Source organism: Halomonas kalidii, assembly GCF_030010475.1.
Lineage (GTDB): Bacteria > Pseudomonadota > Gammaproteobacteria > Pseudomonadales > Halomonadaceae > Halomonas > Halomonas heilongjiangensis.
Genome location: NZ_JASCQN010000049.1, coordinates 1 through 57,406, shown reverse-complemented (window position 1 = coordinate 57,406; position 57,406 = coordinate 1). Strand labels below are relative to the sequence as shown.

The window sequence follows — 57,406 nt, the reverse complement described above, 5'->3', positions numbered from 1 at the left end:
CACCCGGCGCTATGTCGACCGTCATCTGGATACCGCGGCCCTGCTGCGCTGCTTCGGTGCCACCCAGGCCGAGCTGACCCGCCTGTTCGCGCTGCAGCTGCTGTGGCTGGCGCTGGTGGCCTCGGCGCTGGGGGCCGTACTGGGGCTGGCCGGCCAGGCGGTGTTGCTGCGGCTGTTGACCACCTTCCTGCCGCTCACGCTGCCGCCGCCGGGAGCATTGCCGCTGTGGCTGGGAGTCTTCACCGCCCTGGCGGTGCTGGTGGGCTTCGCCGGCCCCACCCTGCTGCGGCTCAAGCGGGTCAGCGCGCTCAAGGTGCTGCGTCGCGAGCTCGACCCGATGCCGGCCTCCGCCTGGCTGGTGGTGGCCGTGGCGGCCCTGGTGTTCGGTGGCCTGCTGTGGCTCTACTCCGGCGACCTCGGTCTCTCCATCGGGCTGCTCCTCGGTGGCCTGGTGATGCTGGTGGTGCTGTGGGGCCTCGGTGCACTGCTGCTGTCGGCGGTGCTGCGGCTCGCCTCACGACTCCCGCGACGGGGTGGCCAGGAGGGCGGCCTGACCCAGGCCCTGCGCCTGGGCGGCCAGCAGCTCGCTCGCCGGCGGCGGGCCAGCCTCGGCCAGTTGCTCGCCTTCTCGGTGACCTTCTTCGCCATGGCGATGATCGCTCTGGTGCGGGGCGACCTGTTGACCACCTGGCAGGACCAGCTGCCCGAGGAGACCCCCAACTACTTCGCCATCAACATCCAGCCCACCGAACGCGAGGCCTTCGAGAGTGCCCTGGGCGATGCCGCCGATGCGCGCAGTGCCCTCTACCCCATGGTGCGCGGGCGCATCACCGCCATCAACGACCGGTCGCCCCGGGAGGCGGTGCCGGCGGAGTCCCGCGGCGACAACGCCCTGCGCCGCGAGCTCAACCTCACCTGGCGCGAGACCCTCCCCGAGGGCAATCGCCTGGTGGCGGGACGGTGGTTCGACGGAGTTGCCGGAGAAGGGGCGAGCGGTGAGGCCGCCGGCTGGTTCGATGCGGTGGACGCCGAGCCCCCTTCCGACTCCGACAGCGCCCGGGTACCGATCTCCATGGAGGACGGCCTGGCCGAACGCTTCGGGCTCGGGCTCGGCGACACCCTCACCTTCACCATCGGCGGGGCCGAGGTCGTCGGAGAACTGACCAGCCTGCGCGACCTGGACTGGGACAGCTTCCGGCCCAACTTCTACGTGATCTTCCCCCCGGGGGTGCTGGAGCGCTTCGGTCACAGCTATATCACCGCCTTCCACCTGGACGGCGACGACGGCGACACCCTGCGCCGCCTGGTGCGGGAGTTCCCGGGGGTCTCGCTGCTCAATATCGAGGCCATCCTCGGCCAGGTGCGCGAGGTGCTGACCCAGGTGACCCGGGCGGTGGAGCTGGTGCTCGGCTTCGTGTTGCTGGCCGGCGTCAGCGTGCTCTATGCCGCCCTGACCGCCAGCCGGCCGGTGCGTGCCCACGAGAGCGGCCTGCTGCGGGTGTTCGGCGCCGGCAACCGCTTGCTCTCCCGGGCCCAGGGGGCCGAATTCGCCATCCTGGGGCTGGCCAGCGGCCTGATGGGGGCGCTGCTGGCCGAACTCGCCACGGCCGCCATCTACCTGGCCTGGTTCGACCTGACGCCGCGGCTGCACGGCTGGCTGTGGCTGGTGCTGCCGCTGGGCGGGGCGCTCGCGATCGGCACCATCGGCCACCTGCTCTCCCGAAGCCTGCGTCGTCAGGCGCCGGCGGCGAGCCTGGGGTTGCTCGGCGAGACCTGAGTCGACGCTCCCTGCAGCGATACGGGGCGGGGCTCGGGCTCTCGGGTTAGACTCAACCAGATGAACCGTTCACACCGGAGGTGTTCCGTGCCCGATTCCCGCTGGCCCCTGATCGCCGGGGTCTCCCTGCTGCTGGCCGCAGCATCGGCGCTGGCCGACGAACCCGAGCGCCTGGAGGCCGACCTGCGTGCCATGTTCGGTGGTCACGGCAGTGTCGAGCTCGGCGAGGTCTCCGGGGCGCTGTTGCGCAGCCGTGCCACCGCCGAGGATCTGGTCTTCGAGACCGACGAGGGCGAGCGCCTGCGTCTCGCCCGCTACATCGTCAACGGTGACTACGACAGCCCGGACGAGGTGATCCTCGAGGGGCTGCGGATCGAGGACGGCCTGACCGAGCTGCCGCTGATGAGTGCCGAGCGCATCGTGCTCGGCGAGCCGTCCCAGGCGGTCTTCCCGCTGTATGGCGACCTGGTGCCGGAAGACGTGAGCTTCGGCAGCCTGGCCATCGACGACATCGTCATCGACCTGGCCTCGGAACTCGCCGAGGAGCTCTTCCAGGGGGCGGCCTTCCGCGGGAGCGAGGGCCGCCTGACCATCGCCAGGGTGCGTGGCGAGTCGCTGGCCCACGACGCCATCGGCATGCTGGAGATCACCGACGTGGCCGGCACCGGGCAGGACCTGGACGACCTGGGAAGCGGCTCCTTCACCCTCGGCTCCCTGCGCCTGGAGGGTCTGGCCGGGCTGGATGGCGACCAGGAAGAGAGCCTGGCCCTGCTGGCCCTGCGTGACCTCGATATCGCCTCGGACCGTCTGGTGGGCACGCTGGCGGCCCTGGATCTCGATGGAGATTTCGGCGATGGCTCGGGCGGCCTGAGCCTCGAGGACTTCCATGTCGATCTGGCACGCATGATCGCACTCGCCCCGGAAGAGGAGCGGACCCGACTGCGCATGGCCAGCAACGTGCTCACCGACGGCAGCGGCGAGCTGCGGCTGGATGCCGCCTTCCTCGGCGACTGGGAAGAGGAGGGCGGTCGCAGCGTCCTGAGCAGCGAGAGCCGTGTGACCGCCCATGATGCCTTGCGCCTGCTCTTCGACATCGAGTTGCCCGTGGTGCTGCCCGACGGCGTCGCCCCGGCCGATGTCTTCGCCGATAGCGATCTGCTCGAGGCGGCCACGCTGCTGGGCGGCGATCTCCATCTGACGCTCGCCGACCAGGGGCTGTTCGCCCGCCTGGCCACCCTGGGCGCCGCCATGGAGGGGGTGACGGAGGCCCAGTACATCGAGCAGCTACGCACCCAGGCCCAGGGGTTCGGCATGATGTTCGGCGCCCAGGTGCAGTCTATCCTGATGGGGCTGGTCGACCTGCTCGAGGGCAGCGCCAGCGAACTGGCGATCGACATCACCCTGCCGGCGGAGAGCAACCTGGCGACCTGGACCGACGATCCCATGGGCGTGCCGGACAGGCTGTCGCTGAGCGTCGAGACCCGCTGACGCTGTAGCCTGGCTAAAGCCTGCATGAGAAAAGATGGTGATGCCCATGACGGCCTTTCAAGTGAAAGCCGTCATGGGCTGGGGTATCATGCGGAGCTCAGATTCTTCCCGTGATGCGAGGTTTCCCGCCGATGTTCAGCCGTGACATGCAGATTGCCGGTTTCGATGATGCCCTGTTCGATGCGATGCAGAAGGAAAGCGCGCGTCAGGAAGCGCACATCGAGCTGATCGCCTCCGAGAACTACGCCAGTCCCCGGGTGATGGAGGCCCAGGGCAGCCAGCTGACCAACAAGTACGCGGAAGGCTATCCCGGCAAGCGCTACTATGGCGGTTGCGAATACGTCGACATCGTCGAGCAGCTGGCCATCGACTATGCCAAGGAGCTGTTCGGTGCGACCTACGCCAACGTCCAGCCCCACTCGGGCTCCCAGGCCAACGGCGCCGTCTTCCAGGCGCTGGTCAAGCCGGGCGACACCGTGCTGGGCATGAGCCTGGACGCCGGCGGCCACCTGACCCACGGGGCCCGTCCCAACTTCTCCGGCAAGCACTACAACGCCGTGCAGTACGGCATCGACGAGAACGGTCGCATCGACTACGACGAGGTCGCCAGACTCGCCCGCGAGCACCGGCCGAAGATGATCATCGCCGGCTTCTCGGCCTACTCCCAGATCATCGACTGGGCGAAGTTCCGCGAGATCGCCGACGAGGTGGGTGCCTATCTGCTGGTCGACATGGCCCACGTGGCCGGCCTGGTGGCCGCCGGTGTCTACCCGACCCCGCTGCCCCACGCCCATGTGGTCACCACCACCACCCACAAGACCCTGCGCGGCCCGCGCGGCGGCCTGATCCTCTCCAGTGAGGGCGACGCCGACATCGAGAAGAAGCTGCAGTCTGCGGTCTTCCCGGGCATCCAGGGCGGTCCCCTGGAGCATGTCATCGCCGCCAAGGCGATCTGCTTCAAGGAGGCCATGGCAGCGGACTTCAAGACCTACCAGCAGCAGGTGGTCAAGAACGCCCAGACCATGGCCGGGGTGTTCATCGAGCGCGGCTTCGACATCGTCTCCGGCGGCACAGAGGACCATCTCTTCCTGCTCTCGCTGATCAAGCAGGGGCTGACCGGCAAGGACGCGGACGCCGCCCTGGGCCGCGCCCACATCACCGTCAACAAGAACGCCGTGCCGGGCGACCCCCAGAGCCCCTTCGTCACCTCGGGCCTGCGTATCGGCACCCCGGCGGTGACCACCCGTGGCTTCGGTGAGGCGGAATGCCGCGAGCTGGCCGGCTGGATCAGCGACATCCTCGACGTCATGGCTGCCGGCGATGATACCGCCGCCATCGAGGCCGAGGTGAAGGAGAAGGTCGAGGCCGTCTGCGACCGCTTCCCCGTCTATCGCTGAGGAGCCGGGCTCGAGAGCGCCCCGCACGCGACGCCCCCTCATGGTGCACCACGAGGGGGCGTTTTCATGTACTTCTCCGGTGTGCGCCGTCATCCGGCAGCGGTTGCCGCTGCCGGACGGTCGGTGGTGAGACGCCGTTGCGTGCCGGTTATCGCCCTGACTGGCACGCTCCCTGCATCAGGCATGTCGACTTCACCACCATGGAGCCGACACGCCATGCCCCAGCACCCTTCCCGTGACTCGGTCACCCAGGACCCCGCCCTGCGCCCGCGTCTGCTCTTCACCGACCTGGACGGTTCGCTGCTCGATCACCACAGCTACGACTGGTCGCCCGCACGGCCCTGGCTCGCCCGGCTTAAAGCGCTCGGGGTGCCGGTGATCCCGGTGACCAGCAAGACCCGCAGCGAGATCGTGCCGCTGCGCCGGGCCATGGGCCTGGCGGACACCCCCTTCATCGCCGAGAACGGCGCCGTGGCCGGGCTGCCGCCGGCCTGGTGCCACGCCCGGCTGGATCGCGGCCCCGGCCCCGACGGCCTGGTGATCAAGACCCTGGGGGTGGACATCGGCTTCATCCGCAAGCGGCTCGCGGTATGGCGTGAACGGCTCGGTGTCACCTTCACCACCATGAGCGAGATGTCGCTGGAGGAGCTGACCGACTTCACCGGCCTGGCGGAACCCGAGGCGCGACTGGCGCGGATGCGCGAAGGCAGCGAACCGCTGATCTGGGCCGATGACGACGACGGGCTCGTGGCCTTCCGGGAGGGGCTCGAGGGCGACGGCCTGCGCCTGGTCCGCGGCGGGCGCTTCTGGCATGTCACCGGCGAGTCCCACAAGGGCAGCGCCGTGAGCTGGCTGATCGAGCGCTTCCAGGCGCTGCGCGGCAGCCGTCCCCTGAGCCTGGGGCTCGGCGACGGCCCCAACGATATCGCCATGCTCGAGAGCGTCGACCAGGCGGTGGTGATCCGCGGCTGTCATGGGCTCGAGGTGTCGCCGCAGCAGCCGGCGCTCTACCGCAGCGAGGCGACCGGCCCCGCCGGCTGGGCCGAGGGGGTGGCCTACTGGTGGGGGCGAGCCGACCGCCGGGTGATACCGGCGGAGGCTCAAGCAACCCATCGGCTCGGCGGGCGTGAAGCCCCGGGGGAGGCGGCATGAGTGACTTCCACCAGAACGGCATCGTCACCGACTTCCACAACCTGACCCGTCGCCCGCTGGCCGAGCTCGAGGCCGACCTGGTGCGGTTCTCGGCACGCCGGCCCATGAGCCTGATCCTGCCGTCGCTGTTCTCGGAGCTCGAGGGGCCGGCACTGGCGCATATCGTCGACGAGATCGCCCGGGTACCCTACCTCGGCGAGGTGGTGATCGGGCTCGATCGCGCCGACCGTGGCCAGTTCCTCCACGCCCGGGAGTTCTTCTCGGCGTTGCCCCAGCACCACCGCATCCTGTGGAACGACGGCCCCCGGCTGCGGACGCTGGATGCCGAGCTGGAGGCCCAGGGGCTGGCCCCCCAGCAGCCCGGCAAGGGCCGCAACGTCTGGTACTGCGCCGGCTATGTGCAGGCCTCGCAGCGTGGCGCCGTGGTCGCCCTGCACGACTGCGACATCCTCACCTATGATCGCGGGATGCTGGCGCGGCTGTTCTATCCGGTCGCCCACCCCCACTTCAACTACGAGTTCTGCAAGGGCTACTACCCGCGCATCGCCCAGGGGCGGCTCAACGGCCGGGTCTCGCGGCTGATGGTCACGCCGCTGCTGCGGGCGCTCAAGAAGATGCACGGGCCGCTGCCCTACCTGGAGTACCTCGACAGCTACCGCTACCCGCTCTCCGGCGAGTTCTCGATGCGTGCCGAGGTGCTCGACGGCATCCGCATCCCCGCCGACTGGGGCCTGGAGATCGGCGTGCTCTCCGAGGTGCACCGCAACTATTCGACCAAGCGGCTGTGCCAGGTCGACCTGGCCGACGCCTACGATCACAAGCACCAGCCGGTCTCGGAAGAGGACGCCTCGAGCGGGCTCAACCGCATGAGCCTGGATATCGCCAAGGCACTCTACCGCAAGCTGGCGACCCAGGGCGTGACCTTCAGCGCCGAGGGCTTTCGTACCCTCAAGGCCACCTACTATCGCCTGGCGCTGGACCTGATCGAGGCCTACGACCACGATGCGGTGATGAACGGCCTGAGCCTGGATCGCCACGACGAGGAACGCGCGGTGGAGCTGTTCGCCGCCAACCTGCTCGAGGCGGGCAGTGCCTTCCTCGACAACCCCGGCGAGCGGCCCTTCATCCCCAGTTGGAACCGTGTCAAGGCGGCGATTCCCGAGTTGCCGCAACGCATGGCCGAGGCCGTGGAATGCGACAACGCCGGCCAGGTATGATCCAGCGCAAGCCCCCACCACCGAGTCCGCATCGGGCAGGGCGCGAGCCGGCTTGATCCAGTATGCTGAAGGCATGGTTGCGCAGGGAAAGGATCGAGACGCCATGTCGACACTGACATTCCAGGGGGCGGTCGGCGAGGTCACCGGGTCGCGCTATCTCATCGAGGTGGACGGCGACGGCGGCGCCTACCGGCTGCTGCTCGAGTGCGGCCTGCACCAAGGGGGCAGCGATGCCGATGCGGCCAATGCCAGGCCCTTCGGCGCCCTGGCCGGACAGCTCGAGGCGGTGGTGCTCTCCCACGGCCATCTGGACCACTCGGGGCTGCTGCCCAAGCTGGTGCGCGAGGGCTACCGCGGGCCGATCCACTGCACCCGCGGTACCCGCGACCTGCTCGACATCATGCTGCGTGACGCCGCCTTCGTCATGGCCAAGGACATCGAGTGGGAGAACAAGTGGCGCAAGCGCAACGACAAGCCGCCGGTCGAGCCGCTCTACGAGCTCGAGGACGTGGAGCGCACCCTGGCGCTCTGCGAGTCCCATGGCTACGGCCAGCCGGTGAACCTGCCCGGTGGCACGACCCTGGTGTTCCGTGATGCCGGTCATATCCTCGGCTCGGCCATCGTCGAGCTCGGCATCCCCTCCGGCGGCCAGATCAAGCGCCTGGTGTTCTCCGGCGATCTGGGCAACCCCGGCTCGGTGCTGATGAAGGATCCCGAGAAGGTCTTTGATGCCGACCTGGTGCTGATGGAGAGCACCTACGGCGATCGTGACCACCGCCCCCTGGACGAGACCCTCGAGGAATTCGCCCGGGTGCTGGCGGAGGCCCATGCCGATGGCGGGAACGTGTTGATCCCCGCCTTCGCCGTGGGCCGGACCCAGGAGATCCTCTACCACCTCAGCGTGCTCTACCACGAGGGGCGGCTGCGCCAGCAGATGGTGTTCCTCGACAGCCCCATGGCGATCCGGGTCACCGAGCTCTACCATCGGGCGCGCAAGTCGCTCGACTCGGAGGATCTCAAGGTGCTCAACATCGCCGCCAGCGGCGACACCAGCCGGTACCTGCCGATCCTGCGCCTGACCCGCACGGTGGAGGAGTCCATGGCCATCAACCGTATCCACGGCGGGGCGATCATCATTGCCGGGGCAGGCATGTGCAACGGCGGACGGATCATTCACCACTTCCGCTATAACCTCGAGAAGCCCAATACCCGCCTGGTGATCGTCGGCTTCCAGGCCGCCGGCACCCTGGGTCGCCAGCTCGTCGATGGCGCCGAGCGGGTGCGGGTGCTCGGTCAGGAACTGGCGGTGAAGGCCAGGGTGCATACCATCGGCGGTTTCTCGGCCCACGCCGGCCAGAGCCAGCTTATCGGTTGGGCCGGCGCCTTCCGTGACCATCCGCGGTTCTACCTGGTGCACGGCGAGCCGGGCACCCAGCATGTGCTCAAGGCCGCCCTGGCCGAGAGCGGCATCGAGGCCGAGATCCCCGCCTACGGTGATCGCATAGAGATCTGACTTCGTCTTTTTTATAAAAAAATGGACTAAGTTTAGATCTTGTTTTTCATCCATGCTGTCGCCATCTCGTGAGGCAACGACATTCAGGAGGTGCTTCCCATGTCCAAGCCAACCGCGGCCCGACCCATTGTCACCCACTTCTTCGATGAGCCCACCAACACCTTCAGCTATGTGGTGCAGGATCCTGATTCCACGTCCTGCGCGATCCTCGATTCGGTGCTCGACTTCGACTACGCTGCCGGACGCACCGACGTGCGCTCCGCCGACGCCATCATCGCCTTCATCCAGCGCGAAGGGCTGTCCGTGGAGTGGATCCTCGAGACCCATGTCCACGCCGACCACCTCTCCGCCGCGCCCTACCTGCATGAGAAGCTGGGCGGCAAGACCGGCATCGGCGCCAACATCACCGTGGTCCAGGAGGTCTTCGGCAAGGCCTTCAACGCCGGCACCGAGTTCGCCCGCGACGGCAGCCAGTTCGACCGCCTCTTCGAGGAGGGCGACACCTTCGCCATCGGCCACCTGGAGGGGCGGGTGCTGCACACCCCGGGCCATACCCCGGCCTGCCTGACCTATGTGATCGGCGATGCCGCCTTCGTCGGCGACACCCTGTTCATGCCCGACTACGGCACCGCCCGCTGCGACTTCCCCGGCGGCGATGCGCGGACCCTCTATCGCTCCATCCAGAAGGTGCTGGCCCTGCCGGGCGAGACCCGGCTGTTCCTGTGCCACGACTACAAGGCACCGGATCGCGAGGAGTACCAGCACGAGACCAGCGTGGCGGAGCAGCGTGCCCACAATGTGCATGTCCACGAAGGGGTCAGCGAGGAGGAGTTCGTGAAGATGCGTACCGAGCGCGATGCGACCCTCGACATGCCGACGCTGATCATCCCCTCGGTGCAGGTCAACATGCGCGCCGGCCATATGCCACCGGCAGAGGACAATGGCCAGGTCTACCTGAAAGTGCCGATCAATCGGTTCTGAGTCCCGGCTGACGACCCGCTGGTGGCCCACCCATGACACCGTACACCGGAGGAGACGCATCGTGGATGTGACAGCAAGCCTGCATGGGCTGATCGGCGGCGTGCTGATCGGCCTCGCGGCCACCTGGCTGATGGCGACCCTGGGCCGCATCGCCGGCATCAGCGGGATCATCGGCAACCTGATCACCGTCAGGCCGAAAGGCGACAGCGCCTGGCGGCTGACCTTTCTGCTCGGCCTGATCAGCGGCCCGATCGTGCTGATGCTGCTCGGCGGCGGGCTGGGCAACGTCGCCGGTAGCCCGGGCGAGGTGGTCGGCCAGCCGGCCGGTGGCGTGCTGCTGATGCTGGTGGCCGGCCTGCTGGTGGGCCTGGGCACCGGCCTCGGCAGTGGCTGCACCAGCGGCCACGGCGTCTGCGGCCTCGCCCGGTTGTCGGTGCGCTCCCTGATGGCCACCATTACCTTCCTGGTCACCGCCATCGTCACCGTCTTCGTGGTCCGGCACCTGATCGGAGGTGGCGCATGAAGACCGAGACCCTCAAGCCCCTCATGGGCTACGTCGCCGGTTTGCTGTTCGGCCTGGGCCTGGGCATCTCGGGCATGACCGACCCGGCGCGGGTGCTGGGCTTCCTCGACGTCGCCGGCGCCTGGGACCCGACGCTGCTGTTCGTGCTGGGCGGCGCCGTGGTGACCACCTTCATCGGCTACCGGCTGGTCCTTCGTCGCCCCCACCCGATCTACGCCGAGGCCTTCCAACTGCCGACCCGCCAGGACCTGGACGCCCGGCTGATCGGCGGCGCCGCCCTGTTCGGCATCGGCTGGGGGCTGTCGGGCTACTGCCCGGGACCGGCCTTCGCCTCCCTCGGCGGGCTGACGGCGCCGTTATTCGCCTTGCTGGTGGCGATGATCGCCGGCTGGTTCCTGGCCCGGGCGATGCCCGCCCGAGCCTGAGGCTCCGCGCTCCGGTCAGGGTGCCTCGCCGCCCATCAGTTCGATGAGTTGCGCGGGGTCGGGCATGCCCTGAATCCGCACGAGACGCTGGCCATCGCGTGCCACGGTCGTCGGGGTGGCGATCAGGCCGAATTCCTCGAACAGCTGGTTGTTGGTGTAGACCTGCTCCTCGATCTCCCGGGGCTGGGCCGAGGGGGCGATCGATGTGCCGCTCTCGTGCTCGTGCAACGCCGAAGCGGGGTCGTCGGCGCCCAGCAGGGCCGCGGCCTTGGCCGGGCTGTCCTGTGCCAGGATGCCGACCATGACATGGCGCAGCTGCACCTCGCCGGCCTCGACCCACGGCCGCGCGGCTTCCCAGAACTGCCGGCAGTAGGGACAGTTGGGGTCGGTGAAGGTATAGAGCACCCGTGGGGCCTCCGGGTCGCCGTCTTGGATCCAGTGGCTGCGTTCGAGCCGCTCCCACGCCTCGGCATCCTGGGCACTGCGCACGTGCTCGTCGAGTGGTGCGCTGGAGAGGTCGTTGCCCGCGGCGTCCACCAGGGTGCCGACCACCGCATGCTCGCCGTCGGCGGTGACGTAGATGGCGAGTTCGCGGCCCTGGGCGCTGGCGGCGTAGCCGGTGAGGCCGCCGGGGGCCGCGAACTCGGCATGGATGGTCAGGCCCTGGTCGGCCAGCGCCCGGACCGGGGCCGGCCAGTGGTCGTCGGCCAGGGCCGCGGCGGTGAAGACCAGCAGGACGGCGCTCAGGGCGAGCGGGATGGGGCGCATGACGGGGTCCTCGTCGATTCGTGGGCATGGCGTCCCGCTGACACTAGCATGTCGTCGTCCCCTTGCCTCCCTTCAGGCCACCGCTTCCTTCAGGTCACCGCCGGGTGTTCACCCGTCATCGATGGTGTCATCGCCGGGCAGCACCAGCCACAGGCTGCGGTAGGGGGCGAGGCTCTCGCAGCGCTCCCAGGGCGCGTGCTCCAGCAGGTCGAACCAGGGGTGTTGGCCGAGCATGGCGAGCTCCAGCGGCTGGCGCCGGTCGCTGACGTTGTGGATCGCCAGCAGCCGGCGGCCGTCGGCCAGCGGGCCCCGCTCCAGTACCAGCAGCTCCGTGGGGGAGGGCACCACCCGCTGCGGGGTGTCGGGATGGAAGCAGGGCTCCTCGCGACGCACCGCCAGGCGTCGCTTGAGGGCCAGGAAGACCTCGCGGGTCGGGGTGTTGCGGCTGTCGAGCAGCTCGGCCAGCTCGTCGCGTTGCCAGCGGCGACGGTTGATCGAGCGCAGTCGCCCGCTGCGCTCGACGCCCTCGTGGTCGTTGAGGGTGCCGGTCAGCGAGTGCAGGTAGAGCGCCGGAATGCCCTGCAGCGCCAGCATCAGGTGCTGGCTGCACAGGAATCGCTCCACCTGCCAGGGGTCCGGGCCGCGGCGCGTGCCCTTCATCGCCTCGAACCAGGTGATGTTGATCTCGTAGGGGCTGTCGCTGCCGTCGGGGGCGGCGCGCATGCTGACGAAGCCGCCGAAGCGGTGCATCAGCTCCAGCAGTGCCTCGATCTCGTGGGGCGGTAGCCAGCCCTCCAGCGGCCGTACGCCGATGCCGTCGTGGCTGGCGGTGAAGTTGAGGTAGCTGCAGCCAGGGGGCAGGGCGGGTAGGCTCTCGAGCCAACGGGCCAGGGTGCCGGCCTCGCCGCTGGTCAGGGTATGCAGCAGCAGCGGCGGCAGGGAGAACTGATAGACCAGGTGGGCCTCGTCGGGGGGAGAGGGAGGACGATCGAGACCCCCGTCTGAAAGACGATCGAGACCAAAGTAGCCGAGGTTCTCGCGATGGGGGACATTGGTCTCGGTGAGCAACAGGGTGCCCGGCGCCATGTGGTCGACGATGGCGCGCAGCAGTCGCACCACCTCGTGGGTCTGGGGCAGGTGGATGCAGGGGGTGCCGACCTCCTTCCAGAGGTAGGCGATGGCGTCCAGGCGGATGACCCGGGCACCCTGTTCCAGGTAGAAGAGCAGGATGCCGACGAACTCCAGCAGCACGTCGGGGTTGGCGAAGTTCAGGTCGATCTGGTCCTCGGAGAAGGTCGCCCAGAGGTGGCGGGTGCCGCGTCGGGTCGACACCGGCACCAGCAGCGGGCTACTGCGCGGGCGCACCACCGCCGAGAGGTCGGTGGTCGGGTCCATCTCGATGAAGAAGTCGCGCCCCGGCAGGCTGCCGCTCAGGTAGTCGACGAACCACAGTGACTCCCGGGAGACGTGGTTGAGCACCAGGTCGACCATCAGGTCCCGGCGTTCGCCGAGCCGCCGGATATGCGACCAGTCACCGAGTGCCGGGTCGACCTCGCGATAGTGGATGACCGAGAAGCCGTCGTCGCTGCTCCAGGGAAAGAACGGCAGCAGATGGATGCCGCTGAAGGAGTCCGGCAGGCGCGCCTCGAGGAAGGCCTCGAGTGCCTCCAGTGGCGGTCGGTCGCCATCGAGCAGGCTGTCGCCATAGGTGATCAGCCACTGGTCGCGCTCGCTCCACAGCGGCACCGGTTCGCGGCCGTCACGGACCGGCATTGCACCACGGCGGTGCGAGAGCAGGGTCAGCAGGCGCCGCAGCACCTCCTCGGCGCGAGGGCCGTAGAGGAAGGCCAGGCGATCGCGGGCCCGGTCGATGAAGGCGGTACCGTCCAGGGGGCGGGAGAGCGAGCGGGAGAGTGTCATGGAAAGTCCGTCGAGTGGCCGGGATGTCGTACGCCGCAGGCGTCGTGTTTTCCCTTGCAGGTCATGTGCCAACCGGGTGCACGCTGGGCGCTGGCCCCACGAGCCGCTACAATGCAGCATCGCTCCTTCTCACGCCGACCCCGGAATCCATCGATGCACTGTCCCTTCTGCGGAACCCATGACACCAAGGTGACCGACTCCCGGCTGGTGGCCGAGGGCGACCAGGTGCGCCGTCGCCGCCAGTGTGTGGCCTGCGGCGAGCGTTTCACCACCTACGAGACCGCCGAGCTGGTGATGCCGCGGGTGGTCAAGGGCGACGGTTCCCGGGAAACCTTCGACGAGACCAAGCTGCGCGCCGGCATGCTGCGTGCCCTGGAGAAGCGTCCGGTCAGTGCCGAGTCGATCGAGGCCGCGGTGGAGCGCATTCGCCAGACCCTGCGGGCCCGCGGCGAGCGCGAGATCCATGCGCGCGACATCGGCGAGGAGGTGATGCATGCCCTGAAGCGTCTCGACCAGGTCGCCTACATCCGTTTCGCCTCGGTCTACCGCCGCTTCCAGGACATCGACGAGTTCCGTGCCGAGATCGATCGCCTGTCCCAGGAGCCGACGTTCCGGCCCGACGAGCCGCGGGACTGAGCCCCTCTCCTCATTCGTCATCTGCCAAGGAGCGCCATGGCCAAGCAGACCCCCGAAGCCTGGATGGCCCGGGCCCTGGAACTGGCCCGTCGCGGCCTCTATACCACAGCCCCCAATCCCCGCGTCGGCTGCGTGCTGGTCAGGAACCATCGCCTGGTCGGCGAGGGGTTTCACGAGCGTGCCGGCGAGCCCCACGCCGAGGTGCATGCCCTGCGCCAGGCCGGTGACGCGGCCCGGGGCGCCACCGCCTACGTCACCCTCGAGCCCTGCTCGCACCAGGGGCGCACCGGCCCCTGTGCCGTGGCGCTGATCGAGGCCGGGGTGAAGGCGGTGGTGGTGGCCATGGCCGACCCCAATCCCGCCGTGGCCGGCCGCGGCCTCGCCATGCTGCGTGAGGCCGGCGTCGACGTCGAAGTGGGTATCCTGGAGGCTCAAGCGAGGGCGCTGAATCCGGGCTTCATCATGCGCATGGAGCATGGCCGCCCCTTCGTGCGGCTGAAGATGGCCATGAGCCTCGACGGGCGCACCGCGATGCGCTCGGGCGAGTCCCAGTGGATCACCGGCGCCCCGGCGCGGCGCGAGGTACAGCGCCTGCGGGCTCGCTCCAGCGCCGTCCTCACCGGCGTGGAGTCGATCATCTTCGACAACTCGCGGCTCACCGTGCGCCCGGCCCAGGCCGAACTCGACGACGCGGAGCTCGTCGCCGGCCGCCAGCCGCTGCGGGTGGTGGTCGACAGCCAGCTACGCCTGCCCCAGGCCGCGGCCTGCCTGCGCGAGCCCGGCCGCACCCTGGTGGCGACCCGCACCGGCCACGATCCCGAACGGCGTGAGCGCCTCGAGGCGGCCGGCGCCGAGGTGGCGGTGATGCCCGCGGCGGCCGACGGCCGGGTCGACCTCCAGGCCCTGCTGCGCCACCTGGCCGATGTGGAGCAGGCCAACGAGGTGCTGCTCGAGACCGGCGCGACGCTCGCCGGCGCCATGCTCGATGCCGGCCTGGTCGACGAGATGCAGCTGTTCGTGGCGCCGACCCTGCTCGGCGGCGAGGCCCGGCCGCTGTTCCAGCTCGCCGGCATCGAGACCATGGCCCAGCAGCGCCCGCTCGACATCCTCGACATTCGTGCCGTGGGACGCGACTGGCGCATCACCGCCCGGCCGCGCTAGGCGAGCCACGAGCTGCGAGCGGTTGCTGGCCAGCCCGATAGGACGGAGCCCGAAGCCCGAAGCCAGAAATTGGCGCCCGACGCCGCGCCACGGATGCTCACTACTGGCGCCCGACGCCGCGCCACGGTACCCTGACGCCGTTTCGAGGCGGGACGTTGCCTGCCGGCGACCCGAGCGTCGCCGCGCCGCGACAGCCGCCACGCTGAATTTCTGGAGATCCCATGGTGCACTCCTCCTCCGGGGGCCTGGCCCCCATCGAAGACCTGATCGAGGACATCCGTCAGGGCAAGATGGTGATCCTCATGGACGACGAGGACCGTGAGAACGAAGGCGACATCATCATGGCCGCCGAGAAGGTCGAGGCCGAGCACATCAACTTCATGGCGCGTCACGCCCGCGGCCTGATCTGCCTGCCGATGACCCGCGAGCGCTGCGAGCGACTCCGGCTGCCACTGATGGTGCGCGACAACGGCTCCGGTTTCGGCACCAAGTTCACTCTCTCCATCGAGGCCGCCGAGGGGGTGACCACCGGCATCTCCGCCGCCGACCGCGCGCGCACCGTGCAGGCCGCGGTGGCCCGTGACGCCAGGGCCGAGGACATCGTCCAGCCCGGCCACATCTTCCCGCTGATGGCCGAGCCTGGCGGCGTGCTGCGCCGGGCCGGCCATACCGAGGCGGCCTGTGACCTGGCGGCCCTGGCCGGTCTCGATCCCAGCGGCGTGATCTGCGAGATCATGAACGACGACGGCAGCATGGCGCGCCGTCCGGAGCTCGAGCGCTTCGCCGCCGAGCATGACCTGAAGATGGGCACCATCGCCGACCTGATCCACTACCGCATCCACAACGAGCAGACCGTGGCGCCGGTGGAGGCCACGCCGGTGAACACCGCCTTCGGCGAGTTGACCCTGCATGTCTTTCGCGACAGCATCCAGGGCGCCCACCACCTGGCGCTGGTCAAGGGGCGGCCGAGCCCCGAGACCCTGACCACGGTGCGCGTGCACCTGGCCGACGTCATGCGCGACCTGCTTGGCCTGCAGAGGGGCGAGGGGGGACACTGGACGACCCATGCCGCCCTCGAGGAGGTCGCCCGCGCCGATCATGGTGTCTTCGTGCTGCTCGACGATGGCCGTCCGCGCCAGGATTTCCTCGACTATCTCGAGGTGTTCCTGGAGCGCCGCCGCCCGCCACGCACCAGCGACTCCGACGGCGCCGGCAACTACCTGACCATCGGCACCGGCTCGCAGATCCTCCGCCACCTGGGGGTGGGTCGCATGCGGCTGCTCAGCTCGCCGTGGAAGTTCTCGGCGCTCTCCGGCTTCGACCTGGAAGTGGTCGAACGGCTCGGCCCCGAGGATTGCGCGGACGAGGACAGCGCCACCGACGCCTGAGGCGGTGGCAGCGAACATCAACGGCACGGCCGCGGCCGTGCCACGGATTCAGCCGGACTGGATTCACGAGGAACCTGGAACCATGCAACCGATTTCCCAAGTCGAAGGCAGCTTCGTCGACGTCGAAGGCCGTTACGTGATCGTAGTGGGCCGCTTCAACCATCACGTGGTCGACAGCCTGGTCGAGGGCGCCGTGGACATCCTGGTGCGCCACGGCGTCGACGGCGAGAACATCGATATCGTCCATGTTCCCGGGGCCTGGGAACTGCCGCTGGCGGTGAAGCGAGTGCTCAAGGTGGCGCGCCCCGATGCGGTGATCGCCCTGGGCGCGGTGATCCGCGGCGGTACGCCGCACTTCGAGTACGTGGCCGGCGGCTGCAATGCAGCACTCGGCAACCTGCAGCTCGAGTTCGAGACCCCCATCGCCAATGGCGTGCTCACCGTCAACTCCATCGAGCAGGCCATCGAGCGCTCCGGCACCAAGGCCGGCAACAAGGGCGCCGAGGCGGCCATGGCGGCCATGGAGATGGTCTCGCTGCTGCGTTGCTTCGACGGTGACGACGGGGGTGAGGCATGAGCGGCGAGCACCCGCGTCCCCCCTCGGCGGCGCAGCAGGCCCGGCGTGCCGCCCGCGAGCTGGCGGTACAGGGCCTCTACCAGTGGCAGATGACCGGCAAGTCGATTACCGCGGTGGAAGCCGAGTTCAGGAGCCAGGTGGCCGACGACGACCTCGACGACCACGAGAACTGGCACAAGGTCATGGAGATCGCCGACCTGGCGCTGTTCCATGAGCTGCTGCACAACGTGGTACGTTTCAAGGCGGAGCTGGACGTCGCCATTTCGCCGCTGCTCGACCGTCGGCTCGAGGACCTCGACCCCATCGAGCTGGCCATTCTGCGATTGGGTGCCTACGAGCTCTCCCGACGCCTCGAGGTGCCGTACCGTGTGGTGATCAACGAGGGGGTCGAGCTGGCCAAATCCTTCGGCGCCACCGACGGTCACAAGTACGTCAACGGTATCCTCGACAAGCTCGCCGGACGGCTGCGTGCCGCCGAGGTCGCTGCCCGTCGCCGCTGAAGGTTGCCACCGGATGCACAGCGAATTCGAACTGATTGCCCGCTACTTCACGCCCGCGCCTCCCGGTCCCGAGGCCGGGGTGGCCCTGGGCGTCGGCGACGACTGCACCCTGCTCGCTCCCACCCCCGGGCGGCGCCTGGCGGTCAGCGTCGACACCTCGGTGGCCGGCGTGCACTTCCCCGACGAGGCGCCGGCCGAGGCGATCGGCCACCGGGCGCTGGCAGTGAGCCTCAGCGATCTGGCGGCCATGGGGGCCCGTGCCCGCTGGTGCCTGATGGCGCTGACCCTCCCCGAGGTCGACGATGCCTGGCTGGAGGGCTTTTCCCGTGGCTTCCGGGCCCTCTGTGAGGCCAGCGGTACTGCCCTGGTGGGGGGCGACGTGACCCGCGGCGCGACCGCCATCGGCGTGACCGTGATGGGCGAGGTCGATCCCCGGGTCGCCCTGACCCGCGGCGGGGCGCGAGCCGGCGACCTCATCGCCGTGACCGGCACCCTGGGCGGTGGGGCCGGCGGGTTGGCGCTGTGGCAGCGGGGCGAGCGCGATCCCGCCCATCCGCTGCTCGTACGCTACCTGCGACCCCAGCCGCGGCTGGCCGCCGGCGAAGCCCTGCTGGGGCTGGCCACGGCGGCCATCGATGTCTCCGATGGCCTTTTGGCCGACCTCGGCCATGTCCTCGAGGCGTCCGGGGTGGGCGCAGAGCTCGACCTCGACGCCCTGCCGCTGGCCGAGGGGCTGGCGGCGGCGCTGGGCGAGGAACCGGCCCGGCAGGCGGCACTCGGCGGTGGCGATGACTACGAGCTGCTGCTGACGCTGCCCGCCGAGCGGCTGGACGAGGCGCGCGGGCGACTGGCGGCCCTCGACCTGCCGCTCACCGCGATCGGCCGGATCACCGAGACGCCGGGCGTGGTCGGAGGGGGAGCCGGTGCCCTCGGTGGCTGGCAGCACTTCCCGGGGCTGCCCGACAGGGGAGGGCCGCCATGAACCGCTCTCCCGCCAGCGTCTGGCACCGTCCTACCCATTTCCTCGCCTTCGGGTTCGGCAGTGGCGCGGTGCCCTGGGCACCGGGCACCTTCGGCACCCTGGCGGCCATTCCCTTCTACTGGCTGATCTCCGAGCTGCCCCAGTCCTGGTACCTGGCGCTGGTGACGGTGGCCTTCGTCTGGGGTGTCTGGATCTGCGACAAGACCTCCCGCGACCTGGGGGTCCACGACCACTCCGGCATCGTCTGGGACGAGTTCGTCGGCTACTGGATCACCATGGCCGCGGTGCCCTTCTCCTGGGAGGCGGCCTTGTGGGGGTTCGTCGTCTTTCGCATCTTCGACGTCTTCAAGCCCTGGCCGATCCGCTGGGCGGATCGGCGCGTGGCCGGTGGCTTCGGCATCATGATCGACGACGTGCTCGCCGGCATCTACGCCTGGAGCACGATGCACCTGTGGTTATGGTTACACTGACGACACGCACCGATAACATGTCTCCGTGCCGCTCCGTCAGGGGGGGCAGTGGCGCTGGCATGGCTTGGTGCCTTTCGAGAGTCTGAGTCTCGGCAGTGGCCGCCAGTGACGGCATCCAGGGGAGGGAGGCCGCTATGCGCAAGGAACGACTGATCGTCCCGGTGGTGGTGGGGCTGGCGGTGGTCTGGGCGGTGGCCCAGTTCGTCGCCGGCCTGCTGTTCGAGCGGGAGCTCGCCCGGGGCCTCGACGATCTCGAGGCGCGGGGTGAACTGGTGGTGGAGCGTACCGATATCGAGCGGGGCTGGCTGACCTCCAGCGGCACCATCCAGCTGGCGCCACTGCTGGGCGATGCCTGGCAGCTGGAACTGAAGTACAAGGCGCGCCACGGGGTGCTCAGCACCCGGGTCGACGGCGAGACGATGCCCTACCTCGGCCCCTATCAGGAGCGCCTGTTCGGCGATGCACTGCCCTCTACGCCGCCGCGCTGGCATGCCCGCTATCACACCCTCGGCGGTACCCTGGACGGCAGCATCCAGTTGGCACCCTTCATCGCCCGGCAGGGCGAGCGTGAGCTCGACTTCGCCGGCGGCGAGATCCGCTTCGATGGCCAGTACGGCGACTGGCGCCTGCAGGCCCGCCTCGAGCCGCTGCACTTGAGCGACGGACCCGCCACCCTCGAGGCGGGCCCGGTCGTCCTCGAGAGCCGCTATGCCTACACCGCCGGGGCCCATCACTTCACCCAGCACGACCTGTTGCGCATCGAGAACCTCGCCTGGCAGCAGCCGAGCCTGCAACTGGAGGCGCGGGACCTGATCTACCAGAACCTGATGCACCTGGACGAGCGGGAGTTGCGTGTCGATGGCGAGCTGACCCTGACCGAGGTGCAGGCCGCCGACCAGGTGTTGCTCACCGGCCGGGTCGGAATGGGGCTCTCCCGCATCAACGCCGATGCCCTGCGAGGCGTGCTGGCCGGGCTGCGTGACGAGGCATCCCGGGGCGACGGTGCCCGGGAAGGGCGTGAGCTGCTCGCCAGGCTGGAGCCGGGGCTGATCGCCATGCTGCAGGACTCGCCGCGCCTCGATGTCACCACGGTGGAGCTGGACAGCCCCATGCTCGGCCTGGCGGCTCGCGGCGAGGGCGCGCTGTTCTTCGATGCCCGTCGCCTCGATGAGCTGAGCCTGCTCGAGCTGGATGACGAGCGACAGCGCTCGCGCTGGCTGTCACGCCTGGACGGTGACTTCACCTGGCACGACGTGCCCACGGTGGTGGCGCTGTGGCTCGGCCTGCCGCTGGATACCCGGACGCTGGAGATCGACGTGGTCCGCGGCACCGTGCGTGTGAATGGGCGTCCCCTGCCGCCGCTCTGGCGCTGATCCCGTCGCCATCGTGTGCCCCGCGCGACTTGAAGTCGGTGCGTGCCGCCCGCATTCCCCTAACCAGTCTGCTTGCGTACACAACCCGGATCAGGACGACACACCCTATGAGCGACGATCACGATCGCCCCGGCGACCCGGAGGCCCTCGGCTGGACTCACGAGACGTACCACGACGCTGACGAGCCGCCCTTCGACGAGGAGTCGCCGGGGCGCGGCAGCGCCATGGTCCCCGCCCGGGAGACCCTGCCCGAGCGCATCTACCTGCTGCCGATCCACAACCGCCCGTTCTTTCCCGCCCAGGTACAGCCGCTGGTGATCAACCGCGAGCGCTGGGAGGAGACCATGCGCCGGGTCGGCAATACGCCGCACCACACCGTGGGGCTGGCGTTCGTCGGCGAAACCGCGGTGGAGGAGCTCGGACACGAGCACTTTCCCGAGGTCGGCACCGCGGTCAAGGTCCACAAGCTGCAGGGCGAGGACCAGCAGATCCAGTTCATCGCCCAGGGGGTGCAGCGCTTCAGGATCCAGCGCTGGCTGTCGAAGACGCCGCCCTACCTGGTGGAGGTGAGCTACCCCCGCGAACCGGTGGACGCGGAGGACGACGAGGCGCGTGCCTACGCCATGGCGCTGATCAACGGCATCAAGGAGCTGCTGCCGATCAATCCGCTCTATGGCGAGGAGCTCAAGCACTACCTCAACCGCTTCAGCCCCCACGAGCCGGGGCCGCTGACCGACTTCGCCGCCGCCATCACCTCGGCCAAGGGGCACCTGCTGCAGGATGTCCTGGCGACCCTGCCGGTGGTGGCCCGGATGCAGAAGGTGTTGCCGCTGCTGCGCAAGGAGATCGACGTCGCCCAGCTGCAGAGCGAGATCAGCGAGCAGGTCAACGCCCAGATGCAGGAGCGCCAGCGCGAGTTCTTCCTGCGCGAGCAGCTCAAGGTGATCCAGCGCGAGCTGGGCATCTCCAAGGACGATCGGGAGAACGACGTCGACACCTTCCGCGACCGCCTCGAGAGCCTGGTGGTGCCGCCCAAGGTGCTGACCCGTATCGAGGAGGAGCTCGACAAGCTCTCGGTGCTCGAGACCGGCTCGCCCGAGTACGGCACCACCCGTAACTACCTCGACTGGCTGACCTCCATGCCCTGGGGCGTGCGCAGCCAGGACAAGCTCGACCTGGCCCACGCACGCCAGGTGCTCGACCGCGACCACGACGGTCTCAAGGACGTCAAGGAGCGGATCATCGAGTTCCTCGCCGAGGGCACCTTCAAGGGTGACGTGGGCGGCTCGATCCTGCTGCTCGTCGGCCCCCCCGGGGTGGGCAAGACCTCCGTGGGGCGTTCCATCGCCGAGGCGCTGGGCCGCGAGTTCTATCGCTTCTCGGTGGGCGGCATGCGCGACGAGGCCGAGATCAAGGGCCACCGGCGCACCTATATCGGTGCCATGCCCGGCAAGCTGGCGCAGGCGCTCAAGGAGGTCGAGGTCGAGAACCCGGTGATCATGCTCGACGAGATCGACAAGCTGGGGCAGTCCTTCCAGGGCGACCCGGCCTCGGCGCTGCTCGAGGTGCTCGATCCCGAGCAGAACGTCGACTTCCTCGACCACTACCTCGACGTGCGCCTCGACCTCTCCAAGGTGCTGTTCGTCTGCACCGCCAACACCCTGGACTCGATCCCCGGCCCCCTGCTCGACCGCATGGAGCAGATCCGCCTCTCCGGCTATATCGCCGAGGAGAAGCTGACGATCGCCCGGCACCACCTCTGGCCCAAGCTGCTCAAGCGCGACCGCATTCCCAGGAAGCGCATCAACCTCACCGAGGCGGCGCTCAAGCAGGTGATCGAGGGATATGCCCGCGAGGCCGGGGTGCGACAGCTCGAGAAGCAGCTCCACCGCATCGTGCGCAAGGCGGCGGTGAAGCTGCTCGAGAACGGCCAGCAGTCGGTGCGGGTCTCGGTGAACAACCTGGAGGCGTTTCTCGGCGCGCCACTGTTCCGCAAGGAGCAGGTACTCCAGGGTGAGGGCGTGGTCACCGGCCTGGCCTGGACCGCCATGGGCGGGGCGACCCTGCCCATCGAGGCCGGCAAGGTGCATGCGCTCGATCGCGGCTTCAAGCTCACCGGCAAGCTCGGCGAGGTGATGCAGGAGTCGGCCAACATCGCCTACAGCTACGTGCTCGGGCACCTGAGCGAGTTCGGGGCCGACGCCGACTTCTTCGATTCGGCCTTCGTGCACCTGCACGTCCCGGAAGGCGCCACCCCCAAGGACGGCCCCTCGGCCGGGGTGACCATGACCACGGCGCTGCTCTCGCTGGCGAAGCACCGTGCCATCGACCGGTCGCTGGCGATGACCGGCGAGCTGACGCTGACCGGCCAGGTGCTTCCGGTGGGCGGTATCCGCGAGAAGATCATCGCCGCCCGCCGCAGCGACATCTTCGAGGTGATCCTGCCCGAGGCCAACCGCCGCGACTTCGACGAATTGCCCGACTTCCTCAGGGAGGGCATGACGGTACACTTCGCCGGCCGCTACCCTGACGTGGCGAAGGTGGTGTTCGGCTAGCAGGCGCATCGCGCCAGTCACGAGCTTCGAGCCGCGGGCTACGAGCGACAATCCGGCCCGCAGCTCGAAGCCAGTGGCAAGCCGTTTCCGCCCGTGACAGAATCCTGGGCTGACCCGGACACCGAGACCGTCATCGCCGCCATGGCGACTCGAGACGGCGCGAATCGCATAGAGGACACCATGCCCGAGTATCGTTCCCGCACCACCACCGCCGGCCGCAACATGGCCGGCGCCCGCGCCCTGTGGCGCGCCACCGGCATGACGGACGACGACTTCCACAAGCCGATCATCGCCGTGGCCAACTCCTTCACCCAGTTCGTGCCCGGTCACGTGCACCTGAAGGACATGGGCCAGCTGGTGGCCCGCGAGATCGAGAAGGCCGGTGGGGTGGCCAAGGAGTTCAACACCATCGCCGTGGACGACGGCATCGCCATGGGCCACGACGGCATGCTCTACTCGCTGCCGAGCCGCGACCTGATCGCCGACAGCGTCGAGTACATGGTCAACGCCCACTGCGCCGACGCCCTGGTGTGCATCTCCAACTGCGACAAGATCACCCCGGGGATGCTCAACGCCGCGATGCGCCTCAACATCCCGGTGATCTTCGTCTCCGGCGGCCCCATGGAGGCCGGCAAGACCAAGCTGCTCGACCACGGCATCGACCTGATCGACGCCATGATCTACGCCGCCGACGACCAGTACAGCGACGAAGAGATCGAGGAGATCGAGCGCAGCGCCTGTCCCACCTGCGGCAGCTGCTCGGGCATGTTCACCGCCAACTCGATGAACTGCCTGATGGAGGCGCTGGGCCTGGCGCTGCCGGGCAACGGCACGGTGCTGGCCACCCACGCCGACCGTCGCCGGCTGTTCGAGGAGGCGGGCAGCCGCATCGTTACGCTTGCCAAGCGCTACTACGAGGGCAACGAGACGCACCTGCTGCCCCGCGCCATCGGCTCCAGGGCGGCCTTCGGGAACGCCATGACCCTGGACATCGCCATGGGCGGTTCCACCAACACCATCCTGCACCTGCTGGCCGCCGCCCAGGAGGCCGAGGTCGACTTCACCATGGCCGACATCGACCGGCTGTCGCGGGAGGTGCCGCAGCTCTGCAAGCTGGCGCCCAACACCCAGCAGTACCACATCGAGGACTGCCACCGTGCCGGTGGCATCATGGCGATCCTCGGCGAGCTCGACCGCGCCGGGGTGCTCGATACCCGCGTGCCCACCGTCTACGGCGATACCCTCAAGGACGCCCTGGACGAGTGGGACATCATGCGCAACCCCAGCCCCGAGGTGGTGGAGTTCTACAAGGCCGGCCCCGGCGGCATCCCGACCCAGACCGCCTTCTCCCAGAGCGCCCGCTGGCCGAGCCTCGACGGCGACCGCGCCGGCGGCTGCATCCGCGACCTCGAGCACGCCTTCTCCCGCGAGGGCGGCCTGGCGGTGCTGTTCGGCAACATCGCACTGGACGGCTGCGTGGTGAAGACCGCCGGGGTCGATGAGTCGATCCTGGTCTTCGAGGGTCCGGCCCACGTGGTCGAGTCACAGGACCAGGCGGTGGAGCACGTGCTGGGCGGGCTGGTGAAGCCCGGCGAGGTGGTGGTGGTGCGCTACGAGGGGCCGCGCGGCGGCCCCGGCATGCAGGAGATGCTCTACCCGACCTCCTACCTGAAGTCCAAGGGGCTCGGCAAGGTGTGCGCGCTGATGACCGACGGCCGCTTCTCGGGCGGCAGCTCGGGCCTCTCCATCGGCCACGTCTCGCCGGAGGCGGCGGCGGGCGGTGCCATCGGCCTGATCGAGAGCGGCGATATCATCCAGATCGATATCCCCAACCGCGCGATCAACGTCAAGCTGACCGACGCCGAGCTGGCCGACCGCCGCGAGGCGGAAGAGGCGAAGGGCAGTGCGGCCTGGAAGCCGAGCATCCAGCGTGACCGCAAGGTCTCGGCGGCGCTCAAGGCCTACGCGCTGCTCGCCACCTCCGCCGACAAGGGCGCGGTGCGCGACCTGACCAAGCTCGACTGAGTGACGCTAGTCCGCTCCGGCCGGGTGCCGGGGCGGTCATCCCCCTTCCCGCCAACCTGCAAGGACGCCGATGCCATGAAGAAGCAGACCCTCAACGTCGGCCTCGTCGGCTACGGCATGGCCGGCCGGACCTTCCACGCGCCGCTGCTCCTGGCGACGCCCGGGCTCGAACTGACCGCCGTGGTCAGCGGCGACGCCGAACGGGTCCGGGCCGACCTCCCCGAGGTCGAGGTGCTGTCCAGGGCGCCAGCGCTGTTTGCCCGGCCCGACATCGACCTGGTGGTGATCGCCACCCCCAACGACACCCACTTCCCGCTGGCCAAGGCGGCGCTCGGCGCCAGCAAGCATGTGGTGGTCGACAAGCCCTTCTCCGTTACCCTGTCCGAAGCGCGGCTGCTCAAGTCCCTGGCCGACGAGGAGGAGCGACTGCTCAGCGTCTTCCACAATCGCCGCTGGGACAGCGACTTTCTGACCCTCGAGGCGCTGCTCCAGGCCGGCACCCTGGGCCGGGTGGTCGCGCTGGAGTCGCGTTTCGATCGTTTTCGCCCCGACGTCAGCGACCGCTGGCGGGAGCACCACCGGCCGGGTGGCGGCATCTGGTATGACCTGGGGCCGCATCTGCTCGATCAGGCACGGGCGCTGTTCGGCATGCCCAAGGCGATCCTGCTGGAGCTGGCCACCTCGCGGGAGGGCGCCGAGGTCGACGATGATTTCCTGGCGCTGCTGGAGTACGACGGCCTGCGGGTGACCCTGCAGGCGAGTTCACTGGTCGCCGAGCCGACGCCGCGTTTCGCGGTGCACGGCACCCGGGGGAGCTATGTGAAGTACGGGCTCGACCCCCAGGAAGGCTGGCTCAAGGAGGGCCGGGCCCCGTCGCCCGGCTGGGGAGAGGATCCGCTTCCCGGACGCCTGACCCTGCGAGAGGGCGGGGAGCCGGAACTGGTCAGCCGCGAACATGCGGGCCTGCCCGGCGACTACCCGGTCTACTACGCCGGCATCGCCGAGGCGCTGCTTCACGGCACGCCTCCGCCGGTGAGCGTCGACGAGGCCCTCGAGGTGATGACGCTGCTCGAGGCCGGTCTCGACAGCTATCGCCAGGGGCGCTGGATGAAGCTGAAGGAGGGCAGCGGGCTCAGGAAGCGCCTCCACACCCACTGAGCGCCGGCGGCCCCCTGTGCATGGGGGCGCTACCACAGCGTCGGGGAGTCTGCCTCGTTGCGCAGCCGCTCCCGGGCGATGAACAGGGCGGCGATGGCCCGTGCCTCGTGAAAGTCCTCCCGGGCCAGCAGTGCCGGGAGTTCGTCGAGGGCGTGGGTCTCGACGATCAGGGGTTCCGGTTCGTCGCCGGGCAGCCGTCTCGGATAGAGATCGGTGGCCAGCAGCACCTGCATCCGATGGCGCATGTAGTTGGGCGCCAGCGACAGCTCCACCAGCGGCTCGATGCGGTGGGCGCCGAAGCCGCACTCCTCCATCAACTCGCGATTGGCGGCGCTGACGATGTCTTCCCCCGGGTCGACCAGCCCCTTGGGCAGGGTCAGCACATAGTCCTCGAAGCCGGCGGCGTACTCCCGGATCAGCAGCACGTGGTCGGGGTCGGGCATGGCGACGATCATCACCGCCCCCTGGTCGCTGCCGGTGAGGCGCTCGAAGGTGCGCTCCTCGCCGTTGGAGAAGCGCAGTTCCAGTGCCTCGACGTGGAACAGGCGGCTCCTCGCCACCGACTGGCGCGACAGGACGCTGGGCTTCTCGGGCCAAGGAGGGCCGACATCGGTTCTGTTCGGGCCGGGGGAATCAGGCATGGGCTCTCCCATTCATCGGGTCATCGGGGGTGGAATGCGCCGTCGGCATCGATTGGGTACAATATCATGCCTTCCGCCACCACCGACGCCATCCGGAGCCGCGATGATCGACTGGCGCGCCATCGATACCGTCCTGCTGGACATGGACGGCACCCTGCTCGACCTGCACTTCGACAGCCACTTCTGGCTGGAACACCTGCCGCGGCGCTATGTCGAGCTGCACCGGCTGGATGAGGCCACCCAGGAGGAAGTGCGCTCGCGTATCCTCCGCGAGAGGGGCACCCTGAACTGGTACAGCCTGGCCTACTGGAGCCGTGAGCTGGACGTCGACATCGTCGCCCTCAAGCGCGAGATACAGCACCTGATCGGCCTGCGTGGCGATGCCCTGGATTTCCTCCAGTGGCTCAGGCAGGCCCACCCCCGGGTGGTGCTGGCCACCAATGCCGACCGCGAGAGCCTCGAGCTCAAGCTGCCGCTCACCGGGTTGGAGGCCTATCTCGATGCCATCGTCTCCTCGGCGGATCTCGGCGTGCCCAAGGAGGCCCAGGAGTTCTGGTTCGCGCTGCAGGAGGTCGAGCCCTTCGACCCCGACCGTACGCTGTTCATCGACGACAATCCCTCGGTGCTGGAGAGCGCCCGCGAGTACGGCATCCGTCATCTGCTGGGCATCAAGCAGCCCGACAGTACCCGCCCAGAGAAGGAGCTCGAGGAGTTCATCGCCCTCGAGCGCTTCGCCGCCATCCTGCCCGGCAACCTCCCGCCGACGGTAGAAGGGGAGAGCGGCCATGGATAGCGTACGGCTCGACAAGTGGCTGTGGGCGGCGCGTTTCTTCAAGACCCGGGCACTCGCCAAGAAGGCCATCGAGGGCGGCAAGGTGCACTACAACGGCACCCGCGCCAAGACCAGCAAGAGCGTCGAGCTCGGCGCCCTGGTCCGCGTGCCCCAGGGCTGGGACCTGATGGAGGTCGAGGTGCTGGCGCTCTCCGACCAGCGCCGCGGCGCGCCCGAGGCCCGTGAGCTCTACCGCGAGACCCCGGAAAGCGTCGCGCGGCGCGAGCGCGAAGCCGAGGCCCGCCGCCTGACCAACCAGGCGATGCAGCACCCACCCAGGCGCCCCGACAAGAAGCAGCGCCGTGAGATCCACCGCTTCCAGCGACAGCAGGACGACGAATGAAGGGACAAGAGGTTCCTCGCCCGTTCATGCTCCCACCATCCAGGCACCCAGCGTCATGAATGATCAGATCCAGCGTTTTCTCTTCGACAAGACCAACGTGCGTGGCGAGATCGTCACCCTCGAGCGGGCCTACGCCGAGGTGCTCGAGCGCCACGACTATCCCCCGGTGGTCGATCGCCTGCTCGGCGAGCTGCTGTGCGCGGTGGCCCTGCTCACCGATACCGTCAAGCTCGACGGCACCCTGAGCATCGAGGTGCGCGGCCAGGGGGCGCTCGCGCTGCTGATGGCCGAGTCCAACCCCGGCGGGGAGCTGCGCGCCATCGCCCGCCTGGCCGACGGGGCGCCGCCCCCCGGCGATGACGTCGGCTTTCGCGAACTGCTCGGCCAGGGCCAGATCATGATCACCCTGGATCCGAAGGAAGGGCACCGTTACCAGGGCATCGTGGCGCTCGACCAGGAGAGCCTGGCGGAGTGCCTCGCCGCCTACTTCACCCAGTCGGAGCAGTTGCCGACCCGGCTGTGGCTGGCGGCCGACGGCGCCCGGGCCGCCGGCCTGCTGCTGCAGCGCCTGCCCGATGAGTCGATGAACCAGGACGCCGATGCCTGGGAGCGCACCCTGCAGCTCGCCACGACCCTGAAAGGCGAAGAGCTGCTGGGGCTCGAGCCGCTCGAGGTGCTCTACCGGCTCTACCATGAGGAGACCGTGCGGGTCTTCGACCCCAAGGCGCTGCACTTCGGCTGCACCTGCTCTCGCCAGCGCATCGGCGACGCCCTGCTGACCCTGGGCGAGGACGAGCTGCGCGAGGTGCTGGCCGAGCACGGCAGCATCGACACCCAGTGCCACTTCTGCCATACCCGCTACCATTTCCCGGCCGCCGAGATCGAGGCGCTGCTCGCCTCGCCGGATGCCCCGCCGCCCACCCTGCACTGAAATCGCGTCGGCGAGACCGGGGGGCGATGCTGCATAGCACAATCGATTGTGTGGCGAACGGCCCCGATGTAGTAGAAAAACTACATGAAGTTCGGCCAACAGCGGCGTTTCCCACTGGCCATCTTTTTGCCATAATGGCGCCGCTTTTCATCGGCACGATCGCCTCACCAACGAGACGGGAATACCCGCACCGGGCGATCGCTGGCACGACACCCGCTGCGTCATCGACGCCCGGCAAACGAGAGAATCGGCCGCAAGGCCCAGGAATCGACATGACCACGACCCAAGCCGCTTCCCAGGCTGCCAATGCGCAGCAAGCCGCCACCGCCCAGGCCTACGTCAACCTCAGCAGCGCCGAGCTGATCGAGTGTGCCGTGGCCCGGGGCGAAGGCCGCCTGGCTGCCAACGGTGCCCTGGTGGTGAACACCGGTGTGCGTACCGGCCGCTCGCCCAAGGACCGCTTCATCGTCGACGAGCCGTCCACCAGTGGGCAGATCGACTGGGGCAGCGTCAACCAGCGCTTCGACAGCGCCAAGTTCGATGCCCTCTGGGCGCGTGTCGAGGCGTACCTGAACGGCGGTGAGCGCTTCGTCTCCGAGCTGCACGTGGGCAGCGACCCGATTCACTACCTGCCGGTGCGGGTGACCACCGAGACGGCCTGGCACAACCTCTTCGGTCGCACCATGTTCGTGCGCCCCGAGGCGTTCAACCCCTCCGCCAAGGAGGAGTGGACCATCCTCAACGCTCCCTTCTTCGAGTGCGACCCGGCCCGTGACGGCACCAACTCAGACGGCTGCGTGATCCTTAACTTCGCCCAGAAGAAGGTGCTGATCGCCGGCATGCGCTACGCCGGCGAGATGAAGAAGGCGATGTTCTCGGTGCAGAACTTCCTGCTGCCGGCCGCCGACGTGCTGCCCATGCACTGCTCCGCCAACGTCGGCGAGGATGGCGAGACCACGCTGTTCTTCGGCCTCTCGGGCACCGGCAAGACCACCCTCTCCGCCGACCCGGCGCGTTTCCTGATCGGTGACGACGAGCATGGCTGGGGCGAGGGCACCGTGTTCAACATCGAGGGCGGCTGCTACGCCAAGTGCATCGACCTCTCCGAGAAGAACGAGCCGATCATCTGGGATGCCATCCGCTTCGGCACCGTGCTCGAGAACGTGGTCCTCGACGATCGCCGCGAGCCCGACTATGCCGACGACAGCCTGACCCAGAACTCCCGCGCTGCCTACCCGCTGGAGCACGTCGAGAAGCGCGTGGCCGAGAACCGCGCCGGCGAACCGAATGCCATCGTCTTCCTGACCTGCGACATGAGCGGCGTGCTACCGCCGGTCTCGGTGCTCTCCAAGGAGGCCGCGGCCTATCACTTCCTGTCCGGCTACACGGCCAAGGTCGGCTCCACCGAGATGGGCTCCTCCGCCGGCCTCGAGGCGACCTTCTCCACCTGCTTCGGTGCTCCCTTCTTCCCGCGCCCTGCGCGCGAGTATGCCGATCTGCTGATCAAGCGCGTGGCGGCCAAGGACGCCCAGGTCTACCTGGTCAACACCGGCTGGACCGGCGGCTCCTATGGCGAGGGCGGCTCGCGCTTCTCGATCCCGACCACCCGCGCCATCATCGGCGCCATCCAGTCCGGCGTGCTGCGTGACGTCGAGACCAAGCACATCGACGGCCTGAACCTCGAGGTGCCGGTCGCCGTGCCGGGCGTCGACTCCCGGCTGCTCGACCCACGCGAGACCTGGGAAGACCGCGCCGCCTACGACCGCCAGCTGAACGAGTTGGCCGCCAAGTTCGTCGACAACTTCAAGAAGTTCGAGGGTGTCAACGAGGCCATCGTCGAGGCCGGGCCGAGCCTGGCCTGAGGCGATCTCGGCAGCGAACCGCCGGTGCCGCCGGCGGTCTGAACGGGGGAAGGGCCGAGGCTCTTCCCCCGTTTCGTTGTGCCCCCACTTCGATGCGCGGGCCTAGGCAAGCCAGCGACGGAGGGTGATCATGAAGAGACGGCATTTTCTGGGGCTGCTGGGCGTCACCGGCGCGGCGGGCCTGTTGCCGGGAGCCTCCTTCGGCTTCCCGCGGCTGGAGCTTGAACCGGCGGAGGGGCTCGAGCGCCTCGAACTCAGCGACGCCGAGTGGCGCGAGCGCCTGACCGATGAGCAGTACGAGATCCTGCGTGGCCACGGCACCGAGCCGGCCTTCTCCAGTCCCCTGGACAAGCAGTGGGGCGAGGGCGAGTACCACTGCGCCGGCTGCGACCTGCTGCTGTTCACCAGTGCCATGAAGTACGACTCCGGCACCGGCTGGCCGAGCTTCTTCGAGCACGTCGAGGGGCACCTGCTGAGTCAGCTCGATTTCGGCCTGATCTGGCCGCGAACCGAGTACCACTGTGCCCGCTGCGGCGGTCACCAGGGCCACGTGTTCGAAGATGGCCCCGAGCCCACCGGGCTGCGCTGGTGCAACAACGGGCTGGCGCTGCGCTTCGTACCCGCCTGAAGCCTGATTATGGTACCTTGTCGCGATTCGTTCTCGTGCATTCGCGAAGGGGTTACATGGACGCCACCAACCGCATCATCACGCGCCTCGCCGAGGAGCTTGCCGTTCGTCCGCAGCAGGTCACGGCCACGGTGGAACTGCTCGACGGCGGGGCCACCGTGCCCTTCATCGCCCGCTACCGCAAGGAGGTCACCGGCGGACTCGACGACACCCAGCTGCGCAACCTTCACGAGCGCCTCGGCTACCTGCGCGAGCTGGAGGAGCGCCGGGTCGCCGTGCTCGCTGCCATCGACGAGCAGGGCAAGCTCACCGACGAGCTCGCCGGGCTGATCCAGGCCGCCGACACCAAGCAGCGCCTGGAAGACCTCTACCTGCCGTACAAGAAGAAGCGCCGCACCAAGGCGCAGATCGCCCGCGAGGCCGGCCTCGAGCCGCTGGCCGATGCGCTGCTGGCCGACCCGACCCTGGACCCGGAAAGCGCCGCGGTGCACTACCTGCGCGCCGCGGAAGGCGATATTCCGGCCATCGAGGACACCAAGGCGGCCCTCGACGGGGCGAGGCAGATCCTCATGGAGCGCTTCGCCGAGGACGCCGAGCTGGTCGGTCGGCTGCGCGAACGGTTGTGGAGCGAGGGTGAGCTCAGCGCACGGCTGATCGCCGGCAAGGAGCGCGAGGGCGCCAAGTTCTCCGACTATTTCGAGCACGACGAGAAGCTGGCGAAGACGCCGTCGCACCGCGCGCTGGCGATGTTCCGCGGCCGCAACGAAGGGGTCCTGACCCTGGCCATTCGCCTGCCGGGCGAGGAGGAGGCGCCGCTCCATCCGGCCCAGGTGACCATCGCCAGACACTTCGACATCCGCGACGAGGGCCGGCCCGCCGACAAGTGGCTGCGTGACGTGGTGCGCTGGACCTGGCGGGTCAAGCTCTACACGCACCTGGAGACCGAACTGCTGGGCCGGCTGCGCGAGCGCGCCGAGCTGGAGGCCATCGAGGTCTTCGCCGCCAACCTCAAGGACCTGCTGCTGGCCGCCCCGGCCGGACCCAAGGCGACGCTGGCCATCGACCCAGGCCTGCGCACCGGCTGCAAGGTGGCGGTGGTGGACGCCACCGGCCAGTTCCTCGAGCACGCCACCATCTATCCCCATGCTCCCCGTAACGCCTGGGATGCCTCCCTGGCCGAGCTCGCCAGGCTGCTCGAGAAGCACGATGTGGCGCTGATCGCCGTCGGCAACGGCACCGCCAGTCGCGAGACCGACCGCCTCGCCGGCGACCTGGTCAAGGCCTTCTCTTCGTCTCAAGGGCGGGGCCGGCGTCAGCTCGCCAAGGTGATGGTCAGCGAGGCCGGCGCCTCGGTCTACTCCGCCTCGGAATACGCCTCCCGGGAGCTGCCGGAGCTTGACGTCACCATCCGCGGGGCGGTCTCCATCGCCCGGCGGCTGCAGGACCCGCTGGCCGAGCTGGTCAAGATCGAACCCAAGTCGATCGGTGTCGGCCAGTACCAGCACGACGTCTCCCAGTTGCAGCTCTCGAAGAGCCTCGAGGCGGTGATCGAGGATTGCGTCAACGCCGTGGGGGTGGACCTCAACATGGCGTCGAGCGCACTGCTCTCGCGGGTCGCCGGCCTCAACCCGGCCCTGGCCGAGAACATCGTCGCCCGCCGCAACGCCGAGGGCGCCTTCACCAGCCGCAAGCAGCTGCTCGAGGTGAACCGCCTGGGGCCGAGGACCTTCGAGCAGTGCGCGGGCTTCCTGCGCATCATGAACGGCGACAATCCGCTCGACGGCAGCGCCGTGCACCCCGAGGCCTATCCGCTGGTGGAGCGCATCGCCGCGCGCAGCGGCCGGGAACTCGCCAGCCTGATCGGCGACAGCGCGACCCTCAAGGCGGTCAGGCCCGCCGACTTCGCCGACGAGCGCTTCGGCGTGCCGACCATCAGCGACATCCTCGCCGAGCTCGACAAGCCCGGTCGCGACCCGCGACCCGAGTTCAAGGCCGCCGAGTTCCGCGAGGGGGTGGAAACCCTCAAGGACCTCGAGCCGGGGATGGTGCTCGAAGGCAGCGTCACCAACGTCACCCACTTCGGCGCCTTCGTCGACATCGGGGTGCACCAGGACGGCCTGGTGCATATCTCGGCATTGTCGGACAGGTTCGTCGAGGATCCCCGCTCGGTGGTCAAGGCCGGCGATATCGTCAAGGTCAAGGTGATGAACGTGGATCTGGAGCGTGCCCGCATCGGGCTCTCCATGCGCCTCGACGACCAGCCCGACGGGGAGGGCAGCGAGGGCCGTGGCGGCAAGCCGCGCCGTGGTGGCGACGACCGCCGTCGCGGCCAGGGCACGGCGCCGCGCAAGGGGGGGCAGCCCGCGGAACCGACCGGACAACCGGGTGGTCAGATGGGCGCCCTGGGGGCCGCCCTGCTCAAGGCCAGGCGCAAGCGCTAGAGTGACGGGCGGCGTGCCACGAGCCCGAAGCCCGAGATTCGAAGCAGGCTAACCTTGAATCGCCGCCCGTCGGCACCATAATCTGACGTTTCATGGGCACCCGGCAGGCCGTCGGGCACCCGCAACGATTGCGAACCGTGAAGCGTGCCCCGCCGGCCGGCTTCCACGACATGGGGTGTTTTCTCTTGTCCGATTCACTCGCTACCCTCATCGAGCGTCTCACGGAACCCGCCCGACGGGGGCTGATCGGTCGCCTGCGCCGCGGCATCGAGAAGGAGGGGCTGCGCGTCGACCCGGCGGGGCGCATCGCGTCCACGCCGCACCCGGCCGCGCTGGGGTCCAAGCTCACCCATCCGCACATCACTACCGACTACTCCGAGGCGCTGCTGGAGTACATCACGCCGGTCTACAGTCGGCCGGCCGATGCCATGGCGTTCCTCGCCGACCTGCACCGCTTCAGCTATCGCCACCTGGGCAGTGAGCTGATCTGGCCGGCGAGCATGCCGGCACGGCTCGACGGCAATGACAGCGTGAGCATCGCCGACTACGGCGCCTCCAACGTGGGCACCATGAAGCACGTCTACCGCCGCGGACTCGACGTGCGCTATGGCCGGATCATGCAGGCCATCGCCGGGGTGCACTACAACGTCTCGCTGCCCGACGACTTCTGGCAACAGCTGCGCGAACTCGACGGCGCCATCGATACGCCGCTGAACGACTACCGTTCGGCGCGCTACTTCGGGCTGATCCGCAACTTCCGTCGCCACAGCTGGCTGTTGCTCTACCTGTTCGGTGCCTCGCCGGCCCTGGACCGCAGCTTCCTGGCCGGCGGCGAGGCGCCCGACCGGTTCGAGGCCCTCGGTGACGAGACCCTGGTCTCGCCCCACGCCACCAGCCTGCGCATGTCCGACCTGGGCTACCAGAACAAGGTCCAGGCCCAGTTGAAGATCTGTTTCAACTCGCTCTCCAACTACGTCAACACCCTGCGCCACGCCATCTCCACCCCCTGGCCGGCCTACCGGGCGCTGGGCGTGCACGAGGGGGGCGAGTGGCGCCAGCTCAACGCCAACATCCTGCAGATCGAGAACGAGTACTACAGCGACATCCGCCCCAAGCGGGTGGCGCGCCACGGCGAGACCCCCAGCCAGGCCCTGGAAGCCCGTGGGGTGGAGTACATCGAGGTGCGCTGCCTCGACCTCAATCCGCTGCTGACCCTGGGCATCGACGAGCAGCAGATCCGCTTTCTCGACGCCTTCCTGATGTGGTGCCTGCTCTCCGAGAGCCCCTGGATACCCGACGAAGAGTGCGATCGCCTCGACGACAACCGCCGCCTGGTCGTCGAGCGCGGGCGCGACCCCGAGCTGCGCCTGACCCACCATGGCCGGCAGCGCTCGATCGCCGACTGGGGGGGCGAGATCCTCGGCGAGGTCGGCCAGGTCGCCGACCTGCTCGACCTGCTCGAGGAGGGCAGCCCCCACGGAGAGGCCGTGCGCGCCATGCGGCCGCGCCTCGACGACCCGTCGCTCACCCCGTCCGGCGCGCTGCTCGACCGCCTGCGCGAGCGCGGCGAGGAGTTCAGCGATGCCATGCTGGCGATCGCCCGGGAACAGGCGGAACGGCTGCGCGAGGAGCCCATGGATCCCGCCCGAGAGGCGCTGTTCGACCAACTGGTCGCGACCTCTCACCAGCAGCAGGGCGACATCGAGGCCGCCGATACCGAGGGCTTCGACGACTTCCTGGCCCACTATTTCACCCGCGCCCGGGAGTCCCGGCTCAGCAACGAGGAAGCTTCGTGACACACACTCTCCCGCATCTCTCCGTGCGCCAGTGGAGCCTGGCGGGGCTCGCCTTCTGCATCCTGATGATGGCCGTGGCCCTGGGGCTCGAGCACATCGGCGGCCTCGAGCCCTGCCCGCTGTGCATCTTCCAGCGGGTGGCGGTGCTCGCCGCGGCGGTGGTGTTCACCGTCGCTGCCATCCACAACCCGCGCGGTCGCCTCGGCGCCGCCTTGTACGGGGGGCTCTCGCTGGCCGCGGTGGGCGGCGGCATCGCCGTCGCCTGGCGCCACCTCTGGCTGCAGTCGCTGCCCGCCGACGAGGTGCCCAGCTGCGGCCCCGGGCTCGACTACATGATGGATATCCTGCCGCTGCGCGACGTGGTCTCCATGGTGCTCTCGGGGTCCGGCGAGTGTGCCGAGGTCGACTTCCTGCTGCTCGGCCTCTCGCTGCCCGGCTGGACCCTGATCGGCTTCCTGGTACTGGCGCTGGCGCCCTTGGGGGTGCTGCTCAATGCCTTTCGGGAACGGCAGCGGGTGGAGGCACCGGTCGAGTCGCCATGACAGCGTCGCCATGACAACGTCGCCATTAACAACAACGGGGACATCCCATGCTCTATCGCGACTACGCCACCCAGGAAGAGATCGATCGTGAATACGACCCCTCGCGGGGGCGTGATCTGGCCGCCCTGGTCGCCGGCTGGCGCGACAGGAGCCGGGCCACCCGCCAGCGCCTCCGGGTGGCGGAGGATGTCGCCTTCGGCCCCTCGCTGGCCGAGCGCATGGATGTCTTCCACGCCGGGGGCGAGCGGGCGCCGGTCCACCTCTTCTTCCACGGCGGCTACTGGCGCTCGCTCGGCCACAAGGAGTTCGGCTTCGTCGTCGACGGCCTGGTCGAGGCAGGCATCACGGTGGCGGTGGTCAACTATGCGCTCTGTCCCACGGTGCCCTTCGGCGAGGTGGTGCGCCAGAGCCAGGCCGCGGTGGTCTGGTGGCATCGCCATGGCGGGTCCCACGGCGTCGACCCGCAGCAACTGAGCGTGTCGGGGCATTCGGCGGGCGGCCATCTCTGCGCCATGCTGCTGGCCACCGACTGGCAGGGGGTCTACGGCCTGCCCGACGACCCGATCCGAGGGGCGTTGGCCATCAGCGGGCTCTACGACCTGCGTCCCTTCCCCTGGTCATGGCTGCAGCCCAAGCTGCAGCTCACCGGCCGCGACGTCGCCGCCTACAGTCCGCTGTTCCTGCCGTGCCGGGTGCCGGCGACGGTGCGCCTGGTGGCGGGTGGCGAGGAGTCGAGCGAGTTCGAGCGGCAGATGCGCGCCCACGCCGAGCACCTGGCGGCCCAGGGCGTCGACGTCTCCGGCGAGCTGCTGGCCGGCGACGACCACTTCTCGATTCTCGACCACTATCGCCAGGGCGGGCGTTTCGTCGACGCCATCCGCGCCTTTCATCGATAGCCATGCAGCGACCGAGGCCGGCACGACTCGTGCCGGCGGCGCCGGGGCGAGTCGCGTCAGGCGTCGGGCAGCACAGCCGTGGCCTCGATCTCGACCCTGGCCCGGTCCTCGATCAGGTCGGCGACCTGGACCATGGTCATGGCCGGGAAGTGCTTGCCCATGACTTCGCGATAGGCGGCCCCGACCTCCTTGAGCCGGGCGAGGTACTCCCGCTTGTCGGTGACGTACCAGGTCAGGCGCACCACATGCTCGGGACCCGCTCCGGCTTCCCCGAGCACCGTCACGATATTGTCCAGCGCCTGGTGGATCTGGGCCACGAAGTCGTCGCTCTCGAACACCTGGTCGCCGTTCCAGCCGATCTGGCCGCCGACGAAGATCAGGCGGCCGGCGGCGGCGATGCCGTTGGCATAGCCGACGGCGGCCTTCCAGTGGGCGGGGTGAAGCTGCTCGAGTACGGGGGCATCATTCATCTGGGCATCCTTGTGGGCAGTCGATGACGAAGTGGTGGCGCATGGTCTCGGGCCAGGGCAGGGGGCGGCCGCTCTCCAGGTCGACGAAGACCAGCGTGGAGTCGCAGGTCAGGCGCGGCTGGTCGCCACAGCGGGCGACGATCCGCAGCGCCAGGCTGGTGCGCCCGACGGCGCGTACCGCCAGCTCGAACGTCAGCGTTTCCCCCAGCCGGCTGGGAGCGTGGAAGTCGGTCTCGAGGCTGGCGGTGGGAACACTGGTGCGCGAGGTGACGTGCAGCGTGCTGAAATCGTGCCCGACGACCTCGGCGAACCAGTCTTCCACGACGGCATTGATCATCTCGAAGTAGCGCGGGTAGAAGACGATGCCCGCCGGATCGCAGTGTTGAAAACGTACCTTGTGTCGGGTGGTGAATGGCATCGTGGTTCCCTCAGACGCCGAGGTAACGGTCGCGAATATCGTCGTCGAGGGCCTCGGGGTGGCCGTCCCAGACCGTGCATCCCTTCTCGAGGATGGTGCAGCGGTCGGCGACCGGCAGCAGCTCGCCCAGCGACTTGTCGACGATCAGGGTCGACTGCCCCTGCTCCTTGAGCAGGCGAATGGCCGACCATATCTCCTGACGGATCACCGGGGCGAGGCCCTCGGTGGCCTCGTCGAGCACCAGCAGCCGCGGGTTGGTCATCAGCGCGCGGCCGATGGCCAGCATCTGCTGCTCGCCGCCCGACAGGGTGTTCGCCATCTGGTGGCGCCGCTCGGCGAGGCGCGGGAAGAGCTGCTCCACCCTCGCCAGGCTCCAGTCGCCCGGCCGAGCGGTCACCATCAGGTTCTCCCGTACCGAGAGGTTGGGAAAGCAGCGCCGCCCTTCGGGGACCAGCCCCAGCCCGGCCTGGGCGATGCGGTAGGCCGGCAGGCGGCGCAGATCCTTCGCCTCGAACTCGATGCTGCCGCGGCGGGCAGGGGTAAGACCGAAGATCGAGCGGATGGTGGTGGTCTTGCCCATGCCGTTGCGGCCCATCAGCGCCACCAGCTCGCCGGCCTGTACGCTGAGGTTCACGCCGAACAGCGCCTGGGAGGGACCGTAGAAGGTTTCGATGTCGGTGACGGTGAGCATCTCAGTCTCCCAGGTAGGCTTCGCGTACTCGAGGGTCCTGGCGGATCGCGACGCTGTCGCCATGGGCGATGATGCTGCCCGCGACCAGCACCGAGATGCGGTCGGCGAGCCGGAACACCGCCTCCATGTCGTGCTCGATCAACAGGATCGGGACCTCGAGCTTGAGGGTTTCCAGCAGTTCGGTGAGGCGGGCCGTGCCTTCCGGTCCCAGGCCCGCCATGGGCTCGTCGAGCAGCAGCGCGCGAGGCTTGAGCGCCAGGGCGCAGGCCACCTCGACCTGGCGGCGCTCGCCGTGGGAGAGCTCGGAGACCGGCGTGTCGGCGCGATGCAGCAGCTGCATGCGTTCCAGCGCTTCCCGGGCCGGTGCCAGCAGGCTCCCGTCGCGCTCCACGGGCTTCCAGAAGCGGAAGCTGTGTCCCTGCAGTGCCTGGACGCCGATCATGACGTTGCGCATCACCGACAGGGGTTCGGCGAGCGACGAGACCTGGAAGCTGCGGCCGAGTCCCAGTCGGGCGCGCTGGGCGACGCTGAGCCGGGTGATCTCGCGGCCGGCCAGGTGCACGCTGCCCTGGTCGGGGGCCAGGCTGCCGGCGATCTGGCCGATCAGGGTCGACTTGCCGGCGCCGTTGGGGCCGATCAATGCATGGATCTCGCCCTCCTGCAGGTCCAGGGAGACGCCCCGGGTGGCCTGCAGCGCACCGAAACGCTTGTGCAGGTCGTTCAGCGACAGCACGGTCTCAGACATGAGGCTCCCTCCCGGCCAGCCAGCCCATCAATCCATGCTTGGCGAACAGCACCACGAACAGCAACACCAGGCCCAGGAACAGCTTCCAGTACTCGGTCAGCCCGCCGAGCAGGGTCTCCATCATCACGAACAGAAGGGCCCCGGCCAGTGGCCCGTAGAGCCGCCCGACACCGCCGAGGAGGACGATCACCATCAGTTCCCCGGACATGTGCCAGCTGAGCAGGGTGGGGCTGACGAAGCCGTTGAGGTCGGCGTAGAGCGTGCCGGCCAGCCCGGTGATCATCGCCGAGACGACGAAGGCCACCAGGCGCACGGGGTAGGGGGAGATGCCGGCGGTGGCCAGTCGAGTGTCGTTGAGCCGCGCCATGGTCAGGGCGGCGCCGAAGCGTGATTTCATCATGCGCGAGGTGATCGCCATGGCCAGCAGCAGGCCCGCGAAACAGACCAGGAAGAAGGTCAGCGGCCGACCGGTATCGACCAGCGGCAGGGTATTGCGCAGGTAGATCGGCAGGCCGTCCTCGCCGCCGTAGGAGGGCCAGGAGTTGGCGAAGTAGTACACCATCTGGGCGAAGGCGAGGGTGATCATGATGAAATAGACCCCCGTCGTGCGCAGCGAGATGGCGCCGATGGCCAGCGCCAGCAGGCCGCACAGCAGGATGGTCGCTAGCCAGATCACCAGCATGCTGTCGCTGCCGGGAATGGCGATCGGCCAGCTCATGAACGGGCTGTAGTCGAAGGCATGGTAGGCGCTGATGCCGGCGACGTAGCCGCCCAGGCCGAAATAGGCGGCGTGGCCGAAGCTCACCATGCCGCCGTAGCCGATCGCCAGGTTGAGCCCCACCGCGGCCATGGCGATCAAGGTGATGCGCGAGGCCAGGTTGACGTAGTAGACATGCCCCAGCAGGTAGGCGGCCAGCGGTGCCAGCAGCAGCAACGCCAGCAGGCCGATCTGTACCAGGCCCTTGCGGTCGAACCAGGCGCTCGGGACGGCCGGCAGGCCGGGCGGGGCGGTGTCACTCTTGAGCTTATCCATGGGCGGCAAACAATCCCTTCGGCTTGAACGCGAGAATGATGGCCATGAGGATGTAGACCAGCATGGCGGCCAGGGCGGCACCCACGCCGGCCGCCTCGGCCGGGCTCATGAAGTGGCGGAAGAGGGCCGGCAGGAAGATCCGTCCCATGGTGTCCACCACTCCGACCAGGATGGCGCCGCACAACGCCCCCTTGATCGAGCCGATGCCGCCGATGACGATCACCACGAAGGCGAGGATCAGCACCGGTTCGCCCATGCCCACCTGGACCGACTGCAGGGCGCCGACCAGGGAGCCGGCCAGGCCGGCCAGTGCCGCGCCCATGGCGAAGATCAGGGTATAGAGGCGGGCAATGTTGACGCCGAGGGCGCCGATCATCTCGCGATCGCTCTCGCCGGCGCGGATACGCATCCCCAGGCGGGTGCGCGAGATCAGCAGGTAGAGGCCGACGGCAACCAGGATGCCCACGGCGATGATCACCAGGCGGTAGAGCGGATAGCGGGCGCCGCCGGGCAGGGTGACGAAGCCGCTCAGCATCTCCGGCGGGCTGAGCCATAGCGGCGAGGAGCCGAACAGCCAGCGGGTGCCTTCGGAGAAGATCAGGATCAGGGCGAAGGTGGCGAGCACCTGGTCGAGGTGCTGGCGATGGTAGAGGCGGCGGATCACGATCAGTTCGACCAGGGCACCGACGCCGGCCGCCGCCAGCACGCCGGCCGTGAGGCCCAGCAGGAAGGAGCCGGTGGAGACGGTGACCAGGGCGGTGACGTAGGCCCCGACCATGTAGAAGGAGCCGTGGGCCAGGTTGATCAGCCCCATCACGCCGAACACCAGGGTCAGGCCGCTGGCCATCAGGAACAGCATGGTACCCAGCTGCAGGCCGTTGATGAGCTGCTCGAGAAACAGGGTAAGGGTCACGACACACATCCCGTGTCAGAAGATGGAGGATAGCCGGACCCCGCGGGGCCCGGCGCGCCTGGCCTTACATCTGGCAATCGGCGGCGTAGACGTCCTGGATGTCCTCGATGGCCAGGCCGACGAGGCGATTGGTGGGCTGGCCGTTGTCGCCGGCGACCACCTCGCGGACATGGATGTCCTGGATCGGATGCTGGTTGGCGCCGAAACGGAACTTGCCGCGCACCGAGGCGAAATCGGCCTCGCGCAGCGCCTCGCGGAAGGCGTCCTGGTCGCTGGGGTGGGCCTTGTCGAGGGCGCTGAGGATCAGGTTGGCGGTGTCGTAGCCCTGTGAGGCGTAGAGCGTCGGGGTGCGCTCGTAGGCCTCGCGGAAGCGCTCGACGAAGGCACGGTTGGCGTCGTTGTCGAGATCGTAGGCCCACTGGGAGGTGTTCTTGGTCCCGATGGCGGCGCTGCCCACGGCCTGGATGATGATCTCGTCGAAGGAGAAGGCGGCACCGAAGAGCGTCAGCTCGACCCCCGAGCTCTCGTACTGCTTCATGAAGGAGATGCCCATCCCGCCGGGCAGGAAGAAGAACAGGCTGTCGGCACCGCTGGCGCGGATCTGGGCGATCTCGGCGGCGTAGTCCGTCTGGCCCATCTGGGTATAGATCTCGTCGACCACCTCGCCCTCATAGCGGTGCTTGAAGCCGGCCAGGGCGTCGGTGCCGGCAGGGTAGTTCGGCGCGAGCAGGACCGGGCGCTCGAAGCCCTCTTCCTTCATGTAAGCGCCCATGGCCTCGTGCAGGTTGTCGTTCTGCCAGGCGACGTTGAAGTAGTTCTCGTGGCACTGGCGACCGGCGAGTGCCGAGGGGCCGGCGTTGGGCGAGAGGTAGAAGACCCCCTGGCGTACCGCCGAGGGCACCACCGCCATGGCCAGGTTCGACCAGATGATGCCGGTGAGGATATCGACGTTGTCGCGCTGCATGAATTCGTCGGAGAGGCTCTTGGCCAGGTCGGGGCGCCGGGCGTCGTCCTGGATCAGCACCTCGATGTCGTCACGCCCCGACTGCTCGATGGCGAGCATGAAGCCATCGCGAACGTCGACGCCCAGGTGGGAGCCGCCGCCGGACAGGGTGGTGATCATGCCGATCTTGACATCGTCGGCCTGGGCCGCCGCCATGGCGGAGGTCATCAGCAGGCCGAGACCGAAACTGGCAAGGTTCTTCATGGGGTTACCCTCTCTGCATAGCGTTGCTTGTTGTGGTTGATCTGCACCGTCGCCTGGGGCGTGGTTGGCTACCCGCGTTGTCGCGTCATGGCTCGGGATAGTGCTCCTGACGCAGCCGGAAGCGCTGGATCTTGCCGGTGGCGGTCTTGGGCAGCGCCTCGACGAAGCGGATCGAGCGAGGATACTTGTAGGGCGCAATGGTCTGCTTGACGAACTCCTGCAAGCGATGCGCGCAATCCTCGTCCGGCTCGATCTCGGGAGACAGTACCACGAAGGCCTCGACGATCTGCCCACGCTCCCCATTCGGTGCCCCGATCACCGCACACTCCTGGACCGACTCGTGGGCCAGCAGGGCGGCCTCGACCTCGGGACCGGCGATGTTGTAGCCGGCGGAGACGATCATGTCGTCGCTGCGGGCGGCGAAATGGAAGTACCCCCCGTCGTCCTGGGTGAAGGCGTCGCCGGTGATGTTCCAGCCGTCGCACACATAGTCCCGCTGGCGATGATCGGCCAGATAGCGACAACCGGTGGGGCCGCGCACCGCGAGCCGGCCGACCTCGCCACGGGGAAGTTCCCGCATCGCCTCGTCGACGACCTTGGCCTGGTAGCCGGTGACCGGCCGGCCGGTGCAGCCGGGACGGTGGTCGTCGAGCCGGTTGGAGATGAAGATGTGCAGCATCTCGGTGGCGCCGATGCCGTCGAGGATCGGCGTGCCGGTGCAACGGATCCAGTCGTGGTAGATCGGCGGCGGCAGGGTCTCGCCGGCCGAGACCGCCACCCGCAGGCTGTCCAGCGGCAGGCCGTCCTCCAGGTGGGAGAGCATGGCACGGTAGGCGGTGGGGGCGGTAAACACCACGGTGGCGCGGTGTTCGCGGATGATCGCCATCATGTTGGGCGGGGTGGCGTGTTCGAGCAGCACCGCGGTGGCACCGAAGCGCAGCGGGAAGATCGCCAGGCCGCCGAGGCCGAAGGTGAAGGCCAGCGGTGGTGAACCGACGAAGACGTCGTCCGGCGTGACCTGCAGCACCTCGCGGGCATAGCCGTCGGCGATGATCAGCAGGTCGCGGTGGTAGTGCACGGTGGCCTTGGGCTTGCCGGTGGTGCCGGAGGTGAAGCCGAGCAGTGCCACGTCGTCGGCGGCGGTCGGCACCGCCGTGAACGATGCCGACTTGTCCAGCGCCAGGCGGTCGAGTTCGGCGTCGTGGTTGGCGCTGCCGTCGAAGGCGACCACCCGCTTCAGGAAGTCGCTGTCCGCCGCACACTGCTCCAGTTCCTCGAGCAGGCGGCTGTCGCACAGGGCGAGCGACACTTCGGCCTTGTCGACGATCCTGGCGAGCTCTCCGGCGCGCAGCATCGGCATGGTGTTGATCACCACGGCGCCGGCCTTGGTGGCGGCGAGCCAGCAGGCCACCAGCGCCGGGTTGTTGGCCGAGCGGATCAGCACCCGGTGGCCCGGGCGCACGCCGAGCTCCTCGACCAGGGCGTGGGCGAGGCGATTGGTCCACTCGGCGAGTTCCCGGTAGGTGCGACTGCGGCCGTTGCCGACCAGGGCCACGCGCTCGCCGTGGCCCTGCTCGACCAGGCGATCGCAGAGTTCCACCGCGGCGTTGAGCCGTGCCGGGTAGTCGAAGCCCTCGAGCAGGAAATCGGGCTGTTGCTCGGGGGGTGGCAGGTGGTCCCGGGCAAAGGTATCGGCATGGGCCGATGGGCTGTTCATGACCATTCTCCGTACGTCGTGTTGTTGTTGTGCGGCGCCGGGTCTGGGCGTCGACAGGGATACGGTGTCTGGCGTGTCGTTGTGGTTTCCTATTCGGCTAGACAACTGCGGGCGATGACGACCTTCTGCACGTCCGAGGCGCCCTCGTAGATGCGCAGCGCCCGGATCTCGCGATACAGGCTCTCGACGATATGTCCCTTGCGCACCCCGTCGCCGCCGTGGAGCTGCACCGCCTTGTCGATGACCTGCTGGGCGCGGTCGGTGGCGTAGAGCTTGGCCATGGCCGCCTCGCGGGTGATCCGCGCCGCCCCCTGGTCCTTGGTCCAGGCGGCGCGATAGACCAGCAGGGCGGCGGCGTCCACGTCCAGCGCCATGTCGGCCAGGTGGCCCTGGACCATCTGCAGCTCGGCCAGCTGGGCGCCGAACAGCTCGCGGGAGCGGCTACGCGACAGCGACTCGTCCAGCGCCCGGCGGGCGAAGCCGAGTGCCGCGGCGCCCACGGTGGCGCGGAAGACGTCGAGCACCGCCATGGCGATCCGGAACCCCTGGCCCGGCTCGCCGATCAGGGCGCTTCTCGGCAGGCGCAGGTCGTTGAAGCCGAGCCGCGCCAGGGGGTGGGGCGAGAGAGTCTCCAGGCGTTCGCGAATCTCGAGCCCGGGGGTGTCGGCGGGCACCAGGAAGGCCGAGAGCCCCTTGGCGCCGGGCTCCTCGCCGGTGCGGGCGAACACCGTGTAGAGGTCGGCGATGCCGCCGTTGGAGATCCAGGTCTTCTCGCCATCGAGACGGTAGCCGTCGCCGACGCGCTCGGCGGTGGTGTCGAGCCGGGCCACGTCGGAGCCGGAGCGCGGCTCGCTGAGCGCGAAGGCGGCCAGTGCCTCGCCGCGTCGGGTGCGTTCAAGCCACTGCTTCTGCTCGGGCGTGCCGTAGAGGCTGATGGCGCCGGTGCCGAGCCCCTGCATGGCGAAGGCGAAGTCGGCCAGGCCGTCGTGGCGGGCCAGGGTCTCGCGGGCGAGGCACAAGCTGCGCACGTCGATGGCGTCGCCGCCGGTCAGCTCGAGAAAGCCGGCACGGCCCAGGTCGCGCACCAGCCGGACGCAGCTGGCGTCGACATCGCCGTGGTCGCGGGGCAGCTCGGCTCGGCACCAGGCCTCGAGTTCGTCGGCCAGCTCGCGGTGGCGCGCCTCGAGGAAGGGCCAGTCCAGAAAGCTCGTGTCGCTCATCAATCCCCCTCGAAGACCGGCTTCTGTTTGGCGGCGAAGGCTCGGTAGGCACGCTCGAAGTCCCGGGTCTGCATGCAGATCGCCTGGGCCTGGGCCTCGGCCTCGATGGCCTGCTCCAGGCTCATCGACCACTCCTGGTTGAGCTGGGTCTTGGTGATGCCGTGGGCGAAGGTGGGCCCCTGGGCCAGTCGGGTGGCGTAGGCCAGCGCCTCGGCTTCCAGCTTCTCGGGCTCGACCAGGCGGTTGTAGAAGCCCCACTGGTGCCCCTCCTCGGCGCCCATGCTGCGGCCGCTGTAGAGCAGGTCGGCGGCGCGCCCCTGGCCGATGAGGCGCGGCAGGATGGCGCAGGCCCCCATGTCGCAGCCGGCGAGTCCCACCCGGGTGAACAGGAAGGCGGTATTGGCCCGGGGAGTGGCGAAACGGATGTCCGAGGCCATGGCGATGATCGCCCCGGCGCCGACGCAGACGCCATCGACCGCGGCGATCACCGGTTTCCGGCAGTGGAGCATCGCCTTGACCAGGTCGCCGGTCAGGCGGGTGAAGGCCAGCAGCGCCTTCATGTCGCTGTTGACCAGCGGGGCGATGATCTCGTGCACGTCGCCGCCGGAGCAGAAGTTCCCGCCGCTGGGGGCGAACACCACCGCCCCGACATCCTCGGCGTGGGCCAGGTCGCGGAAGGTATCGCGCAACTCGGCATAGCTGTCGAAGGTCAGCGGGTTCTTGCGCTCGGGGCGGTTCAGGCGAATGATCGCCACGTCGCCCTCCATGCGCCAGAGAAAGTGGCGGGGCGCCAGGTCGGCCAGGTTCATGTCGTCTCTCCCGTGTCGGCCGGCAAGCGGTGCAGCAGCTCGCCGATATGGTGGGCATCGTCTTCGGAGACACCGTCGAGCAGGGCGTTGATCCAGCCCTCGTGGGCCCAGGCCATCTCGGCGAAGGCCCGGCGCCCGGCCTCGGTCAGGCGGACCAGGGTGGCGCGGCGGTCGCCCTCGAGGGCGATACGCTCGACGGAGCCGTCGTCGACCAGCCGCTCGACGATGCCGGTGACGTTGCCGTTGGAGACCCGCAGGCGCCGCGACAGCTCGTTCATCTTCAGGCCGTCGGGGTCGCGCTGCAGCGCGGCCATGACGTCGAAGCGCGGCAGGGTGGAGTCGTACTCCACGCGCAGCCGCTCGCGCAGCTCGGCCTCGACCTGGCGGGTCACCCGCAGCATCCGCAGCCACAGGCGCAGGCGCTCCTTGCTCGAGGCTTCCTGTTTCGGCAACGGGACCGTCATGTCTCGCCTCCCGAGATCGAGATCGCCTGGCCGTTGATGGCGCCGCTGTGGGGGCCGCAGAGCCACAGCGCCGTGGCGGTCACCTCGGCGGGTTGGATCAGGCGGCCGGCGGGGTTGGTGGACTGGAAGTGGGCCCGCGCCTGTTCGGCGGACCGGCCCGTCCGCTCGACAATGGTCTCGACGCTGGCGGCGAGCAGCGGGGTGTCGGTGAAGCCTGGGCAGAGGGCATTGACGGTGAGGTCGCGACCGGCGGTTTCCTGAGCCAGGGCACGCACCAGGCCCACCACGCCATGCTTGGCGGCGCAGTAGGGCGCCACGTAGGCGTAGCCCTTGAGCCCGGCGGTGGAGGCCACGGCGAGCAGCCGCCCGCCGTCGCGCAGGTGCCTGAGCCCTTCGCGCAGGGTCAGGAACACGCCGGTGAGGTTGACGTCGAGCAGGCGCTGCCACTGCTCGAGATCGGTGCGAGCCAGCGGGCCGCTCTCGGCGGCCCCGGCGTTGGCGATGACGATATCGACCTCGCCGAGGCCCTCGAACAGCGCCACCATGGCGGCCTCGTCGGTGACGTCGACCACGGCCGGGTGGATGGATGGATGGTGCGCCGCGGTGGCCGCGAGCGGGGCGTCGCGGCGCCCGGTGATCGTCACCACGGCGCCGGCGCGGGCGAAGGCCAGCGCCATGTCGGCGCCGATGCCGCTGCCGCCGCCGGTAATCACCACGCGCTTGCCCTGCATCTCGCTCTCGTTCATGTCATTGCTCATGTCCAGCCCTCGCCGCGCTCGGCCAGCCGCTGGAGCTGGTCGCGACCGGCGCGGTACGGCGCCGGCCAGTGGCACTGGTCGTCGCCGATACCGGCCGCGGCGTGCAGCGTCCAGTAGGGGTCGGCGAGGTGGGGGCGGGCCAGGCAGACCAGGTCGGCGCGCCCGGCCATCAGGATCGAGTTGACGTGGTCGGCCTGGTAGATGTTGCCCACCGCCATGGTGGCCATGCCGGTCTCGTTGCGGATGCGATCCGAGAAGGGGGTCTGGAACATTCGCCCGTAGACCGGCTCGGCCCGGGTGGAGGTCTGGCCGGCGGAGACGTCGACGATATCGACGTCGGCGCCCTTCAACAGCCGGGCGATCGCCACCGCCTCATCGGGGGTCACCCCTTCGTCGCCGACCCAGTCGGTGGCCGAGATGCGCACCGAGAGCGGCTTCTCCGCGGGCCAGGCCTCGCGCACCGCGCGGATCACCTCCAGCGGGTAACGCAGGCGGTTGTCGAGCGTCCCGCCGTATTCGTCGTCGCGGCGGTTGGTCAGCGGGGTGATGAACGACGACAGCAGATAGCCGTGGGCGGCGTGCACCTCGAGCATGTCGAAGCCGGCGCGATTGGCCATCCGCGCGGCGGCGACGAACTCGTCGCGCACCCGGTCCATGTCGGTGCGGTCCATCGCCCTCGGCACCTGGTTGCGCGGCGACCAGGGCATCGCGGAGGCGGCCATCACCGGCCAGTTGCCGCTTGCCAGCGGCGCATCCATCTCCTGCCAGCCGAGCCGGGTCGAGCCCTTGGGGCCCGAGTGGCCGATCTGGGCGCAGAGCTTCGCCGGTGTCTCGGCGTGGACGAAGTCGCACAGCCGCTGCCAGGCGGCCTCGTGGGGCGGGGCATAGAAGCCGGTGCAGCCCGGGGTGATGCGCCCCTCGGGCGACACGCAGGTCATCTCGGTGTAGACCAGACCGGCGCCGCCCTTGGCCCGCTCGGCGTAGTGGACGAAGTGCCAGTCGGTGGGGCAGCCGTCCACGGCCTTGTACTGGGCCATGGGCGAGACCACCACCCGGTTGGCCAGGGTCAGTCCGCGCAACTGGAAAGGGGCGAACATCGGCGCTCGGCGCGAGCCCTCATTGCCGGCCCGGGCCTGGAACCAGCGCTCGGCGCTCTCCAGCCACTGCGGGTCGCGCAGGCGCAGGTTCTCGTGGCTGATGCGTTGCGAGCGAGTCAACAGCGAGTAGTTGAACTGCACCGGGTCCAGGTCCAGGTAGCGCTCGACCTGCTCGAACCACTCGGTGGAGTTGCGTGCCGCCGACTGCAGGCGCAGCACCTCGAGGCGGCGCTCCTCCTCGTAGCGGGCGAAGGCGGCGGCCATGTCGGGCTCGCTGTGCAGGTAGTCGGCGAGCGCGATGGCGCTCTCCAGGGCGAGCTTGGTGCCCGAGCCGATGGAGAAGTGGGCGGTGGCCGCGGCGTCGCCCATCAGCACCACGTTCTCGTGACTCCAGCGCGCGCAGAGCACCCGCGGAAAGTTGATCCAGGCCGAGCCGCGGATATGGCGGGCGTTGCTCATCAGCGCGTGGCCGCCGAGATGGTCGGCGAAGATGCGCTCGCAGACGGCGATGGACGCCTCCTGGCTCATCGCGTCGAAGCCGAAGGCCCGCCAGGTGGGCTCGCTGCACTCGACGATGAAGGTCGCGGTGTCGGCATCGAACTGGTAGGCGTGGGCCCACACCCAGCCGTGCTCGGTCTTCTCGAAGATGAAGGTGAAGGCATCGTTGAAGGTCTGGTGGGTGCCCAGCCAGACGAACTTGCAGGCACGCACCTCGATGTCGGGCTCGAAGTGCTGTGCATAGGCCTGGCGGGTGCGCGAGTTGAGGCCGTCGGCGGCCAGCACCAGGTCGAACTCGTGGCGCAGGTCGTCGATGGCCTCCGCCGGCATGTCGGTCTCGAAACGCAGCTCGACGCCGAGCTCCCGGGCGCGCTGCTGGAGCAGGATCAGCAACTGGCGGCGGCCGATGCCGCAGAAGCCGTGGCCGGTGGAGACCGTCCTGACCCCCTGGTGGATCACCGCGATGTCGTCCCAGTAGGCGAAGTGCTCGCGGATCCGTTCGGCGCTCGGCGCGTCGTTGCGGGTCAGGTTGTCGAGGGTCTCGTCGGAGAGCACCACCCCCCAGCCGAAGGTGTCGTCGGGGCGGTTGCGCTCGATCACCACGATCTCGTGGGCAGGATCATGGCGCTTCATGCTGATGGCGAAGTAGAGGCCCGCGGGGCCTCCACCGAGACAGGCTATCCTCATGGGTCGTGATCATCCGCAGGTGAGGTTGTTGTTCTGGTGCCTGTCTTGCAGCCTAGGCGCGCCTCCCGGATAGTTCAAGCATGAAATTTCAAGCTTGAACTATATGCCGATCGACTGGGCCACCGGTGCCGCATGGCGTCGCATGGGGATGAATTCCGACGGTGACGCGAGCCCTGGGCCAAGGAGATCCATCCGGCGGACGAGTACTACGAGGAACAGGATTGACAGCGGCCCCGGCAGGGGTGAGTCTGTGGATTCGACAGCCGGGCGGACGACGCCATCGGCATCATCGAGCTAGGGAGGCCCCATGCTGGAAGACTGCAAGACCGCGCTCGAGCGCTGGGGGGGGGTGCACGAGCTGATCGACCGCTGGCTGGACGAGCGGCGCGAGCTGCTGGTCAACTTCCTCGACCTCAAGGAGGCCTGCGACATCGAGCTCGAGGCGGTGAGCAAGTCGCGCATCGACACCTTCAGCGAGCTGCTGATGGACTACATCAGTGCGGGTCACTTCGAGATCTATCCACAACTGCGCGAAGAGGCCAGGGCCTTCGATGACGATGAGGCGCTGGGCATCGCCGACAAGCTGCTGGAGCGGCTGGAGATGTCCACTGAGCTGGTGCTGGCCTTCGATGCCGACTACGAGAGCCCGGTACGGTGCCAGCAGAACCTGGCGCGGCTCCCGGCCTGGATCGATCGCCTGGTGAAGGGGCTCACCGAGCGCTTCGTCCTGGAGGATCAACTGATCGCCCGCCTGCATGCGGCCCATGCCCCGGATGCCGCCCGCGGCGAGGCGAGGGCCCAGACCCGGGTCTGAAAGCGCGGCGCCACCGGCCCGGCCGAGCGATTGGCGCCGGCCGGTGCCCCCGCGCTGGCCGTCATGGCCTCTCCCGCACCCTTTCCTTCCTGTGCTTCGCCCCCAGCACCAGCATGCAGGGGGTGAGCAGCAGCGTCAGCCCGGTGGCGAAGGTCAGGCCGCCGGCGATGGCGCTGGAGAGCTGGGTCCACCACTGGGTCGAGGGGGCGCCGATTCCCAGGCTGGGGGCGAAGAGGTTGACGTTGACCTCGAGCACCATGGGCATCAGCCCCAGCACCGTGGTGATCGCGGTCAACAGCACCGGACGCAGGCGCAGGCCGCCGGCCTCCAGCGCCGCCTCGAAGGGGGGAAGCCCCTCGCCGAGCAGCTGGTTGTAGGTATCGATCAGCACGATGTTGTTGTTCACCACGATTCCCGCCAGGGCGATGATGCCCATCCCCACCATGACGATGCCGAAGGGCTGGGCATTGGCCAGCAGGCCAAGCAGCACCCCCGCGGTGGAAAAGACGATGGCCGAGAGCACCAGCGCCGCCTGGTAGAGGCTGTTGAACTGGGTGACCAGGATCAGCGCCATCAGGCAGATGGCCACCAGGAAGGCGGTGATCAGGAACTGCATCGCCTCCTGTTGGTCCTCCTGCTCGCCGGCCACGTTGACGATGACCCCCTCGGGCGGCGGCCCCATGGCATCGAGCAGGGCGCGCAGGCGCTCGTCGGGGCGATACCCCTCTTCCACGTCGGCCTCCAGGGTGATCGCCCGGCGGCCGTCGATGCGGTGCAGGGTGCCCACCTTGGGCGCCGGCTCCAGGGTCACGAAATGGGAGATCGGGACCTGCCCGCGGCTGGTGTTGAGGGTCAGCCGGCCGAGCTGGTCCAGCGAGCGTGAGCCCTGCGGCAGGCGCACCCGGATATCGACCTCGTCGTTGACGCCGGCGGGGCGATAGCTCGCCACCTGCAGGCCGGTGGTGATCAGTTGCACGGCGCTGCCGATGGTGGTCACGTCGGTGCCGAAACGCGCCGCGGCCTCTCGGTCGACCCGCACTCGCCACTCGACCCCGGGGAGGCTGCGGTTGTCCCCGATGTCGCGAAAGCCGCCCAGCTCGGTCATGGTGTCGCGCAGCGCCTCCACGGCCTGGCTCGCCAGGGCCGGATCGTGGGCGCTCAGCTCGAGCACGATCGGCTTGCCGGCGGCCGGCCCCATCTCCTGCTCGCGGAACTCCAGCACCACCCCGGGCAGGTCCCGGGTACGCTCGGCCATCTCGGCGAGGATGGTGCCGGCGGGCCGGCGCTCCTGCCAGTCGATCAGCTGGAACTGCACCACCCCGATCACGTCGGCACCGAGCTGCTCGTCGGGCGCCGTGAAGGAGCGGGCATAGAGGGCCTCGACCTCGCCCATGCCGGCGAGCCGGGTCTCGACCCGCCGTACCACGGCATCCTTCTCCGCGGCGGAGAAGTCGCCGCGGGAGCGCACCAGCACCTGGGCATTGTCGGGCTCGACGCTGGGAAAGAACTCGACCCCGTGGTTGAAGCGCGCGTAGGCCGTGTAGATCAGCGCCATCAGCAGCAGGGCGATCAGCAGGGTCAGCCCCGGCCTGGCCAGCAACCGGGCCAGCAGGTGGCGGTAGAGCCGCCCGCCGGCGGTGACCATCTCGTCGTTGCGGACCGCCCGCGCGGCCCGGACGCCGAACACTCCCCCCAGGGTGGGCAGGAACACCAGCGCCATGGCCAGCGAGGCGAGCAGGCAGAGGATCACGGTGGCCGGCAGATACTTCATGAACTCGCCCACCACGCCGGGCCAGAACAGCAGCGGCACGAACACCGCCAGGGTAGTGGCGGTGGAGGCGGTCACCGGCCAGCTCATGCGCGCGGCGGCGTTGATCCAGGCATCATGTGGGGCCTGGCCCTGGCGCAGGTGGCGGTCGGCCAGCTCGCTGACCACGATGGCGCCGTCGACCAGCATGCCGGCGACCAGGATCAGCGAGAACAGCACCACGATGTTGAGGGTATAGCCGATCGCCCAGATCAGCAGGATGCCGGTGAGAAAGGCGCCGGGGATGGTCAGTCCCACCATCAGCGCCGAGCGTACTCCCATGGCGGCCAGTATCACCACCAGCACCAGCGCCACGGCGGTGAGCACGTTGTTGAGCAACTCCGAGAGCATCTGCTCGACGGTCTCGGACTGGTCCATGATGGTGGTGATCTCGAGCTCGTCGGGGATCAGGGCGGTGGCCTCGTCGAGCAGGGCGCGCACCTGATCGATGGTGGCGATGATATTGGCGCCGGCGCGCTTGGAGATCTCCAGCACCAGGGCCGGCTGGTCGTCGATGCGGGCGAAGCCCTCGGGGTCCTTGAGGGTGGGGCGGATCCAGGCCACGTCGCCGAAGGTCACCACCCGGTCGCCGTCGACCTTTACCGGCATGCCCATGACGTCCCCGAGGCTTTCGATCACCCCGGGCACCTTGAGCGCCAGGCGGCCGGCCCCGGTGTCGAGGCTGCCCGCCGCCACCAGGCGGTTGTTGCGGTTGACCATGTTGAACAGGGTGTCGAAGTCGACCCCGTAGCTGTCGAGCACCAGGGGGTCGACGACGATCTCCAGCAGGTCCTCGCGCGCTCCGCCGATCTCGACCTCGAGCACCCCGGCGATGCCTTCGATCTCCTCCTCGAGCCGGCGTGCCACCGCCAGCCGCTGCGACTCTTCCAGGGGGCCCGAGAGGCCGAGGGAGAGCACCGGGAAGAGCCCTACGTTGATCTCCATCACCCGTGGTTCGTCGGCTTCGCCCGGGAGCTCGGCCCGGGCGATGTCGACCTGCTCACGGACGTCCGTGAGCGCCTGGTCGGGGTCGAAGCCGGCGTCGAACTCCAGCATCACCGAGGCGTGGCCCTCGCTCGACTGGGAGGTCAACTTGCGCAGCCCCTCGATGGAGCGCAGTTCCTGCTCCATGGGGCGCACCAGCAGGCGTTCGCCATCCTCCGGGCTCACCCCCTCGAGCGTCAGGGAGACATAGATGAGCGGAATCGGAACGTCGGGGTTGGCCTCCTTGGGCACGGCCTGCCAGGCCGCCAGGCCGGCGAGCAGCAGCGCGGCGAGCAGCAGCAGGGTGGTACGCGAGCGGTCCAGTGCCGCCTCGATCAACCCGCGCACGTCAGCGTGGCTCCGGCGGGGCGAGGGGGCTTTCCGCCTCCGGCATCGCCTCGGCGGGGACCGGTGTGACCCGGTCGCCGGGGGCGACGAAGCCGCCGCCCAGGGTGATCAGCCGCACCCGCTCGGGCAGGCCGGCGACCCGCGCCTCCCCGGTATCCGCATCGACCAGCTCGACGCGATCGCGCCGCACGCGGTCGTCATCGTCGAGATGCTTGACCGCCAGCCGGCCCTCCTCGTCGAGTTCGAGCAGGGCCGGCGAGAGGCGATGCACCCGGCGCTCGGGCAGGGTGACGATCAGGCTGGCGCTGGCACCGGCCAGGCGGCGTCGCTCGGGGTTGTCCGTCGCGACCTCGATGCGGAAGCTGCGGGTGCTCTCGTCGGCACGGCTGGCCACATGGGTCAGCTCGCCCGGAAGGTGCGAGCCGTCGAGCAGGCGCACCTCGGTGGCCAGCCCCGGGGCGAGGCCCAGGGCCTGCCGCTGGGGGACCCAGCCGCTGGCGATCAGGCGGGTGTCGTCGACCAGGCGCCCCCAACTCTCGCCGACCTGCAACAGGTCGCCGGGCTCCACGTCGAGGCGGTCGAGCACGCCATCGAAGGGGGCGGCCGGACGGGTCTCGTCGAGTTGGCGGCGCAGGGCGGCCACCTCGGCCACGGCTCGGGCGGCGCCACTCTGCAGGCGCAGGTAGTCGATATTCGATATCAGTTCGCGCCGGCGCAGGTCCTCCGCCCCGGCCAGCTCCGCCCGGGCCAGGGCGAGCTCCGCCTTGGCCTGCTCGAGCCGCTCGGGCAGCTCGTCCCCGGCGACCTCGAGGAGCACCTCGCCACGCTCGACCTGGCTGCCCAGGGCCACGGGCAGTGCCGCCACCCGCCCGGCCTGGCGGGCGCGTAGCTCCAGCTCGCGGTGGGCCTCGAGCTGGCCCTGTACCACGAGTCGCGGGGAGTGGGCCTCGGCCCGGCGTTCGACCACTTCGACCCGTGGCGGCTCCACCGTCTCGGCCTCGGCGGCGGAGGGGGCGGTTTCACGGAACCGCTCCAGGTCGCCCAGCGCGAGCCACAGCAGCAGCAGCAGTACCAGGCCGATGGCCAGCAGTACGGAAAGCGGAGGGAGACGGCGAGACATTCGGACCTTCCCTGGTTCGGCACGATGTTCGGGTGGCGATGGCGTGGAGAATCGACACAGGATAGCTCAGTGGCGGAGGGGGTGTCTCGGGCCGGGGAATGCGAGGCCGCCGGGCCGCCCTAGTCGCACGTCGCATTGAGTTTTGTGCACTGCAGGCATACCATCTTGGCGGTTCGAATCCCGGCCGGGGCGGGCACCGCTCCCGCCAGGCTCATCCTCACGGCGACAACCGAAGGAGCACCCATGAAACAGCCCGTCCGTATTGCCATCACCGGCGCTGCCGGCAACATCAGCTACTCGCTGGCCTTCCGCATCGCCTCCGGCGACATGCTCGGCAAGGACCAGCCGGTGATCCTGCAGCTGCTCGAGATCACCCCGGCGCTGGAGGCCCTGAACGGCGTGGTGATGGAGCTCAACGACTGCGCCTTCCCGCTGGTACAGGACATCGTTGCCACCGACGACGCCAACGTCGCCTTCAAGGATGCCGACTACGCCCTGCTGGTCGGTGCCCGTCCGCGCGGCCCGGGGATGGAGCGCAAGGACCTGCTGGAAGCCAACGCGGCGATCTTCTCCGTGCAGGGCAAGGCCCTGAACGACAACGCCAGCCGCGACGTCAAGGTGCTGGTGGTCGGCAACCCGGCCAACACCAACGCCCTGATCGCCTCCTGCAATGCGCCGGACCTGAACCCGGGCCAGTTCACCGCCATGACCCGCCTGGACCACAACCGTGCGTTGACCCAGCTGGCCCAGAAGACCGGCAAGCACGTCACCGACGTGGAAGGCATGATCATCTGGGGCAACCACAGCGCCACCCAGTACCCCGACATCGCCCACTGCAAGGTCGCCGGTACGCCCGCCGCCGAGCTGGTCGAGCGTGACTGGTACGAGACCACCTTCATCCCCGACGTGCAGCAGCGTGGCGCCGCCATCATCAAGGCCCGTGGCGCGTCTTCTGCAGCGTCTGCGGCTTCCTCCGCGATCGACCATATGCGTGACTGGGCGCTGGGCAGCAGCGGCATCGTCAGCATGGCGATCCCGGCCGACGGCAGCTACGGCATCGAGCCGGGCATCATCTACTCCTACCCGGTGGTGTGCAAGAACGGCGCCTACGAGATCGTCCAGGGCCTCGCGCTCGACGACTTCAGCAAGCAGAAGATGAAGGCCACCGAAGACGAGCTGCGCCAGGAGCGCGCCGCCGTCGAGCATCTGCTTGGGTAAGCTCGAAGCCTGAAGCTAGAAGCTGGAAGAATGAAACCCCGCTCAGTTGAACTGCACCCCGAAAGTTGGACACCTAATCCAACCCTCGGGGTGTTTCTATGAGCAATCGATACGACGAGTGGTTCAAGCTGCTAGTGGTGCAGCAGTGTTTGCATGAGGACACTAGCCTACGCGAGGTGGCTCGCCAGCATCGCCTTGACCATTCCCTGGTGCGTAAATGGCGGGAACGCTACCGCCAGCATGGCGCGCCGGGGCTAGGCAAGAAGTACAGTCACTACAGTGCTGCCTTCAAGCTGGCGGTACTCGAGAGAATGTGGCGAGATGGCTTGTCACGCCGGCAGGCTGCCACCCTGTTCGATATTCGCGGAGATGCCGCTATTGGCATATGGGAGCAGCAGTACCATAGTGGTGGCCTGACTGCGTTATCGCCAAAGCGAAAGGGACGCCGCCCGATGGTCAAAAAGCCGCCTTCACCACCACCCCCACCTGATGAAGAGCGCTCTCATGAGGAGTTGCTCAAAGAGTTGGCGTATCTGCGGGCGGAGAACGCCTATCTAAAAAAGCTCGATGCCTTGATCCGGGAGAAGCAGGCGGCAACGCAGGGCAGAAAGCCCAAGCCGTCCAAGGGTTAAGGCACGAGCATTCGCTGGCTCTGCTGCTGCGTGCGGCAGAGCTACCGCGCAGCACGTTCTACTACCAGCTCAAGGCCCTGGGCGCTGACGATCAGTGCGCGCCCCTGAAGGCGCGTATCCGGGCGATCTACGATAGCCACAAAGGGCGCTATGGTTATCGCCGCATCACTGCTGCCCTACGGCAGGCAGGTGAAGTGATCAACCACAAGGCCGTCCAGCGCTTGATGCAACAGCTGGGCTTGAAGTCCCTGGTTCGCCCAAAGCGGTATCGCGCCTACCGAGGAGCAGTGGGACATGTGGCTCCCAACGTACTCGACCGGCAGTTTCAGGCAGAAGGACCGAATCAGAAGTGGGTGACCGACATCACGGAGTTCAACGTCGACGGACAGAAGCTGTATCTGTCCCCCATCATGGATCTCTACAACGGCGAGATCGTCGCCTATCAGACCAGCAGGCGTCCCGTACTCTCACTGGTGAAGCACATGCTGCAGCAGGCCTTTGCCCGCTTGAAGCACTCGGACCGGCCACTGCTGCATTCCGATCAGGGGTGGCATTACCAGCATCCCACCTATCGCGCCCTGTTGGCAGGACAGGCGCTGACCCAGAGCATGTCACGCAAGGGCAACTGCTTGGACAATGCCGCCATGGAGAGCTTCTTCGGCACCCTGAAGGCCGAGTATTTCCACCTGAACCGGTTCGATACGGTTGAGCAGTTGCAGCAAGGCCTCGATCGTTACATCCATTACTACAACCACGAGCGCATCAGGCTGAAACTAAAAGGCCTGAGCCCCGTACAGTACAGGACTCAGGCCTTGGGCGCCGGCTGAACGAACCGTCCAACTATTGGGGGTCAGTTCA

General features: G+C 68.8%; 50 protein-coding genes (1 of these 50 cut by a window edge). 32 read left to right on the top strand and 18 right to left on the bottom strand.

From position 1 onward, the window contains the following. The 9 genes from QLQ85_RS15785 to QLQ85_RS15745 form a co-directional block, all read left to right on the top strand. A protein-coding gene (locus QLQ85_RS15785) for an ABC transporter permease (protein WP_282739871.1) crosses the window boundary here: on the top strand, positions 1-1,777 show its 3' portion. Its footprint begins 863 nt before the window's first position; 1,777 of the gene's 2,640 nt are visible here — the last part of the coding sequence; its start codon lies beyond the left edge, outside the window; the stop codon is at positions 1,775-1,777. Positions 1,778-1,864: 87 nt separating this feature from the next. After that, positions 1,865-3,265 carry a hypothetical protein gene (locus tag QLQ85_RS15780; RefSeq protein WP_282739870.1) on the top strand — a complete coding sequence of 467 codons (1,401 nt, stop codon included), beginning with the start codon at positions 1,865-1,867 and terminating at the stop codon, positions 3,263-3,265. A 131-nt stretch (positions 3,266-3,396) separates the two neighbouring features. After that, positions 3,397-4,662, top strand: coding sequence for a serine hydroxymethyltransferase (gene glyA / locus QLQ85_RS15775; protein ID WP_282739869.1), 1,266 nt, complete (start codon positions 3,397-3,399; stop codon positions 4,660-4,662). Positions 4,663-4,878: 216 nt separating this feature from the next. Continuing rightward, the gene (locus QLQ85_RS15770) at positions 4,879-5,814 is read left to right on the top strand and encodes an HAD-IIB family hydrolase (RefSeq protein ID WP_282739868.1); all 936 of its coding nucleotides are present in this window, start codon (positions 4,879-4,881) and stop codon (positions 5,812-5,814) included. Beyond that, entirely contained in the window at positions 5,811-7,031 is a 1,221-nt protein-coding gene (locus QLQ85_RS15765) for a glycosyltransferase family protein (protein ID WP_282739867.1), read from the top strand. Before QLQ85_RS15770 ends, QLQ85_RS15765 begins: the two co-directional genes overlap by 4 nt. A gap of 103 nt (positions 7,032-7,134) precedes the next feature. Then, positions 7,135-8,544 (top strand): MBL fold metallo-hydrolase RNA specificity domain-containing protein, encoded by a 1,410-nt coding sequence (locus tag QLQ85_RS15760; RefSeq protein WP_282739866.1) that lies wholly within the window; start codon positions 7,135-7,137, stop codon positions 8,542-8,544. Positions 8,545-8,643: 99 nt separating this feature from the next. Next, complete coding sequence (locus tag QLQ85_RS15755) at positions 8,644-9,525, top strand: MBL fold metallo-hydrolase (RefSeq protein WP_282739865.1); 882 nt, start codon at positions 8,644-8,646, stop codon at positions 9,523-9,525. Positions 9,526-9,586: 61 nt separating this feature from the next. After that, positions 9,587-10,048, top strand: a complete 462-nt coding sequence (locus QLQ85_RS15750; RefSeq protein ID WP_282739864.1) for a YeeE/YedE family protein — start codon at positions 9,587-9,589, stop codon at positions 10,046-10,048. Continuing rightward, positions 10,045-10,473: a DUF6691 family protein gene (locus QLQ85_RS15745; RefSeq protein WP_282739863.1), complete on the top strand. Its 429-nt coding sequence runs from the start codon at positions 10,045-10,047 to the stop codon at positions 10,471-10,473. The genes QLQ85_RS15750 and QLQ85_RS15745 overlap by 4 nt, the downstream gene beginning before the upstream one ends. Positions 10,474-10,488: 15 nt before the next feature. On the opposite strand, the gene dsbG is transcribed toward QLQ85_RS15745, so the two are convergent. Beyond that, positions 10,489-11,241 (bottom strand): thiol:disulfide interchange protein DsbG, encoded by a 753-nt coding sequence (dsbG, locus tag QLQ85_RS15740; RefSeq protein WP_282739862.1) that lies wholly within the window; start codon positions 11,239-11,241, stop codon positions 10,489-10,491. 108 nt (positions 11,242-11,349) lie between these two features. Next, positions 11,350-13,161, bottom strand: coding sequence for a sugar phosphorylase (locus tag QLQ85_RS15735; protein WP_282739861.1), 1,812 nt, complete (start codon positions 13,159-13,161; stop codon positions 11,350-11,352). A gap of 153 nt (positions 13,162-13,314) precedes the next feature. On the opposite strand from QLQ85_RS15735, the gene nrdR reads away from it, so the two are divergent. The 11 genes from nrdR (at position 13,315) to QLQ85_RS15680 (ending at position 25,986) form a co-directional block, all read left to right on the top strand. Continuing rightward, complete coding sequence (gene nrdR, locus QLQ85_RS15730) at positions 13,315-13,797, top strand: transcriptional regulator NrdR (protein WP_102627725.1); 483 nt, start codon at positions 13,315-13,317, stop codon at positions 13,795-13,797. A 36-nt stretch (positions 13,798-13,833) separates the two neighbouring features. Continuing rightward, positions 13,834-14,958 (top strand): bifunctional diaminohydroxyphosphoribosylaminopyrimidine deaminase/5-amino-6-(5-phosphoribosylamino)uracil reductase RibD, encoded by a 1,125-nt coding sequence (ribD, locus tag QLQ85_RS15725; RefSeq protein ID WP_282739860.1) that lies wholly within the window; start codon positions 13,834-13,836, stop codon positions 14,956-14,958. 221 nt (positions 14,959-15,179) lie between these two features. Then, on the top strand, positions 15,180-16,346 hold the full coding sequence (ribBA, locus tag QLQ85_RS15720; RefSeq protein WP_282739859.1) for a bifunctional 3,4-dihydroxy-2-butanone-4-phosphate synthase/GTP cyclohydrolase II: 1,167 nt from the start codon (positions 15,180-15,182) through the stop codon (positions 16,344-16,346). Between the two features lie 82 nt (positions 16,347-16,428). After that, the gene (gene ribH / locus QLQ85_RS15715) at positions 16,429-16,923 is read left to right on the top strand and encodes a 6,7-dimethyl-8-ribityllumazine synthase (protein WP_282722190.1); all 495 of its coding nucleotides are present in this window, start codon (positions 16,429-16,431) and stop codon (positions 16,921-16,923) included. After that, the gene (nusB, locus tag QLQ85_RS15710) at positions 16,920-17,423 is read left to right on the top strand and encodes a transcription antitermination factor NusB (protein WP_282722191.1); all 504 of its coding nucleotides are present in this window, start codon (positions 16,920-16,922) and stop codon (positions 17,421-17,423) included. Before ribH ends, nusB begins: the two co-directional genes overlap by 4 nt. Positions 17,424-17,436: 13 nt before the next feature. Further along, positions 17,437-18,405 carry a thiamine-phosphate kinase gene (gene thiL, locus QLQ85_RS15705; protein ID WP_282739858.1) on the top strand — a complete coding sequence of 323 codons (969 nt, stop codon included), beginning with the start codon at positions 17,437-17,439 and terminating at the stop codon, positions 18,403-18,405. After that, complete coding sequence (locus QLQ85_RS15700; RefSeq protein WP_282722193.1) at positions 18,402-18,875, top strand: phosphatidylglycerophosphatase A family protein; 474 nt, start codon at positions 18,402-18,404, stop codon at positions 18,873-18,875. Before thiL ends, QLQ85_RS15700 begins: the two co-directional genes overlap by 4 nt. Positions 18,876-19,009: 134 nt before the next feature. After that, a complete protein-coding gene (locus tag QLQ85_RS15695; protein ID WP_282739857.1) occupies positions 19,010-20,248 on the top strand; it encodes a DUF945 family protein in 1,239 nt (412 codons plus the stop codon). A 107-nt stretch (positions 20,249-20,355) separates the two neighbouring features. Beyond that, on the top strand, positions 20,356-22,803 hold the full coding sequence (lon, locus tag QLQ85_RS15690) for an endopeptidase La (RefSeq protein ID WP_282739856.1): 2,448 nt from the start codon (positions 20,356-20,358) through the stop codon (positions 22,801-22,803). Positions 22,804-22,983: 180 nt separating this feature from the next. Next, positions 22,984-24,828, top strand: coding sequence for a dihydroxy-acid dehydratase (ilvD, locus tag QLQ85_RS15685; RefSeq protein WP_282739855.1), 1,845 nt, complete (start codon positions 22,984-22,986; stop codon positions 24,826-24,828). A gap of 75 nt (positions 24,829-24,903) precedes the next feature. Then, entirely contained in the window at positions 24,904-25,986 is a 1,083-nt protein-coding gene (locus QLQ85_RS15680) for an oxidoreductase (protein WP_282739854.1), read from the top strand. A 29-nt stretch (positions 25,987-26,015) separates the two neighbouring features. Here the strand turns inward: QLQ85_RS15680 and nudE are convergent, their stop codons facing one another. Continuing rightward, entirely contained in the window at positions 26,016-26,627 is a 612-nt protein-coding gene (gene nudE / locus QLQ85_RS15675) for an ADP compounds hydrolase NudE (RefSeq protein WP_282722198.1), read from the bottom strand. A 103-nt stretch (positions 26,628-26,730) separates the two neighbouring features. On the opposite strand from nudE, the gene yrfG reads away from it, so the two are divergent. From yrfG to QLQ85_RS15630, 9 genes are all read left to right on the top strand, one after another. Next, positions 26,731-27,420 (top strand): GMP/IMP nucleotidase, encoded by a 690-nt coding sequence (yrfG, locus tag QLQ85_RS15670; protein ID WP_282739853.1) that lies wholly within the window; start codon positions 26,731-26,733, stop codon positions 27,418-27,420. Further along, the gene (hslR, locus tag QLQ85_RS15665) at positions 27,413-27,802 is read left to right on the top strand and encodes a ribosome-associated heat shock protein Hsp15 (protein ID WP_282739852.1); all 390 of its coding nucleotides are present in this window, start codon (positions 27,413-27,415) and stop codon (positions 27,800-27,802) included. Before yrfG ends, hslR begins: the two co-directional genes overlap by 8 nt. A 55-nt stretch (positions 27,803-27,857) precedes the next feature. Further along, the gene (gene hslO / locus QLQ85_RS15660) at positions 27,858-28,733 is read left to right on the top strand and encodes an Hsp33 family molecular chaperone HslO (RefSeq protein WP_282739851.1); all 876 of its coding nucleotides are present in this window, start codon (positions 27,858-27,860) and stop codon (positions 28,731-28,733) included. 272 nt (positions 28,734-29,005) lie between these two features. Further along, complete coding sequence (locus QLQ85_RS15655) at positions 29,006-30,595, top strand: phosphoenolpyruvate carboxykinase (RefSeq protein WP_282739850.1); 1,590 nt, start codon at positions 29,006-29,008, stop codon at positions 30,593-30,595. Positions 30,596-30,725: 130 nt separating this feature from the next. Then, a complete protein-coding gene (msrB, locus tag QLQ85_RS15650; RefSeq protein WP_282739849.1) occupies positions 30,726-31,223 on the top strand; it encodes a peptide-methionine (R)-S-oxide reductase MsrB in 498 nt (165 codons plus the stop codon). Between the two features lie 56 nt (positions 31,224-31,279). Further along, complete coding sequence (locus QLQ85_RS15645) at positions 31,280-33,664, top strand: Tex family protein (protein WP_282739848.1); 2,385 nt, start codon at positions 31,280-31,282, stop codon at positions 33,662-33,664. Positions 33,665-33,834: 170 nt separating this feature from the next. Beyond that, positions 33,835-35,460 (top strand): glutamate--cysteine ligase, encoded by a 1,626-nt coding sequence (gshA, locus tag QLQ85_RS15640; protein ID WP_282739887.1) that lies wholly within the window; start codon positions 33,835-33,837, stop codon positions 35,458-35,460. Further along, entirely contained in the window at positions 35,457-36,002 is a 546-nt protein-coding gene (locus QLQ85_RS15635; RefSeq protein ID WP_282739847.1) for a disulfide bond formation protein B, read from the top strand. The genes gshA and QLQ85_RS15635 overlap by 4 nt, the downstream gene beginning before the upstream one ends. A 47-nt stretch (positions 36,003-36,049) precedes the next feature. Continuing rightward, positions 36,050-36,898, top strand: coding sequence for an alpha/beta hydrolase (locus QLQ85_RS15630; protein ID WP_282739846.1), 849 nt, complete (start codon positions 36,050-36,052; stop codon positions 36,896-36,898). 56 nt (positions 36,899-36,954) lie between these two features. Here the strand turns inward: QLQ85_RS15630 and QLQ85_RS15625 are convergent, their stop codons facing one another. The 13 genes from QLQ85_RS15625 to QLQ85_RS15565 all read right to left on the bottom strand — a co-directional run bounded on the left by QLQ85_RS15625 (position 36,955) and on the right by QLQ85_RS15565 (position 49,625). Next, on the bottom strand, positions 36,955-37,368 hold the full coding sequence (locus QLQ85_RS15625) for a RidA family protein (protein ID WP_102627747.1): 414 nt from the start codon (positions 37,366-37,368) through the stop codon (positions 36,955-36,957). Next, positions 37,361-37,786, bottom strand: coding sequence for an acyl-CoA thioesterase (locus QLQ85_RS15620; protein WP_282739845.1), 426 nt, complete (start codon positions 37,784-37,786; stop codon positions 37,361-37,363). The genes QLQ85_RS15625 and QLQ85_RS15620 overlap by 8 nt, the downstream gene beginning before the upstream one ends. 10 nt (positions 37,787-37,796) lie before the next feature. After that, positions 37,797-38,477 (bottom strand): ABC transporter ATP-binding protein, encoded by a 681-nt coding sequence (locus QLQ85_RS15615; RefSeq protein ID WP_282739844.1) that lies wholly within the window; start codon positions 38,475-38,477, stop codon positions 37,797-37,799. 1 nt (position 38,478) lies between these two features. Further along, on the bottom strand, positions 38,479-39,222 hold the full coding sequence (locus QLQ85_RS15610; RefSeq protein ID WP_282739843.1) for an ABC transporter ATP-binding protein: 744 nt from the start codon (positions 39,220-39,222) through the stop codon (positions 38,479-38,481). Continuing rightward, entirely contained in the window at positions 39,215-40,255 is a 1,041-nt protein-coding gene (locus QLQ85_RS15605; RefSeq protein WP_282739842.1) for a branched-chain amino acid ABC transporter permease, read from the bottom strand. The genes QLQ85_RS15610 and QLQ85_RS15605 overlap by 8 nt, the downstream gene beginning before the upstream one ends. Continuing rightward, the gene (locus tag QLQ85_RS15600) at positions 40,248-41,177 is read right to left on the bottom strand and encodes a branched-chain amino acid ABC transporter permease (protein ID WP_407650400.1); all 930 of its coding nucleotides are present in this window, start codon (positions 41,175-41,177) and stop codon (positions 40,248-40,250) included. The genes QLQ85_RS15605 and QLQ85_RS15600 overlap by 8 nt, the downstream gene beginning before the upstream one ends. 55 nt (positions 41,178-41,232) lie before the next feature. Then, on the bottom strand, positions 41,233-42,375 hold the full coding sequence (locus QLQ85_RS15595) for an ABC transporter substrate-binding protein (RefSeq protein ID WP_282739840.1): 1,143 nt from the start codon (positions 42,373-42,375) through the stop codon (positions 41,233-41,235). 85 nt (positions 42,376-42,460) lie between these two features. Next, the gene (locus QLQ85_RS15590; RefSeq protein WP_282739839.1) at positions 42,461-44,092 is read right to left on the bottom strand and encodes a benzoate-CoA ligase family protein; all 1,632 of its coding nucleotides are present in this window, start codon (positions 44,090-44,092) and stop codon (positions 42,461-42,463) included. Positions 44,093-44,181: 89 nt separating this feature from the next. Beyond that, a complete protein-coding gene (locus tag QLQ85_RS15585) occupies positions 44,182-45,312 on the bottom strand; it encodes an acyl-CoA dehydrogenase family protein (protein WP_282739838.1) in 1,131 nt (376 codons plus the stop codon). Continuing rightward, the gene (locus QLQ85_RS15580; protein ID WP_282739837.1) at positions 45,312-46,121 is read right to left on the bottom strand and encodes an enoyl-CoA hydratase family protein; all 810 of its coding nucleotides are present in this window, start codon (positions 46,119-46,121) and stop codon (positions 45,312-45,314) included. The genes QLQ85_RS15585 and QLQ85_RS15580 overlap by 1 nt, the downstream gene beginning before the upstream one ends. Continuing rightward, a complete protein-coding gene (locus QLQ85_RS15575; protein ID WP_282739836.1) occupies positions 46,118-46,585 on the bottom strand; it encodes a MarR family winged helix-turn-helix transcriptional regulator in 468 nt (155 codons plus the stop codon). The genes QLQ85_RS15580 and QLQ85_RS15575 overlap by 4 nt, the downstream gene beginning before the upstream one ends. Further along, a complete protein-coding gene (locus QLQ85_RS15570; protein WP_282739835.1) occupies positions 46,582-47,343 on the bottom strand; it encodes an SDR family NAD(P)-dependent oxidoreductase in 762 nt (253 codons plus the stop codon). Before QLQ85_RS15570 ends, QLQ85_RS15575 begins: the two co-directional genes overlap by 4 nt. Beyond that, complete coding sequence (locus QLQ85_RS15565; protein WP_282739834.1) at positions 47,340-49,625, bottom strand: bifunctional salicylyl-CoA 5-hydroxylase/oxidoreductase; 2,286 nt, start codon at positions 49,623-49,625, stop codon at positions 47,340-47,342. The genes QLQ85_RS15570 and QLQ85_RS15565 overlap by 4 nt, the downstream gene beginning before the upstream one ends. A gap of 307 nt (positions 49,626-49,932) precedes the next feature. Here QLQ85_RS15565 and rsd point away from each other — a divergent pair, with 307 nt between their 5' ends. Beyond that, complete coding sequence (gene rsd / locus QLQ85_RS15560; protein WP_282722220.1) at positions 49,933-50,439, top strand: sigma D regulator; 507 nt, start codon at positions 49,933-49,935, stop codon at positions 50,437-50,439. 61 nt (positions 50,440-50,500) lie between these two features. On the opposite strand, the gene QLQ85_RS15555 is transcribed toward rsd, so the two are convergent. Together QLQ85_RS15555 and QLQ85_RS15550 are read right to left on the bottom strand one after the other, a co-directional pair. Next, the gene (locus QLQ85_RS15555; RefSeq protein WP_282739833.1) at positions 50,501-53,578 is read right to left on the bottom strand and encodes an efflux RND transporter permease subunit; all 3,078 of its coding nucleotides are present in this window, start codon (positions 53,576-53,578) and stop codon (positions 50,501-50,503) included. 1 nt (position 53,579) lies between these two features. Beyond that, positions 53,580-54,698, bottom strand: coding sequence for an efflux RND transporter periplasmic adaptor subunit (locus QLQ85_RS15550; protein WP_282739832.1), 1,119 nt, complete (start codon positions 54,696-54,698; stop codon positions 53,580-53,582). 243 nt (positions 54,699-54,941) lie between these two features. Between QLQ85_RS15550 and QLQ85_RS15545 the strand changes: the two genes are divergently transcribed. Together QLQ85_RS15545 and QLQ85_RS15540 are read left to right on the top strand one after the other, a co-directional pair. Then, complete coding sequence (locus QLQ85_RS15545) at positions 54,942-55,916, top strand: malate dehydrogenase (protein ID WP_282739831.1); 975 nt, start codon at positions 54,942-54,944, stop codon at positions 55,914-55,916. Between the two features lie 98 nt (positions 55,917-56,014). Then, a protein-coding gene (locus QLQ85_RS15540) for an IS3 family transposase (RefSeq protein WP_407650358.1) occupies positions 56,015-57,375 on the top strand; the annotation gives its coding sequence in 2 pieces (ribosomal slippage) (positions 56,015-56,480 and positions 56,480-57,375; 1,362 coding nt in all). The last annotated feature ends 31 nt before the right edge of the window (positions 57,376-57,406 follow it).

Coding starts and splice junctions, on each gene's coding strand:
- gshA (WP_282739887.1), top strand. CDS start 33,835: ATGGGGTGTTTTCTCTTGTCCGATTCACTCGCTACCCTCATCGAGCGT.
- QLQ85_RS15630 (WP_282739846.1), top strand. CDS start 36,050: ATGCTCTATCGCGACTACGCCACCCAGGAAGAGATCGATCGTGAATAC.
- QLQ85_RS15600 (WP_407650400.1), bottom strand. CDS start 41,177: ATGTGTGTCGTGACCCTTACCCTGTTTCTCGAGCAGCTCATCAACGGC.
- nudE (WP_282722198.1), bottom strand. CDS start 26,627: ATGCCTGATTCCCCCGGCCCGAACAGAACCGATGTCGGCCCTCCTTGG.
- QLQ85_RS15575 (WP_282739836.1), bottom strand. CDS start 46,585: ATGACGGTCCCGTTGCCGAAACAGGAAGCCTCGAGCAAGGAGCGCCTG.
- QLQ85_RS15680 (WP_282739854.1), top strand. CDS start 24,904: ATGAAGAAGCAGACCCTCAACGTCGGCCTCGTCGGCTACGGCATGGCC.
- QLQ85_RS15585 (WP_282739838.1), bottom strand. CDS start 45,312: ATGAGCGACACGAGCTTTCTGGACTGGCCCTTCCTCGAGGCGCGCCAC.
- QLQ85_RS15770 (WP_282739868.1), top strand. CDS start 4,879: ATGCCCCAGCACCCTTCCCGTGACTCGGTCACCCAGGACCCCGCCCTG.
- QLQ85_RS15545 (WP_282739831.1), top strand. CDS start 54,942: ATGAAACAGCCCGTCCGTATTGCCATCACCGGCGCTGCCGGCAACATC.
- dsbG (WP_282739862.1), bottom strand. CDS start 11,241: ATGCGCCCCATCCCGCTCGCCCTGAGCGCCGTCCTGCTGGTCTTCACC.
- QLQ85_RS15755 (WP_282739865.1), top strand. CDS start 8,644: ATGTCCAAGCCAACCGCGGCCCGACCCATTGTCACCCACTTCTTCGAT.
- msrB (WP_282739849.1), top strand. CDS start 30,726: ATGAAGAGACGGCATTTTCTGGGGCTGCTGGGCGTCACCGGCGCGGCG.
- QLQ85_RS15615 (WP_282739844.1), bottom strand. CDS start 38,477: ATGCTCACCGTCACCGACATCGAAACCTTCTACGGTCCCTCCCAGGCG.
- nrdR (WP_102627725.1), top strand. CDS start 13,315: ATGCACTGTCCCTTCTGCGGAACCCATGACACCAAGGTGACCGACTCC.
- QLQ85_RS15745 (WP_282739863.1), top strand. CDS start 10,045: ATGAAGACCGAGACCCTCAAGCCCCTCATGGGCTACGTCGCCGGTTTG.
- lon (WP_282739856.1), top strand. CDS start 20,356: ATGAGCGACGATCACGATCGCCCCGGCGACCCGGAGGCCCTCGGCTGG.
- QLQ85_RS15765 (WP_282739867.1), top strand. CDS start 5,811: ATGAGTGACTTCCACCAGAACGGCATCGTCACCGACTTCCACAACCTG.
- QLQ85_RS15760 (WP_282739866.1), top strand. CDS start 7,135: ATGTCGACACTGACATTCCAGGGGGCGGTCGGCGAGGTCACCGGGTCG.
- ribH (WP_282722190.1), top strand. CDS start 16,429: ATGCAACCGATTTCCCAAGTCGAAGGCAGCTTCGTCGACGTCGAAGGC.
- QLQ85_RS15595 (WP_282739840.1), bottom strand. CDS start 42,375: ATGAAGAACCTTGCCAGTTTCGGTCTCGGCCTGCTGATGACCTCCGCC.
- ribBA (WP_282739859.1), top strand. CDS start 15,180: ATGGTGCACTCCTCCTCCGGGGGCCTGGCCCCCATCGAAGACCTGATC.
- ilvD (WP_282739855.1), top strand. CDS start 22,984: ATGCCCGAGTATCGTTCCCGCACCACCACCGCCGGCCGCAACATGGCC.
- QLQ85_RS15625 (WP_102627747.1), bottom strand. CDS start 37,368: ATGAATGATGCCCCCGTACTCGAGCAGCTTCACCCCGCCCACTGGAAG.
- glyA (WP_282739869.1), top strand. CDS start 3,397: ATGTTCAGCCGTGACATGCAGATTGCCGGTTTCGATGATGCCCTGTTC.
- hslO (WP_282739851.1), top strand. CDS start 27,858: ATGAATGATCAGATCCAGCGTTTTCTCTTCGACAAGACCAACGTGCGT.
- QLQ85_RS15565 (WP_282739834.1), bottom strand. CDS start 49,625: ATGAGGATAGCCTGTCTCGGTGGAGGCCCCGCGGGCCTCTACTTCGCC.
- QLQ85_RS15735 (WP_282739861.1), bottom strand. CDS start 13,161: ATGACACTCTCCCGCTCGCTCTCCCGCCCCCTGGACGGTACCGCCTTC.
- QLQ85_RS15620 (WP_282739845.1), bottom strand. CDS start 37,786: ATGCCATTCACCACCCGACACAAGGTACGTTTTCAACACTGCGATCCG.
- QLQ85_RS15570 (WP_282739835.1), bottom strand. CDS start 47,343: ATGAGCAATGACATGAACGAGAGCGAGATGCAGGGCAAGCGCGTGGTG.
- QLQ85_RS15590 (WP_282739839.1), bottom strand. CDS start 44,092: ATGAACAGCCCATCGGCCCATGCCGATACCTTTGCCCGGGACCACCTG.
- QLQ85_RS15610 (WP_282739843.1), bottom strand. CDS start 39,222: ATGTCTGAGACCGTGCTGTCGCTGAACGACCTGCACAAGCGTTTCGGT.
- QLQ85_RS15645 (WP_282739848.1), top strand. CDS start 31,280: ATGGACGCCACCAACCGCATCATCACGCGCCTCGCCGAGGAGCTTGCC.
- ribD (WP_282739860.1), top strand. CDS start 13,834: ATGGCCAAGCAGACCCCCGAAGCCTGGATGGCCCGGGCCCTGGAACTG.
- QLQ85_RS15700 (WP_282722193.1), top strand. CDS start 18,402: ATGAACCGCTCTCCCGCCAGCGTCTGGCACCGTCCTACCCATTTCCTC.
- nusB (WP_282722191.1), top strand. CDS start 16,920: ATGAGCGGCGAGCACCCGCGTCCCCCCTCGGCGGCGCAGCAGGCCCGG.
- QLQ85_RS15655 (WP_282739850.1), top strand. CDS start 29,006: ATGACCACGACCCAAGCCGCTTCCCAGGCTGCCAATGCGCAGCAAGCC.
- QLQ85_RS15605 (WP_282739842.1), bottom strand. CDS start 40,255: ATGGATAAGCTCAAGAGTGACACCGCCCCGCCCGGCCTGCCGGCCGTC.
- QLQ85_RS15580 (WP_282739837.1), bottom strand. CDS start 46,121: ATGAACCTGGCCGACCTGGCGCCCCGCCACTTTCTCTGGCGCATGGAG.
- thiL (WP_282739858.1), top strand. CDS start 17,437: ATGCACAGCGAATTCGAACTGATTGCCCGCTACTTCACGCCCGCGCCT.
- QLQ85_RS15550 (WP_282739832.1), bottom strand. CDS start 54,698: ATGTCTCGCCGTCTCCCTCCGCTTTCCGTACTGCTGGCCATCGGCCTG.
- rsd (WP_282722220.1), top strand. CDS start 49,933: ATGCTGGAAGACTGCAAGACCGCGCTCGAGCGCTGGGGGGGGGTGCAC.
- QLQ85_RS15695 (WP_282739857.1), top strand. CDS start 19,010: ATGCGCAAGGAACGACTGATCGTCCCGGTGGTGGTGGGGCTGGCGGTG.
- hslR (WP_282739852.1), top strand. CDS start 27,413: ATGGATAGCGTACGGCTCGACAAGTGGCTGTGGGCGGCGCGTTTCTTC.
- yrfG (WP_282739853.1), top strand. CDS start 26,731: ATGATCGACTGGCGCGCCATCGATACCGTCCTGCTGGACATGGACGGC.